The following is a 56,553-nucleotide window of genomic DNA, read 5'->3' on the forward strand; positions in this document are numbered from 1 at the left end:
GCGGCCGAAGCCAGCAGCAGTGCGTCCGAGTCCGACGCGGCGACCACCAGCGGGAAGAGCGAGAGCAGGATGCCGTTGGCCAGGCCCACCGGCACCAGCACGCGCCGCTGCCCGAAACGGTCGGCGAGATCGCCCAGGACGGGTCCCGCGACGACGACACCGAGGCCCACCGCCGCCGAGGTGAGGCCACCGAGCGCCACCGACCCGCGGACAGCGACGACGAGCGCCAGGACGCCCACCGTCATCATCGCGAACGGAAGTCGGGCCACGAACGCCACGGGGAAGTACGACAGGCCCGTGTGGTGGATCAGCGATCGGTGGGTGGTGGCGGGCAGAGTCATAGAGCGGTCTCCGGGGGCGAGGGAACGTGCCGCCTTGCCGAGCCGGTAGGTAGGTGCACTGCGTGCGGCGGGCGAACCCGCCGACCCATTCTACCGAAGCGTCAGGAGACGAGCGCGGCGATCGCCGCGATCAGCGACGCGAGGGCCAACACCAGCGCCAGGCCGATGAGCACCGTGTGCACGATCAGGAACGGCGTCGCCTTGCCCGCGGCGTTCTTCGCGCGCGGGTCCTTCGCGACCCGCAGGTAGAACCGCGGCCACACGACCGCGTTGAACACGGCGTTGGCGAACAGCAGCGCGATGAGGACCGGTTCCATCCCCCCAGCCTACGTTCCGCCCGCGCGCGTCACGTCGCACACGAGATGCATCGCCGGGCGAACGGCCGCGCCTCCAACCGCGCGTCGCCGATCGCACGGCCGCAGTTCTCGCACACCCCGTAGGTCCCGGATGCCACGCGCTCCCGCGCCGCGTCGATCTCGCGCCTCTCCGCCTCGGCGCCCCGGCGCAGAGCGTCGACCTGCGCCCACTCGCCCGACAGCGTCGACCCCTCGGGGTCGTGCTCGTCGTCGGCCGTGGCATCCGCTCGGTCGTGTCGAAGGCTCTCCTCGTCTTCGCGCAAGCGCGAGAGCCGATGGTCGACCTCGCGCCGCCGTTCATCGAGCATCCGCTCGGCCCGTGCGGCATCCATCCCTCGACGCTAGCCCCCACGTCCGACATCGGCTCTGCGGCAGGATCGGGGCCATGAGCGAGCTTCGACGTCACTGGACTCCGACCGCTGTGCTGTTCCTCGTCCTGGCCATCGGGGGGCTCGCGAGCACATGGACCTTCAACGCCCTCGCGATCGTGCAGATGAGGGACTTCCTCGGCGACCTCGTCTCGAGCGGGCCCGCGGTGTCGTCGATCACGGTCGACCTGCTCGTCGTGGCGGTGGCCGGGAGCGTCTTCATCATCGTCGAGGCGCGCCGTATCGCGATGCGATTCGCATGGATCTACGTCGTGCTCTCCGGCCTCACGGCGTTCGCCTTCACGTTCCCGCTGTTCCTCGCGATGCGGCAGCGCCACCTGACCGCACGGAGTCATGCCGCCGATCCGGCGTGAGGTGCCGATGATCACGGCACCTCACGTCGTCGGGTCAGCGTGCGGCGAGGCCCGTGCGAAGGCCGTCGACCAGCGGCGTGGTCGGGCGACCGATGAGGCGCGACAGCGTCCCGTCGGTCTGCTCCAGCGCACCGCGAGCGATCGCGTCGTCGATGCCCGCGACGAAGGCGGCGGTGCCGGCATCCAGTCCCGCGGCCTCGAGACCGGCCGCGAGCTGCTCGACCGTGACGGCCCTGTAGGCGACGGGGCGTCCGACGACCTCCGAGGCCGCCGCCGCGAGCTCGTCGTAGGTCCATGCGACGTCTCCGCCCAGTTCGAGCGTCTGCCCGCGCAGGTCGTCACCGGTGAGGGCGATCGCGGCCGCCTCGGCGTAGTCACGACGACTCGCGCTGGCCACACGGGCATCGCCGACCGCGGCGACGATCTCACCGGTCTCGGCGGCGCGTGCCACGGTGTCGAGGTAGTTCTCGGTGTACCAATTGTTCCGCAGGATCGTGGCGTCCAGTCCCGAGGCGGCGATGAGCGCCTCGGTGGCCTTGTGGTCGGCGCCGAGCGCGTAGTCGATGACGTCGTTCCGCGGCGCGCTCGTGTAGACGAGACGCTCGACGCCCGCGGCGCGCGCGGCGTCCACGACGTTGCCATGACCTGCGACGCGGTCGGCGTCGGTGCCCGAGATCAGCAGGACGCGGCTGACCCCGTCGAAAGCGGGAGCGAGGGTTTCCGGACGCGAGTAGTCGAACTCGACGACGCGGATGCCGCGCTCGGCAAGATCGCTCGCCTTGGCGGGGGTGCGGACACCGGCGACGATGTCGGATGCCGCGGCGCCGCGCTCGAGCAGAGCATCGACGACGAGACGGCCGAGGTGTCCGGAAGCGGCGGTGACGAGGAGAGTCATGGGAGTGTCCTTTCGATCGGTACGCCGACCTCAACGCGACGCGCCCGGGTGCATTCCGGAATGCCGGTACCCACTTTCTGGTTAGGTACTCACATGAGCGTGAGTCTTGCGGAAATCCGCGCGGAGCATCCCGAGGTTTTTGCCGATGGGTGCCCGACGCGCACGGTGCTCGACCATGTCATGGGCAAGTGGGGCATCCTCGTGCTCATGGCTCTGTCCGACGGCACGCAGCGCTGGGGCGTTCTGCGGCGGAACGTGTCGGGGATCAGCGAAAAGATGCTCGCGAGCACCCTCAAGACCTTCGAGGCCGACGGGCTCGTCGTGCGCACCGCTTATCCCGAGGTCCCGCCGCGGGTGGAGTACGGACTGACCGACCGCGGCCGCGACCTCATGACGTTCGTCCTCCCCCTCCTGGGGTGGGTGGCCGAGAACGCTCCGGCCATCGTGGCCCGACCGGAGTGACCGTGCTCTCGATCCCCTCCCGACTCATGCGCGAGAGCCTGTCGTTCCGGACGAAACGCCGGGCGCCGTTCCTGCAGGTGGCGAAGTCCGCGATCGCCACTGTCGCCGCGTGGCTCGTCGCGGGGTGGCTTGTCCAGGGGCCGCCGCCGATCTTCGCCGCGATCGCCGCGCTGCTCGTCGTCCAGCCCAGCATCAATCAGTCACTCACGCGCGCCGTCGAACGCAGCGTCGGCGTGGTCGTCGGTGTCGTGATCGCCTCGCTCCTGGGCATTGCGCTCGGCAGCCCCACCTGGGTGATCCTCCTCTCGGCCGGCATGGCGCTGGTGATCGCCTGGGCGCTGCGCATGTCCCCCGGGGCGACCAACCAGGTGGCGATCAGCGCCCTCCTCGTCCTGGCGCTGGGCACGGCGACGCCCAATTACGCCCTCGACCGGGTGCTCGAGACGCTGATCGGTGCGCTGGTCGGCATCGTCGTGAACGTCGCCCTGGTCCCCCCGGTGCTCGTCCCGCCGGCGCGCGAGAAGCTCGAGGTCCTCGGCCGGGAGCTCGCGGCGGCCCTGGAGCGTCTCGCGAAAGCGCTCGAAGCGCCGCAGACGCCGGCATCCCTGGAGGAACTCCTTCTCGAAGCGCGCTTGCTGCGCCCCGTTCGGGATGCCGCGGCCGCAGCGATCGAGGACGGAGCCGACTCGCTCTCTCTCAACCCCCGGAGCAGTCGCCACCGCAGGGATCTGTTGGCGATGCAGGGCCTTCTGGACCGCTTCACGCCCGTCGTGACGCAGACGATCGGCATGACCCGGGCCGTCTACGACGGCTACGACGAGACGATCGCCGAAGAACCCTCGGTCCGCGCCATCGCCGAGCAGCTGCATCGCGCGGCGCACGACGTCCGTCGCTCCTTCGCGGTCGACACGGGCGCCGACCTTCCGATCGCCGCCGAGGAGCCGGCCCTCACCCGACCGCTGCAGATCCGCGCGCCCTCGGCCGCGCACTGGGTTCTGGTGGGGTCGCTCCTCATGGACCTGCACCGCGTGCACGAGACGCTCCGCGACGACGAAACCTGATCGGCGAGTTCGCCGCCGGCGACCCCAACGCTCTCGAGCCCTGGTTGACTGGGGCGATGGGTACCGCGATGTTCCCTCTCGGGGCCGTCCTCTTTCCGCACACTCCCCTGGCGTTGCGGATCTTCGAGGAGCGCTACCTCGTCATGCTCGGCCGACTCCTCGACGAGTCCGACCCGGCGTTCGGCGTGGTGCTCATCGAGCGCGGCACCGAGACCGGCGGCGGCGACCAGCGATTCGCGATCGGCACCATGGCGCGTCTGAGCCACGTCCTCCCCGAAGCCGACCAACTCCAGATCGTCGCCCGCGGCACCGAACGCTTCGAGATCGTCGCGTGGCTCGACGACGACCCCTACCCGCGCGCCGACCTCCGCCCCCTCCCCGACCTCGAGTGGAACGACGCCCTCACCCCCCTGCTCGACGAGGCCGAGCGCATCGTGCGGCGCGTGCTCGGGCGGGCGGCCCAGTTCGGCGGGAGCCGGTGGGATCCCGAGGTCGAACTGTCCGAGGAGCCGCTCGAGCGGACATGGCAGCTCGCGGCGATCGCTCCCCTGGGTGAGCTCGACCAGATCGAGCTGCTGCGCTCCGCCACCGCGGGAGGCCTGCTCCGCGCCACGATCGACCTCACGCTCGCCGCGGAACCACTGCTGAGCGAGCCCATCCCCGACGGCGTCATCGTGATCGACGACGACACCGACGGGGGAGAGGACTGAGGACCGACCGCTACTTCGTGCCGGCCTCGGTGTCGGCGGAGGGATCCTTGACGATCGCCTCCGCGATGAGCGTGTCGCCCGCACCGAACCGGATGAAGCGACCGATGGTCGCGGACTGCACGAGGACGGCCGCGGCGACCGCGGCGACATCCGCACGCCCGACCTCGGCGGACCCTCGCGGCGCCGTGGTGATGCGTCCGGTGGGCGGGTCGAGCGTCAGCGTGCCGGGGCCGAGGATCGTCCAATCCAGATCGCTCGCGCGCAGGTAGTCGTCCGCGGCGAGCTTGGCGTCGGCGTAGGCGAAGAACGCGTCGTCGGGCGAGATGCCGTGATCGGGCACGGAGCCAATCCACGACACCATGACGAAACGCCGGACTCCGGCCGCACCTGCCGCGTCGACCGCCCGCTGCGCGGCATCCCGATCGACCGCGTAGGTCCGGTCGGCGTCGCCGCCCCCGGCACCCGCCGACCAGACGATCGCGTCGGCTCCGGCGAAGGCCTTCGCGAGGGCCTCGACATCGGCGTCCTCGACGTCGAGGACGAGAGGCGTTCCGCCCGCCTTCTCGACATCCGCCGATTGGTCGGGATTGCGGATGATGGACACCGCTTCGTCTCCGCGCTCGGACAGGAGCCCCGCCAGGTGCAGGGCGACCTTGCCGTGGCCGCCGATGATCACGATGCGTTCCATGTCACTGTCCTCCGACCTTCTCGACCGACATCTTCAGGATCACGCGATTCGCCTTGTCGGCCGGTGCCTGCTGTTCGGGATTGCCGTAGCGCTGGCCGAGCCGCACGTAGAAGAGGCCTTCCGGGTCGGCTTCCTCGTCGACCAGACGGCCGCGCACCTCGATGTAGCGGTACGGCTCCGCGGGGTCATAGACCATGAAGCTCATCGAGGGATTTCGCTGCAGGTTGCGGTACTTCTGCCGCGTCACCGTGTGCGTGAACAGGATGTGCTCGCCGTCGAACTCGAACCACATCGGGTTCACCTGCACCGTGCCGTCGGGGCGGACCGTGCCGAGCGCGCCGTAGTACGGCCCCTCGAGCAGGTCGCGCAATCTTTCCGGGATCATGCGGCTCCTCTCATCGAGCGATCGGGTCGACCCTACGCGTGGCCTCCGACACGCCGCCGCGGGGTTGACGGCCTCATGTCACGTCGCCGTCCACGTACACCCACCGCCCACCTCGGCGGACGAACCGGCTGCGCTCGGACATCACCTGCCGTTCGGTGCCGCGGCGCCACGCCGCGTGGAACACGACGACGGCGGTGTCGTCGCGCTCGTCCGCTTCGTCGATCGAGAGCCCCTCCCAGACGGTGTCGCCGTCCAGCTCGAGGTCGTCGGGACGGGTTCGCGGATGCCACGACCGCACGAGATGCGTGAGATCACCGACGACGTAGGCGGTGTAGCGGGAGCGCATCAGCCGCTCCGCCGACGGCGCCGCGGCCCCGTCGAGGATCGGGCCGCAGCACCGGCCGAACTCACCTCCCCCGCACGGGCAAGCCGAGGTCGACGACGGGCGCACGCGAGAGGAGCCGAACGACATCCCGCCACTCTAGGTCGAGTCGGCGCACGGACTTTCCACAGCGGTCGCCGCAACTCCCCCGGCCTTCATACGATGGAGCGGGGAGGCGACATGACGAATCACACCGCGAACGGCGGGCGACCGCCGTTCGCCGCGTACGGTCCGGCGTCCGCCGGTTACGGTCCGAGCGCTCCCGCTATCGCGCCTCCCGTTGCTGTCCCCTCCGCCGCCGGCGCACCCGCTGCGTGGCCCGGCCCGGCCGTTCTCGCGCGTGGCTCCGCCTCGACCACGGGTCCCGGAGGAGCACGGCCTCCACGGCGCGGACTCGGCATCGCCGCCCTCGTGATCGCGTGCGTGGGAACGATCGCCGCCTTCACGGCCTCGCCTGTCTCCTGGCTGCTGTTGGTCACTGCCCTCGTGCTCGCGATCGTCCACCTGGCACGCCGGAGCGGCGCCCAGGTCCCCGCGGTGATCGCGATCGTGATCGTCGGTTTCGGCGTCTTCATCGCCCTGATCGCCGCGGTCGTGTCCGGTTTCACCTCCGCGGGCTCGGGCGTCGACTCCGCTCCGGATCCCGAGACCGACACGTACACGCTCGCGCAGCGGCTTTCCCTCCCGCCCGGCCGCGGATCCGAGTCCGAACTGGCGTGGGGCACGGCCCAGACCGTCATCGACTCCGACACCGGCGACGACGTGTGGTCGATTCGCACCCTCGCGCCGATCGACATCACCTCCGAGACGGCCACCGCCAGTCCCGCTCCGTTCTCGGCATCCGGTTCACTCGTCGCGACCCCGGTCGAGATCACCAACCTCACCGATGAGACCATCGACTCCGACGCGTGGCAGCTGCGGTTCTCGACGAGCTACCGCCTCTCCGACGGCACCTACGCGGACGCGGCCTACGACCCGGCGGTGACCGACCTATATCCCAGCCGGTACGACATCACCGACGTCGCTCCCGGCGCCACCGTCACCTTCTACGTCGTTCACGACGGCTCCATCGCCGAGGCCGACGAGGGCAGCGTCGAGGTCGGGCTCTACTCCGGTGACATCATCACGTGGACGGCGACCGGCGGCTGAGGCCACCCCGTGTCAGGATGAACGCCGTGACCGACCGCCTCATGCTCCTCGACACCGCGTCCCTCTACTTCCGCGCGTTCTACGGGGTGCCCGACAAAGTCCGCGCCGCGGACGGCACCTCCGTCAACGCGGTGCGGGGCCTCCTCGACATGATCGCGAAGCTCGTCACGACGTACCACCCGACCCGCCTCGTCGCGTGCTGGGACGACGACTGGCGACCCGCGTGGCGCGTCGACCTCCTCCCGAGCTACAAGGCGCACCGTGTCGTCGAGGCGGTCGCCTCGGGTCCCGATCGAGAAGAGGCCCCCGACCCTCTCGTCGCCCAGATCCCCCTCATCCGCGAAGCGCTCGCCGTTCTCGGCATCCCCGTGGTGGGAGCGGCCGAGCACGAGGCCGACGACGTCATCGGCACGCTCGCGACCATCGCCGAGGTGCCGGTCGACATCGTGACCGGCGACCGCGACCTCTTCCAGCTCATCGACGACGAGCGCGACGTGCGCATCGTCTACACCGCTCGCGGCATGAGCAACCTCGAGGTCGTCGACGACGCCGCGGTGTTCGCCAAGTACGGCATCCACGCGGCCCAGTACGCCGACTTCGCGGTCCTGCGGGGCGATCCCTCGGACGGTCTGCCCGGCGTCGCCGGCATCGGCGAGAAGTCGGCCGCGGCTCTGCTCACCGCCCACACCGACCTCGCGGGCATCGTCGCGGCCGCCGAAGCCGGCACGGGCGGGACTCCGGCGCAGCGCGCCAAGATCCTCGCGGCGGTCGAGTACCTGGCCGTGGCACCCACGGTGGTACGCGTCGCGCTCGACCTCGACCTCGGGGTCATCGACGACGCCCTTCGCCCGCGCGACGACGAGCGCACCGCTGCCGCCGAGGCCCTCGCCGAGCGGTGGAACCTCGGCTCGTCGATGACGCGCGCCCTGGCGGCTCTGCCGGCGTGACGACGCCCCGCGTGCCGCGCACCCCCGCATAAACGCGATTCACTCACGAAAACACGAGGACAGCGCGTTCCTGTGCGCCGATCGCGTTTATGCGAGCGTCGGCGCGGTCATCTCTCCCGCTCGAGCCACGACCGCAGTCGCTCGAGCGACCACGTCGTGACGATGCGGTCGTGAGGCACCCCCGAGGCCTCGGCGCGCGCGGCACCGTAGTCGAGCAGTGACAACTGCCCGGGCGCGTGCGCATCCGAGTCGATCGAGAACAGGCATCCCTCGTCCAGGGCGATCGCGATCAGCTCGTCCGGCGGGTCCTGACGCTCCGGACGCGAGTTGATCTCGACCGCCACGCCCGAGTCCGCACACGCGGCGAAGACGGCGCGAGCGTCGAACTCCGACGGCGGGCGCGTCCCGCGTGCGCCCTCGACGAGACGCCCCGTCACATGACCGAGCACGTCCACCCGCGGATCGCTCGCCGCCGCGACGAGCCGACGCGTCATGGGCTCGCGCTCCATGCGGAGCTTGGAATGAGCGGATGCCACGACCACATCGAGCTCGCGCAGAAGCGCATCCTCCTGGTCGAGGTCACCGTCGTCGAGGATGTCGACCTCGATTCCCGACAGCAGCGTGAATCCCCCGCCGCTCATCCCCCGCACGACCTCGAGCTGTCGGCGCAGTCGCTCGGGAGACAGCCCGTTCGCGACGGTCAGGCGTGGTGAGTGGTCGGTCAGGGCCAGGTACTCGTGTCCGAGCGCGCGACCCGCCTCCACCATCGCCTCGATCGGCGTCACCCCGTCCGACCACTCGCTGTGGCTGTGCAGGTCGCCTCGCAGCGCGGCACGGAGTTCTTCACCGCCGACGGCACCCGCGGTCGCCCGCAGCGCCGCGAGGCGTTCGGGAACCTCCCCGGCCAGAGCCTGCTGGATGACCGCGAACGTGGAGTCGCCGATCCCGGGCCTCCGCCGGAGCCCCGGGTCGCGCAGCTCCGCGTCGCTGAGGCCGTCGATCGCCCCGGCCGCGGTCCGGAACGCCTTCGACTTGTATCGCGACGCACGCTCCCTCTCGAGCAGGTACGCGATCTCGTTCAGCGCGTCCAGCGGCCGCATGGGTTACTCCGCGAGCTCCCGCGTCGTCGAGATCCAGGCCTCGAGCTTCGCGGACGCTCGCCCGTCGTCGATCGCCGCAGCGGCATCCGTCATCGCCTCGGCCAGACGCTCGAGGATCGGACGCTGCACCTGCGCGGCATCCTGGAACAACCGGTACGACACGAGTCCGGCCGCGGCGTTCAGGAGGACGATGTCGCGCACCGCCCCGGTCTCGCCGGCGAGCGTGCGCCGCACCACCTCGGCGTTGTGATCGGGCGAGCCGCCGAGCAGGGCATCGATCTCGACGAGCGGGATGCCGAGATCCCGAGGATCCAGATCGTGCTCGTGGACATCGCCTCTGCTGATCTCCCAGAGCCGGCTGTGTCCGGTGGTCGTCAGCTCGTCGAGACCGTCGTCGCCGCGGAACACCAGCGCCGTCGCCCCGCGTGTGCGGAAGACGCCGGTGATGAGCGGGACCCGATCGAGGTGAGCGACGCCGACCGCGTTCGCCTCCGCACGCGCCGGGTTGCACAGGGGGCCGAGGAAGTTGAACACCGTCGGCACTCCGAGCTCCGACCGGGTCGGCCCCGCGTGACGGAATCCGGGATGGAACGCCGCGGCGAAGGCGAAGGTGATCCCCGTGCGATCGAGGGTCTCGGCGACGTGCGCCGGATCGAGCGTGAGAGCGATACCGAGCGACGACAGGACGTCGGAGGATCCGGATGCCGAGCTCGCGGCACGATTGCCGTGTTTGACCACGGGGACTCCGGATGCCGCCGCCACCACCGCCGCCATCGTCGAGACGTTGACGGTGCCGAAGCGGTCTCCGCCGGTCCCCACGATGTCGAGGACTTCGGCGCGCACCGGGAGCGGCACAGCCGCCTCGAGGATGGCGTCGCGGAAGCCCACGATCTCTTCGACCGTCTCGCCCTTGGCGCGCAACGCAATGAGGAACCCGGCGAGCTGCGACGGGGTCGCCTCGCCCGCCATGACACGCCGCATGGCCCACGTGGATTCCGACACGCTGAGGTCGCGCCCGTCGAGGAGAGACGTGAGGACATCGGGCCAGGAGAAGCGTTCCGCCATGCCATGATCCTTCCACACCGCCCTGCCCGCTCTCCGAGCCGCGAGAGACGCGGCAGAAGTCCCACTACACCGGGGATTCCCCGTGGATTCTTAGGTTTCCCTAAGTCTCGACCGTGGAATATCTCCAGCTCGAGATGGGAATATCGGCCCGTCGGATCGCGCATAATGGGATGGTGACGACCTCAGCGACGTATTCCCAGGCCGTGCGTGCCGTGAAGCGGCCCGACCCGGTCGCGGTGGGCACCATCGTGTGGCTGGGCAGCGAGGTCATGTTCTTCGCCGGCCTCTTCGCCATCTACTTCACTCTGCGCAGCACCTCCGCGTCCCTCTGGGCGCAGGAGACCGAGCTGCTCAACGTCCCCTTCGCGACCGTCAACACGATCATCCTCGTGCTGTCGTCGGTCACGTGCCAGATGGGCGTGTTCGCTGCCGAGCGGTACCAGCCGTACCGCACCGGCAAGCCGTTCCGCTTCGTCCAGTGGGGAATGGTGGAGTGGTTCTACCTCACGTTCATCCTCGGCGCCGTCTTCGTGTCGGGCCAGGTGTGGGAGTACGCGACGCTGGTTGCCGAAGGCATGCCCATCAGCGCCAACCCCTACGCGTCGGCCTTCTACCTGACCACCGGCTTCCACGCCCTGCACGTGACGGGCGGGCTCATCGCCTTCCTCCTCGTCATCGGCCGTGCCTACGCCGTGAAGAACTTCGGGCGCAAAGAGATGACCACCTCGATCGTCGTGTCCTACTACTGGCACTTCGTCGACGTCGTCTGGATCGCCCTGTTCTTCGTCATCTACTTCCTGAAGTAAGAGAGCAGTACCTCACATGGCACGAGAGAAGAAGCCGCGCCGCGCCTCCGGGCGCCGCAGTCCCCTGGCCGCCGCCGCGCTGATCGGCATCGGCCTCCTCCTCACCGGTGGCGTGTACGCCGGTGCGTCCGCCGCGATGGCCGCGACCGACACCCCGACGAGCAGCGCTTCCTCCGCGACCGCGGTCGAAGAGGGCAAGAAGCTCTTCCAGGCGAACTGCGCGACCTGTCACGGCCTCGACCTCGAGGGCAGCCAGCAGGGTCCCTCCCTGTTCGGCGTCGGCGAGCTGTCGGTGCACTTCCAGGTGTCCACCGGACGCATGCCGCTTCAGGCCCAGGGCCCGCAGGCCCCCCAGAAGCCCGTGCAGTTCACCGAAGAGCAGATCGACGCGATCGCCGCTTTCGTGCAGTCGTCGGCCCCCGGCCCGACCTACCCGAGCGCCGACATCACCGACGGCGAGGGCGACCTCTCCCACGGTGCCGAGCTGTTCCGCATCAACTGCGCGATGTGCCACAACGTCGCCGGCGCGGGCGGTGCGCTGACCGAGGGCAAGTGGGCCCCGGATCTGCACACCGTGACGCCCGTCAACATGTACGCGGCCATGGTCACCGGCCCGCAGAACATGCCGGTCTTCAACGACCTCAACCTCACCCCCGAAGACAAGCGCGACGTCATCTCGTACCTGATGTTCCTTCAGAAGTCCGAGTCCCCCGGCGGATTCTCGCTCGGTTCGCTCGGTCCGGTCTCCGAGGGTCTGTTCATCTGGATCTTCGGAATCGGGGCGCTCATCGCGCTCACCGTGTGGATCACGGCCAAGTCCAACTGACCGTCGTCATCGACATTACGTAAACGCACGAGGAGCACCATGGCACACGAGGAAGACGCACTCGAGCACGAGAGGGCTTCATGGAAGCCCTCCGCCGGGCTCGCCGTCGCGGTTCCCGACCCCGTGGAGAACCCGGGTCTTCCCGGACACCGCCACCGCATGACCGATCAAGACCCGCAGGCGATGAAGCGGGCGGTCCGCACGGTCTACACGCTGTTCTACTTCTCGGTCGCCGCGAGCATCTGGGCGAGCATCGCCTACATGATCTTCCCGATCGAGTCGGGCGCGCTGATCGACATCCGGTACAACAACCTCTTCATCGGACTCGGCATCGGCTTCGCCCTGCTGTCGATCGGTATCGGCACCATTCACTGGGGCAAGTCGGTCATGTCCGACAAGGAGTACATCGAGGACCGCCACGCCACGCGCGGCCGCGACGAGACCCGCGAGGGTGCCGTCAACGTCTTCGTCGAGGCGAACGAGGACTCCGGCTTCGGTCGCCGCGAGATCATCCGCAACTCGCTGTTCGCCGCTCTCGCCGCCTCGATCATCCCGGGTATCACCCTGTTCCGTGGTCTCGCACCTCAGGACGAAGATCCGGTGAAGCTCCTCAGCCACACCATGTGGAAGGAGGGCTCGCGCCTGTCGCACGACCCCTCCGGTCGGCCGATCCGCGCAGCCGACGTCACGCTCGGCTCCGCCTTCCACGTGATCCCGGAAGAGCTTGCGGGCCTCGGCCACGACGAGGGCTACCTCGAAGAGAAGGCCAAGGCCATCGTGCTGCTGATGCGTCTGCAGCCCGAGCAGCTGAACCCCGAGACCAACAAGATGGACTGGACGTACGACGGCATCGTCGCGTACTCGAAGGTCTGCACGCACGTCGGCTGCCCCGTGGCGCTCTACGAGCAGCAGACCCACCACCTCCTGTGCCCTTGCCACCAGTCGCAGTTCGACGTCGCCAACGGTGCGGCCGTCATCTTCGGCCCGGCCGCCCGTCCCCTGCCGCAGCTCCCCATCACCGTCGACGCCGAGGGTTACCTCGTCGCGAAGAGTGACTTCCACGAGCCCGTCGGCCCCAGCTTCTGGGAGCGCAAATGAGCATCGGTACTCATCCCACCGAGAACGTCACGACCGAACCCGCCGTCTCCGCCGGCCCGCAGCCGGGGGGACGCGACGGTAAGCCGCTCGGCGGCCGTTTCGTCGGCGCTGCGGCGAACTACCTCGACGAGCGCACGAGCATGTCGGGCATCGTCAAAGAGCTCGGTCGCAAGATCTTCCCCGACCACTGGTCCTTCATGCTGGGCGAGATCGCCCTGTGGAGCTTCGTGGTCGTGCTGCTGTCCGGCACCTTCCTGACGTTCTTCTTCCAGGCGTCGATGGTCGAGACGCACTACAACGGCGCCTACGAGCCCATGCGCGGTATCGCGATGTCCGCGGCGATGGAGTCCGCGCTGCACATCTCGTTCGACCTGCGCGGTGGACTCCTGGTCCGTCAGATCCACCACTGGGCCGCCCTTGTCTTCGTGGCCGGCATCGGCGTGCACATGCTGCGCGTCTTCTTCACCGGCGCGTTCCGCAAGCCGCGCGAGCTCAACTGGGTCGTCGGCTTCATCCTCTTCATCCTCGCGATGGCCGAGGGCTTCACGGGCTACTCCCTCCCCGACGACCTGCTCTCGGGTAACGGCCTCCGCATCATCGACGGCATGATCAAGGGCCTGCCGATCATCGGCACCTGGACCTCGTTCCTGCTGTTCGGCGGCGAATTCCCCGGCACCGCGATCGTCGGCCGCCTGTACACGCTGCACATCCTGCTGCTGCCGGCCATCCTGGTCGCGCTGCTGGCGGTGCACCTCATGCTGATGATCATCAACAAGCACACGCAGTTCGCCGGCCCCGCCCGCTCGAACAGCAACGTCGTGGGCTACCCGATGCTCCCGGTGTACGCGTCGAAGATGGGTGGATTCTTCTTCATCACGTTCGGTGTGATCGTCCTGATCGCCGCGCTCGTGACGATCAACCCGATCTGGAACTACGGCCCGTACGACCCCTCTCCCGTCTCGGCCGGTACACAGCCCGACTGGTACATCGGCTTCGCGGACGGCATGCTGCGCCTCATCCCGCCGCACCTCGAGTTCGTGCTCTGGGACCACACCTGGTCGTGGAACATCATCATCCCCGTCGGCGTGCTGGGACTGTTCATCGTCCTCGTGCTCGTATACCCCTTCATCGAGGCGTGGATCACCGGCGACACCCGCGAGCACCACATCGCACAGCGCCCCCGCAACGCGGCGACACGTACGGCCATCGGCGCCGCTGGGGTCACGTTCTACGCGGTCATGTGGGCGGCAGCTTCGTCCGACATCATGGCCACGCACTTCCACCTCACGATGGAAGGCGTCATCCACGCGCTCCAGGCGCTGCTCATCCTCGGCCCGATCCTGGCCTACTTCGTCACCAAGCGCATCTGCATCGCTCTGCAGAAGAAGGACCGCGAGATCGCGCTGCACGGGTACGAGTCGGGTCGCATCGTCCGTCTGCCCGGCGGCGAGTACATCGAGGTCCACCAGCCCGTCGACGAGTACGAGCGCTGGAAGCTGATCGACAACGAGACCTACGAGCCGCTCGTGGTCCGCCCCAACGACAAGGGCGAGATACCCTGGTACTCGAACTTCCGTGCAGGCGTCTCGCGCTGGTTCTTCGAGGACCGTCTCGCTCCGCTGACGCAGGCCGAGGTCGACGCGGCGGTGGCACACCAGCACCACGAGCTCGACCACATCGACCACGAAGAGGCCGACGAGATCGCAGGTGCGAACGCCCGGGCCGACGAGGATGGTCGTCCGCACATGGCGATCGGTGAGCGCGCCGAAGTCGAGCTCCCCGCTCCGAAGGGTCTCGAGGAGAAGAACCGCCCTCACGACGACAAGAGCGAGTAATCTCCCCCGCGAAACCCCGGTGCTTCGGCACCGGGGTTTCGTCGTTTCTCTGGCACACAGGCTCCCTTCGGCGCTGCGTACGAGCGTCTGACGCACCTCGGAGGACCGAGGCGCTGCCCGCGGGTGAGCGCAATGGCAGGATGCCATGGGTGAGTGGCATCCCACCCCTCTCGGCGTGCGGGCCCGCCGTCGTACCGTGTGCGTATGACCAGCATCCAGGAGTATTTCGCCGCCCGGCTCGCCGCGGAGACCGACCCCTCCGACGTATACGCGGCGCAGAAGGCCGGAGATCGTTTCGTCCTCGTCGACGTCCGCGGCGAGGATGCATGGCGGCAGGGACGCGTCACCGGGGCCGTGCACCTCCCCTACCGCGACATCGCCGACCGCGCGCCCTCGGAGATCCCGCTCGACATGCCCGTCGTCGTGTACTGCTGGAGCCCCGGATGCAACGCGGGCCAGAAGGGGGCGCTCGCGTTCGCGTCACTCGGCTACACCGTTCGCGAGATGATCGGGGGCTACGAGTACTGGGTCCGCGAGGGCCAGCCCTTCGAGAACGACGAGGGGCCCTGCGAGCGGGTGTTCGATCCCACAGTCATGGTCGTACGCGCGAGCTGAGCGGCGCGAGCCGTATGGCAGCCCGCGCCGTCCTGAGCATCGACGAGCCCGTCCGGGGGCCGCGTGCCCCACTCCCCCGGCTCGCCGCGCCGAGACTGCATGCGGCTGACGAATCTGTAGCAGCGTGCACGGGACTTGTCGGCGAGATGCCGTCTCGGGAAACGCTCGAGCCCAGCGCCGTAACCCCGACATCAGGATGCCGAGCGGCCCAGCCTCTTCCGAACCCTCGACGCTGGCACCGCGGAGGACCGTCTGGCGCGGCCATGGGCCGCGAGGGGTGGCCATCGATGACCTCGGAAGAGTCGGCGGTCGAGCACGAGACGGGGCTCTGCCGCGCGAAGTGTCAAGTTCGCCAGCACGGCCCAGCAGCTCAGATCTCAGGCCGTTTCGACGTCCTCGGCGAACCACCGCGCCGCAGAACCCGAGAACACCGGCTCGCTCGAGACCGGCTGCTCGTCGTCCACGACATCGCAGACGACGACGGTCACGTTGTCGCGCGTTCCCGCCTCGAGCGCGAGCGCCACGGCGGCTGCTGCTGCGGAGCGCGGATCAGCCGCCTCCGCGATCAGACGCGCGACATCGGCCTCGGGGACGTAGTCAGTGAGGCCGTCGCTACAGAGAACCCAGCGATCGCCGACCACCGGCGGCCGCTCGGCGACCGATACGACGTCGCCCTCGGCTCCACCCAGCGAGGCGGTGATGATGTTGCGGCGAGGATGAGCGGCTGCCGCCTCGGGCGGGATGATGCCGTGGTCGACCAACGCCTGAACGTAGGAGTCGTCGCGGGTCTCACGTGTGAACTCGCCGTCGCGCAGCAGATAGGCGCGGGAATCACCGGTGTGGGCGAGGAGGAGCTGACCATCGGCGCCGAGGAACACGCCCGTGAAGGTCGTCGCCATGCCGCGCAGCGCCGGGTCGCGTTCGACGTGAGCGCGGATGTCCCAGTTCGCCTCGCGTATCCGTACGAGGAGCCCGTCCGCGTCGATCGCGCTTCCCCGCGTCGCCACTAGGCGATGGATGAGCGCCGCCGAGGCGAGGTCGCCCGAAGGGCCACCGCCGACTCCGTCAGCAACCGCCGCACCCCAGGACGCCACGAACGCGGCGTCCTGGTTGGTGGGGCGGTGGGCGCCGGGGTCGGAGACGGCGGCGGTGTTCAGCCGAAGGGGCACAGGATCAGCGAGCGAAGTACCCGCGGTAGTACTCGTACACCCAGCCGACGATGGCGACAGCGAACACGAGGAAACCGATCGGCACGAGCCAGCTGCCGACGGCAAGACCGATGACGGCGATGGCTGCCGATGCAGCGAGAACGATGGGCCACCACGACCAGGGGCTGAACTCGCCCAGCTCGGGGTCACCGTCGTCAATGTCGGCGGTCAGGGTGTCTTCTGGCAACTCACCGTTCTGCGCCTTGAGAACGCGACCGATGTAGAACGCGACCATCGACGACATGAGGCCGAGGAAGACGAGCGCGACAGTTCCGACCCACTCGACGCCGCCGTGCTGAATGAGGCTCCAAGCGGTGTAGACCGCGGCGATGAAGAATCCGAAGCCCGCGAGGAGCCACCAGAGTCCGACATTGGTACGCATCGTTTACTTGACCTCTCCAGCGGCCGCGTCGACGACGGGCGTGTCGGGGGCGTCCTTCGCCGGGCCCACGCCGACCGGGATACCGGCCTCGGGGTGGTTCAGGTCGAAGGCGGGGCGCTCGCTACGGATGCGCGGGATCGAGGTGAAGTTGTGACGCGGCGGCGGACACGACGTCGCCCACTCGAGCGAAGCGCCGTAACCCCAGGGGTCGTCGACCGTCACGCGAGGAGCCTTGCGGGCCGTGATCCAGACGTTCAGCAGGAACGGGATCATCGACGCACCGAGGATCATCGAGCCGATGGTCGAGAGCTGGTTCTCCCAGGTCCACCCGTCGGCCGCGGCGTAGTCCGCGTAGCGACGCACCATGCCGTCGACGCCCAGCCAGTGCTGGATGAGGAAGGTCATGTGGAAGCCGATGAACAGCATCCAGAAGTGCACCATGCCGAGACGCTCGTTGAGCATCTTTCCGGTCCACTTGGGCCACCAGAAGTAGAAGCCGGCGAACATCGCGAAGACGACCGTGCCGAAGACGACGTAGTGGAAGTGCGCCACGACGAAGTACGAGTCGGACAGGTGGAAGTCGAGCGGGGGCGACGCGAGGATGACACCGGTCAGGCCGCCGAAGACGAACGACACGAGGAAGCCGAGTGCGAACACCATCGGCGTTTCGAACGTGACCGAGCCTCGCCAGAGCGTGCCGATCCAGTTGAAGATCTTCACGCCGGTCGGCACCGCGATGAGCATGGTCATCAGGGCGAAGAACGGCAGGAGCACTCCACCCGTGACGTACATGTGGTGCGCCCACACGGCCACCGAGAGAGCGGCGATCGCGATCGTCGCGTACACCAGGGTCTTGTAACCGAAGATCGGCTTGCGGCTGAAAACCGGGAAGATCTCGGAGACGATGCCGAAGAACGGCAGCGCGATGATGTACACCTCGGGGTGACCGAAGAACCAGAAGAGGTGCTGCCAGAGGAGCACGCCGCCGTTCTCAGGGCTGTAGATGTGGGCGCCCAGCACGCGATCGGCGGCGGCGGCGAAGATGGCCGCGGCGAGCACCGGGAAGGCGAGAAGGATCAGGATGCTCGTGATGAGCGTGTTCCACGAGAAGATCGGCATGCGCCACATGGTCATGCCGGGGGCGCGCATCGTGAGGATCGTGGTGATGAAGTTCACCGCACCGAGGATCGTGCCGAAACCGCTGATGCCGAGGCCCAGCATCCAGAGGTTGCCGCCGACACCCGGCGAGAAACTCGCGTTGGCGAGCGGCTGATAGGCGAACCAGCCGAACCCGGCCGCACCCTGCGGGGTGAGGAAGCCGGAGACGGCGATCGTCGACCCGAAGAGGAACAGCCAGAAGGCGAAGGCGTTCAGACGCGGGAAGGCCACGTCGGGCGCACCGATCTGCAGCGGCAGCAGCGCGTTCGCGAAGCCCGCGAACAGCGGCGTCGCGAACATGAGCAGCATGATCGTGCCGTGCATGGTGAACAGCTGGTTGTACTGCTCTTTGGTCGGGATGATCTGCATGCCGGGCTCGAAGAGCTCCGCGCGGATGATCAGCGCCATCACGCCACCGAGCATGAAGAAGATCACCGAGGCGATCAGGTACATGTAGCCGATGGTCTTGTGGTCGGTGGAGGTGATCCACTTGACGACCAGGTTGCCCTTCTGCTCGACACGCGAGGTGCTGAGCAGAGCGGCTTGACGCGGAGGGAGAGTCGTCGGGCGGGAAGCGCCCTTCTCCTGAAGCGGAAGCGTCGTGGCCATGATCACTTGTTCCCTTCGGCGCCGGCCGTCGTGAGGTTCTGCAGGCGCGACAGATCACTGATGTCGCCGACGTCACCGGCGCTGCGGAGCGAGGCGAGGTAGTCCTCGTACTCCGCGTCGCTGACGACCTTGACGTTGAAGAGCATGGCGGAGTGGTACTCACCGCACAGCTCGGCGCACTTGCCTTCGTACGTGCCCTCGCGGGTCGGGGTGAAGGACCACTCGTTGTCGCGGCCGATGTACATGTCCTTCTTGTACAGGAAGTCGATGATCCAGAACGAGTGGATCACGTCGCGCGAGCGGAGGTCGATCTTGACCTTCTTGTTCACCGGGAGGTAGAGCGTCGGCACGTCCTCGAGGTCATAGCCGTCGGCCGTGGCCTTCGCCTGGACGCCCATCGAGTACACGGCGTCAGAGTTGTCTTCCTTCGTGCCGTTGTACTGGAAGTCCCAGGCCCACTGCTTGCCGTACGCGGTGATCGAGACGTCGGGGTCGTCGTACTGCGTCTCGAGCGTGTTCTGGTCACGCGCCGTGAAGGCGAAGAAGCCGACGACGAGGATCAGCGGGACGATCGTGTAGAAGATCTCGACCGGCATGTTGTAGCGCAGCTGCACCGGGAGGCCCGACTGCCCCTTGCGGCGGCGGTAGGCGATGACCGCCCAGAGCATGAGACCCCACGTGATCACGCCGACTGCGAGCAGCACGATCCAGGAGTTGACCCACAGACCGGCGACCATGTCGGTGTGGTTGGTGGCAGGCGTGCCGTCATCGACGAAGCCGGGGAGGAAACCGTGCAGCTGGGTCGTGGTGCAACCGGACAGAAGCGCGACGGACGCGATCCCGAGGGGAAGCGCAGCCCAGCGGAGGCGACGTTTGGAGGGCACAGTGCACCTTTCCGGGTCGTGGATGAAGCTTTGACAGTCTACGGCAACCTCTCACCGTTCTCAGGCCATTCGTCCAGTGCCGAGACATCGAGAACCCCCGGATTCCACGGTGTGATCCGTGGTTCCGGGGGTCCTCGAAAGACGCTCGCGGACGGCGCGCCGAGCTCAGTGGAAGCTGTCGCCGCACGCGCAGGAGCCCTGCGCATTGGGGTTGTCGATCGTGAAGCCCTGCTCCGAGATCGTGTCCTTGAAGTCGATGCTCGCGCCGTCGAGATACGGCACGCTCATGTCGTCGACGATGACCTCGACACCGTCGAAGTCGACGACCTTGTCGCCGTCGAGGTAACGCTCATCGAAGTAGAGCTGGTAGATGAGGCCGGAGCAACCGCCCGGCTGAACGGCGACACGGAGACGCAGGTCGTCGCGGCCTTCCTGCGACAGCAGGCTCTTGACCTTGTCGGAGGCGGCCGCGGTCAGGCCCACGCCGTGCTCGCGGGTGTCGGCGGCGGACGACAGTGTGGTGTCGGTCATGGCGATGCCCTTCGGTTGATCGGTCGCGTGGACGAGACGATTCTACGCCCGTCACGCCCCCGCGGCCTCGTTCAGACGGTGCGCGCGTTCAGGCGCGTCAGCAGGAGCGCTTCCGACACCACCGCGTTGCGGAACGTGTCCAGGTGCAACGATTCGTTGGGGCTGTGCGCGCGGGCGTGCGGGTCCTCCACCCCCGTGACGAGGATCTGCGCGGCGGGGAACTCTCGGACGAGGTCGGCGATGAAGGGGATCGAGCCGCCGATCCCGACGTCGACGGATTCGACGCCGTACCCCTCGGCGAACGACGCGCGGGCGTCCTCGACGGCCCAGCCGCTCGTGTCGACGAGGAACGCGTCGCCGCAGTCGACGTCGCTGAACTCCAGGTGGGCACCGAACGGCACATGCGCGCGGAGGTGCGCTTCGATCGCGGCGTAGGCGTCTTCGGCGCTCTGGCCGGGAGCGACGCGAGCGCTGATCACGACGCTCGTCGCGGGTGCCAGGGTGTTCGACGCCGACGCCACGGGCGTGGCATCCCATCCGGTGATCGTCACCGAGGGCTTGTTCCAGATGCGGCTCAGGATCGAGTCGCGCCCGATGGGGCTGACTCCCTCGAGCAGGCCCGACTCCGCGCGCAGGGTGGACTCGTCGTACGCAGGGGTCTCCGCCTCGCGGACGTGGAGGCCCTCGACCGCGACGGCGCCGTCGTCGTCCCAGAGCGTCGCCAGGAGCTTCACGGTGGCGAGCATGGCATCCGGGACCGCTCCCCCGAGCATCCCCGAGTGGGAGGCGTGCTCCAAGGTCCGCACCGTCAGCGTGAAACGGGCGTTGCCGCGGAGCGACACGGTGAGGCCGGGCGTGCGGTCGTCCCAGTTGCCCGAGTCGGCGACGACGATGACGTCCGAGCGGAGCACGTCGGCATTGTCGGCCAGGAACTGAGCGAAGGACCGGGACCCGTACTCCTCCTCGCCCTCGATGAAGACGGCGATCCCGAGGTCGAGGTCGTCGCCGACCACCTCGGCCAGTGCGCGGATGGCGGCGACGTGGGCCATGACGCCGGCCTTGTCATCCGCCGCGCCTCGACCGTACAGGCGCCCGTCGCGCACGGTCGGTTCGAAGGGCGGCGAATCCCACAGCGCGTCGTCACCGGGGGGCTGCACGTCGTGGTGCGCGTACAGCAGCACCGTCGGGCGGCCGTTCCTCGCCGGCCGAGAGGCGAGCACCGCGGGCTGGCCGAGTTCGTCGGTGCCCGGGATCGCGGCGCGCCTCACCTCGACCCGATCGAACATGCCCGTTCCGCGGAACAGGTCGGCCACGGCGTCCGCGCTCTTCTCGAGCGCAGACTGATCGAACGCCGGCCACGCGATCGAGGGGATGCGCACGAGGGCTCCCAGATCGGCGAGGGCGGAAGGGATGCCGGCGGCCGCGGCGTCGCGCACGGCATTCTGCAAGGACAGGTCGGGGGTCATGCGGGTAATCTTAAATCTCCCGATCAGCGAGCTCTCGAGGTTTTCCGTGGCAAAGTCCCCCGCCCCCGCCCCCAACGACACCCCCGTCGACCCGACGGAGATCGGTTCGGGCAAGGGCCGCGCGACGCCCTCGCGGGCCGAGCAGGAAGCCGCGCGCAAGCGCCCGCTCGTCCCCGACACCAAAGAGGCCAAGGCTCGCGCCCGCGCCGAGCTGGCCGCTCAGCGCGAGAAGGCCCGCGTCGGCATGGCCGCCGGTGAGGAGCGCTACCTCCCCGTCCGCGACAAGGGGCCGCAGCGCCGCTTCGCGCGCGATTTCGTGGATGCCGGCTGGCACCTCGGCGAGGGCGTCATGCCGTTCATGCTCATCGTCATCCTGCTGACGGTGCTTCCGGTGCAGTTCTTCCAGTACTGGGCGTTCGTCGCCCTCTGGATCTTCATCCTCTTCGTCATCGGCGACATGATCATCACGTCGATCCGCGTGAAGCGCGCCGCGAAGGACAAGTTCGGCGAGAGCAAGCTCGAGAAGGGCCTCGGATGGTACGCGGCGATGCGCACCGTGCAGATGCGCTTCATGCGCCTGCCCAAGGCCCAGGTCAAGCGCGGGCAGTACCCCGCCTGACACGCGGGATTCTTCACGAAGCGGCGTGCCCTCGGGCGCGCCGCTTCGTCGTTCCCGCCGCGACGTCGTTCCCGCCGCGACCTCAGAAGCCGGAGCGAGATCGACGGTCAGCGGTCGCGCGAGAGACCGCGGTTGATCTGCCGGCCCCACAGAGGACCCCGGTAGAGGAAGCCCGTATAGCCCTGGACGAGGTTCGCGCCGGCCGCGAGGCGCTCGCGCACGTCCTCGGCGGTCTCCACTCCCCCGGCTGAGATCACGACGAACTCGGCGGGGACGGCCGCTCTCACCAGCCGCAGCACCTCGGCGGCGCGCGCCTTCAATGGGGCGCCCGAGAGGCCGCCCGCTCCCGCGGCCTCGACCGTGGCGGCATCCGTCGAGAGTCCGGTCCGCGCGATCGTCGTGTTCGTCGCGATGAGGCCGGCGAGCCCTGCGTCGACCGCGAGTCGGGCGATGTCCTGCACCTCGTCGTCATCGAGATCGGGGGCGATCTTCACGAGGAGGGGCGTCGAGCCCGCGGCATCCCGAACCGCCGTCAGCAACGGCCGCAGCGTTTCGACGGCCTGCAGACCGCGCAGCCCCGGGGTGTTCGGCGATGAGACGTTGACGACGAGGTAGTCGGCCAGCGGCGCGAGCAGGCGTGCGCTGCGCACGTAGTCGGTGGTCGCGTCTTCGACGGCCACGACGCGGCTCTTGCCGATGTTGACGCCGATCACGGGACGCCGGCGCGCCCGTCGGAGTCGCCGGAGCTTCGCTGCGGCCGCGGCGGCGCCGTCGTTGTTGAAGCCCATGCGGTTGATGACCGCGCGATCGGCCACGAGGCGGAACAGACGCGGCTTGGGGTTGCCCGGCTGAGCGAGCGCCGTGACCGTCCCCACCTCGACGTGCCCGAAGCCGAGCGCACCGAGTCCGCGGACCATGGTGACGTTCTTGTCGAACCCCGCCGCCACGCCGAACGGAGAGTCGAAGTGCAGTCCGAGGGCATCGACCCCCTGGTCGGGCGCCGGCGCGGTCGCACGACGGACGACGGATGCCACGGGCTCGACGCCGGCGACACGGATCACGAGCGCAGCGAGGTGATGGGCGAACTCGGGGTCGAGACGCGTGAGGACCGTGCGGAAGAGAAGCGGATACATCCCCGCCAGGCTACTGGACGTCGTCCGTGGTACTGCTCGCGGACACCTGACGGTGGGCGTGGTCGGCGCGCAGCTGCGCGATGGCGGCGTCGAAGTCCTCGAGAGACTCGAACGCCTGGTAGACGCTCGCGAACCGGAGGTAGGCGACCTCGTCGAGCTCGCGGAGTGGACCGAGGATCGACAGCCCGATCTCGTTCGCGTCGATCTGCGACGACCCGGTCTGCCGAATGGCCTCCTCGACCTGCTGCGCGAGCACGGCGAGGTCGGCGTCGGTGACGGGTCGTCCCTGGCAGGCCTTGCGCACCCCCGACATCACTTTTTCGCGGCTGAACGGCTCGACGACCCCCGAACGCTTGATGACGTTGAGGCTCGCGGTCTCGACGGTCGAGAAGCGCCCGCCGCACTTCGGGCATTGCCGACGACGGCGGATGCTGAGACCGTCATCGCTCGTGCGCGAGTCGATGACGCGGGAATCGGGGTTCCGACAGAAAGGACAGTGCATGCTCTCGCCGATCTATGCGGGGAAGCGGGCCGTGACGGCCTCGCCGTGTGCGGGCAGAGCCTCGGCCTCCGCGAGGGTGACGATCGCGTCGTGCACCGAGCGGAGCGCTTCGCGGTCGTACTCGATCACCTGCTGCGGGCGGAGGAATGTCGCGGCCGACAGCCCCGCGCCGTAGCGCGACTGCCCTCCCGTCGGAAGCACGTGGTTGCTGCCGGCGAGGTAATCGCCCAGGCTGACCGGGGTGTAGGGGCCGACGAACACCGCACCGGCGTTGACGAAGTCCTCCGGACGGGGGTCGGCGAGGTGGAGCTCCAGGTGCTCCGGAGCGTAGGCGTTGCTGAAAGCCGTCGCCTGCGCGAGGTCGTCGACGAGCACGACCGCCGATTGCGGGCCCTCAAAAGCGGCGGCAACCCGCTTGCTGTGCCGGGTCGCCGCAATGCGGGCGGGAAGGGCCGCACGGACAGCATCGGCGAGAGCAGTCGAGTCGGTGACCAGCACGGCCGAGGCCTGCTCGTCGTGCTCGGCCTGGCTCACGAGGTCGGCCGCCACGAGGGCGGGGTCCGCGCCCGCGTCGGCGACGACCAGGATCTCGGTCGCGCCGGCCTCGGAGTCGGTGCCGACCCGACCGGCGACAGCGCGCTTGGCCGAGGCGACGAAGTTGTTCCCGGGACCCGTGACGACATCGACGGGGTCGAGGCCGAGGCTGGCCACGCCGGAGGCGAAGGCGCCGATCGCTCCGGCACCGCCCATCGCGTAGACCTCGGTGACGCCGAGCAGGCGGGCCGCCGCGAGGATCACGGGGTGCACACGCCCCCCGAACTCGCGCTGCGGCGGGGAGGCCAGAGCGATCTCTCGGACCCCCGCCACCTGGGCCGGGACGGTGTTCATCACGACGCTCGAGGGGTAGACCGCCTTGCCGCCCGGGACGTAGAGCCCGACGCGGCGCACGGGCTGCCAGCGCTGGGTGACGCGCGCTCCGGGACCGAGCTCGGTCACCACGGGCGCCGGGACCTGAGCGGCCGAGGCCGCGCGCACGCGCGTGATCGCTTCTTCGAGGGCCGCGCGCACGCCCGGGTCGAGGGAGTCGAGGGCTTCGTCGAGGTGCGCCGCGGGGACGGCGATCGCGTGGTCGGTCACGTGGTCGAACTGCGCCGCCTGCTCGCGCAGGGCCTCTTCACCGCGCACGGCGACGTCGTCGACGATGCGGGCCGCGATGACGAGGGCTTCGTCACGCGCGCTGTCGGCGCGCGGAACGACCGCGAGGAGCTCGGCGGGCGAGAGCACACGGCCACGGAGATCGATGGTACGGAGCATGAGACCAGGCTACCGGCCGCCTGGGAGCCCCCTTCCGCGAGAGGGGGCGCTCCCAGACTGTCGTCAGGCTTTCAGCCGCGGGTGATGCCCGACACGTCGTGCAGGTAGCCGATCCGGCCGTCGTCGTGGCGGATCACGAACGTCTCGCCGCGATCCTCGATCACGAGTGCCCACGCGGACGGTCCGATACGGAAGATCGGCGTGCCGTAGTCGTCCACGACCTCGCGTTCGACGGGCGCGAGGGCCCAGAAAGCCTGCGTCGCCGGGTGAGCGGATTCGGCGGGTGAGTCGTGGATGCCGGTGATCACATCGGTCGCGTGGTCGTCGGACGGGTTCGCGTGATGCGGAGCGACCGCGGCATCCTCTTCCGCGTGGGAGTGGTCCACGGCCGGCAGGACCGAGGTGGGCGGATCAGTCGGCGCGGGGCGGGGCCCTTCGGTCGATCGCACATAGTCGCCGGGGGTGGCAGCGGCCTCCGCGTGCGGGGCCGACGCAGCGTCGGGCGCCCGACGAACTGTCGAACGGCGAGCCGGGCGCGCCGTGGCCGGCCGCGGGACGACGGGACGAACGGGGCGCGCGTTCCGATGGGCGGGCACCTCCTCGCGATCGGCGAAGTCACCGGCGAAGGGAGGAAGGAACGGAGCGGCGACGGTCAGCACGACACCGGCGACCATCAGCACCGCCTCGACCCACACGACCCAGGAACGAACCCATCCGCCGGTGTCGATCGCGATCGACACCGTCTCCCAGAGCCACGCCACCCACACCAACGCCGCCACGGAGAAGGCGACGGACGCGAACTGGTCGATCCCGAGGGAGCCGACACGGCGGATTCCCTGCGGCGACAACCGACGGAGGACGAGAAGTCCCACGGCGAGCGTCGGCAACGCCACGGCGGGAATCCACCAGAGTCCCGAGAGCCAGACATTGCTGCCGCCGACGAGCAGTCGAGCGGCTCCGGTGACGTTGTTGTCGGGGAAGAAGGACACGAGGAACGCGACGGCCCAGATCCCCAGGAGCGAGACCTCGCGGACCGAGAAAGGGCCCACCGCGTACGACACCGCACCCCGTGCGGCGCCGGACGTGGAGGACGTGGACGGCAGTGACACGTTGTGCGTGTTGACGTGCGAACGCGCCGACATCTGTCCGGCGGCATCGCCGTGGCCCGCTTCGCGGTGACCGGTGTCGTCGCCCAGGTCGGCGTCCTCGTCGTCGACGTCACGCGAGTCCGCGCGGTCGTTCACGTCCGGGACGTCCCCGGTGGGCCCATCGGATACGGGCGTGTCGGTCTCTCCCTCGTCGACGGCGGAGGAGGGGGATGCCATGGACGAGCGCGCGAGGCGCGGACCGGACACCTCCCGGGCACCGGCCGATTGCGGTTCGTCGCCCGAGGGGCCCATGTGCGCGACGGATTCGTCAGTGCGGTCGGTCACGATCTTCCTTTCCGAGGGCACGAGAGCGCCCCGTACGGTTTTCGAGCGTGTCGCGCCGGCACCTCACGGACACCGGTGCGCGACCTCGCGCGTGTCAACCCAGGCAGTTGGGCCCGAGCAATCCCTTCAACTCACCGAAGAGGTCGGCGGTCACGCGAACAGGCAAAGGCACCTCGAAGACCTTTGCCGTCCCACCTTTGTGAAGCTTGAGAAGCACCTCGGTATCACCCGCATGCCGCTGCAGGGTCTGCGCGAGCTCGCCGATCAGGGCTTCGTTCGCGCGCTGCTCCGGAACGACGAGCGTCAGACCGCTCGCCGCGTCCATCCCCTCGAGGTCGGGGGCGAACGCGGACTGGGCGTGCAGGTTCAGACCGTCGTCGCGGCGCGACACTCGACCGCGCACGACGAGGATCGAGTCGCCCTGCAGAATCGGGGCGAACTCGGCGTAGGTCTTGCCCATGAACATCACGGTGACCTCGCCGTTGAAATCCTCGACCGTCACCATGCCGTAGGGGTTGCCACTCTGTTTGGCCACCCGGTGCTGCACGCTGGTCAGAAGGCCTGCGACCGTCACCTGATCGCCGTCCTGCACGTCTTCCGACGAGAGCAGATCGTGGATCGAGGTCGACGCGTGCTTCGCGAGCGGGACCTCGAGGCCCGCCAGAGGATGATCCGAGACGTAGAGCCCCAACATCTCGCGCTCGAACGCGAGCTTGTCCTTCTTCGTCCATTCGGGCCGGTCCGGGACCTTCGACACCTGCTGCGGCTCGTCCCAGAGCGAATCGAAGTCGAAACCCACCTCGCCGTTGGCTTCGCGCCTCTTGTCGCTCACGGCCCCTTCGCACGCGTCCTCGTGGATCTCGAGGAGTGCCCGACGAGTGGAGCCGAGCGAGTCGAAAGCGCCGGCCTTGATCAGCGACTCGACCGTGCGCTTGTTGGCGACGTGCATGGGCACCTTCGCGAGGAAGTCGTGGAACGAGGCGTACTTGGCATCCTGCCGGGCTGCAACGATCCCGTCGACGACGTTGGCGCCGACGTTGCGCACCGCTCCGAGGCCGAAGCGGATGTCCTCGCCGACGGCGGCGAAGAAACGGATCGACTCGTTGACGTCGGGGGGCAGCACCTTGATGCCCATGCGGCGGCACTCGTTGAGGTAGACGGCCATCTTGTCTTTGGAGTCGCCGACGCTCGTCAGCAGCGCGGCCATGTACTCGGCGGGATAGTGCGCCTTGAGGTACGCCGTCCAGTACGACACGAGCCCGTAGGCGGCCGTGTGCGCCTTGTTGAACGCGTAGTCGGCGAACGACTCGAGCACTTTCCACAGCGTCTGCTGCGCGACCTCGCCGTAGCCGCGCTCGGTCATCCCGCCGAAGAAGATCTCTTTCTGCTTGTCGAGCTCGCTCTTCTTCTTCTTGCCCATCGCACGGCGCAGCAGATCGGCCTGACCGAGCGTGTACCCGGCGACGCGCTGGGCGACGGCCATCACCTGCTCCTGATAGACGATCAGGCCGTAGGTGGTGTCGAGGATGTCGGCCAGCGGCTCTTCGAGCTCGGGATGGATCGGCTCGATCTCTTGCTGCTTGTTCTTGCGCAGCGCGTAGTTGATGTGCGAGTTCACGCCCATCGGACCCGGGCGATACAGCGCCAGCACGGCCGAGATGTCCTCGAAGTTGTCGGGGCGCATGAGGCGCAGCAGAGAGCGCATGGGCCCACCGTCGAGCTGGAACACGCCGAGCGTGTCGCCCCGGGCGAGCAGCTCGTAGGATGCCGCATCGTCGAGCTCGAGGTCTTCCAGCACGAGTGGATGACCCCGGTTGGCCTCGATGTTGTCGAGCGCGTCGTTGATGATCGTGAGGTTGCGCAGCCCCAGGAAGTCCATCTTGATCAGGCCGAGCGACTCGCACGCGGGGTAGTCGAACTGCGTGACGATCTGGCCGTCCTGCTCGCGACGCATGATCGGGATGATGTCGATGAGCGGCTCGCTCGACATGATCACACCGGCCGCGTGCACGCCCCACTGGCGCTTGAGGTTCTCGAGCCCGAGGGCCGTGTCGAACACGGTTTTCGCCTCGGCGTCGGTCTCGATGAGGGTGCGGAACTCGCTCGCCTCTTTGTAGCGCGGGTGCTCGGGGTTGAACATGCCGTCCAGCGGCATGTCTTTGCCCATCACGGCGGGGGGCATGGCCTTCGTGAGCTTGTCGCCCATGCTGAAGGGGAAACCGAGCACACGCCCGGCGTCTTTCAGCGCCTGCTTGGCCTTGATCGTGCCGTACGTGACGATCTGTGCGACGCGCTCGTCGCCGTACTTCTCGGTCACGTACTGGATGACCTCGCCACGGCGACGGTCGTCGAAGTCGACGTCGAAGTCGGGCATCGAGACGCGGTCGGGGTTGAGGAACCGCTCGAAGATAAGGCCGTGCTGCAGCGGATCGAGGTCGGTGATCTTCATCGCGTAGGCGACCATCGAGCCGGCGCCCGAACCGCGACCGGGACCGACGCGGATGCCGTTGTTCTTCGCCCAGTTGATGAAGTCGGCGACGACGAGGAAGTAGCCGGGGAACCCCATCTGCAGGATGACGTCGGTCTCGTACTCGGCCTGCTTGCGCACCGCGTCGGGGATGCCGCCCGGGTAGCGGTCCTGCAGGCCGTTCTCGACCTCTTTGATCATCCAACTGCCCTCGGTCTCGCCGGGCGGCACCGGGAAGCGCGGCATGTAGTTGGCCGAAGTGTCGAACTCGACGTTGCACCGCTCCGCGATGAGCAGCGTACTGTCGCACGCCTCGGGGTGGTCGCGGAAGACCTGGCGCATCTCAGCGGGCGACTTGACGTAGTAGCCGTCGCCGTCGAACTTGAAGCGCTTGGGGTCGTCGAGCGTCGAGCCCGACTGCACGCAGAGGAGGGCGGCATGGCTCGTCGCGTCGTGCTGGTGCGTGTAGTGCAGGTCGTTGGTACCGACGAGGGGGATGCCGAGGTCTTTCGAGATCTTCAACAGGTCGCCCATGACCCGGCGCTCGATCGACAACCCGTGGTCCATGATCTCGGCGAAGTAGTTGTCTTTGCCGAAGATGTCTTGGAACTCTGCCGCCGCGGCACGGGCTGCCTCGTACTGGCCCAGGCGCAGACGCGTCTGCACCTCTCCGGACGGACACCCGGTCGTCGCGATCAGTCCCTTGCTGTAGGTCTGCAGCAGCTCGCGGTCCATGCGCGGCTTGAAGTAGTAGCCCTCCATGCTCGCCTTGGACGAAAGCCGGAAGAGATTGTGCATTCCCTCGGTCGTCTCGGACAGCAGGGTCATGTGCGTGTATGCACCCGAGCCCGAGACGTCGTCGCTCTGCTGCTCGGGCGTGCCCCAGCGCACGCGCGTCTTGTCGGAGCGGTGAGTTCCCGGCGTGACGTAGGCCTCGATACCGATGATCGGCTTGATGCCCGCGTCTTTCGCGGTCTTGTAGAACTCGAACGCGGCGAAGGTGTTGCCGTGGTCGGTGACGGCGATCGCGGGCATGCCCTGTTTGACGGCCTCTTGCACCATCGGACCGATGCGCGCGGCTCCGTCGAGCATCGAATACTCGCTGTGCACGTGAAGGTGAACGAAGGAGTCTGCTGCCACGTGACGAGTCTACGTTCGGCCTCCGACATCGCGTCCGGAAGTTCAGAGCGGACCCCCAGGTGCCACCCGCGCGTCGCGCACGTGACGCTCACGCTCACTGCCGAGGTCGAATCGACTCGGCTACGGTGGGCGCGTGCCCACGCCAGACTTCGTCCTCGAACTCCGCCGCCTCGTCGGCACCCGCCCCCTGCCTCTGGTCGGCGTGACCGCCGTGGTCGTGCGCGACGACGTCGTCCTGCTCGGACGGCGCAGTGACAACGGCCGCCTGACCCCGGTCACCGGGATCGTCGACCCCGGAGAAGAGCCCGCGGATGCCGCTGTCCGCGAGGCCGCGGAGGAAGCCGGTGTTCGCATTCGCGCCGACCGACTCGCCTGGGTGCACCAGATTCCCCGCGTGACGTACGCCAACGGCGACCAGAGCGACTACCTCGATCTCGTCTTCGCCTGCACGTGGCTGTCGGGTGAGCCCGAGCCCGTCGACGGCGAGATGACCGAGGTCGGATGGCATCCGATCGCCGGCCTCGACGAGCTTCTGGATGACGAGATGCACGCTCGCGTCCGCGCGGGACTCACCGACGGGCCGACGCGATTCGAGCAGAACGCCTCGCCCGCGTGACCGGAGTCAGAATCCGTCGCGGAGGATCTCGAGCGCGTGCGCGAGGTCGGCGGGGTACGCCGACTCGAAGCTGACCCACTCCCCCGTCGCGGGGTGGGTGAAGGCGAGCCGGTGGGCGTGGAGCCACTGACGCTCGAGTCCCAGACGGGCGGAGAGCGTGGGATCGGCGCCGTACAGGGGGTCGCCGACACAGGGATGCCGATGAGCCGCCATGTGCACGCGGATCTGATGCGTGCGCCCGGTCTCGAGGTGGATCTCGAGGAGCGACGCGCGAGGGAACGCCTCGAGCGTCTCGTAGTGGGTCACCGAGTCTTTCCCGTCGGGAACGACCGCGAACTTCCACGAGTGGTGCGGATGACGCCCAATCGGCGCGTCGATGGTTCCCGACAGCGGGTCGGGGTGCCCCTGAACGACCGCGTGATAGATCTTGTCGACCTCGCGCTCCTTGAACGCGCTCTTCAGGAGCGTGTAGGCGCGTTCGGTCTTGGCCACGACCATCAGACCGCTCGTCCCGGCGTCGAGCCGGTGGACCACGCCGCGGCGCTCGGCCGGCCCGCTCGTGGCGATACGGAACCCCGCCGCGGCGAGGGCGCCGAGCACGGTCGGCCCCTCCCACCCCACGGAGGGATGAGCCGCCACGCCCGCGGGCTTGTCGACGACGACGATGTCATCGTCGTCCCAGACGATGCCGAGGTCGGCGACTTCGACGGGCACGATTTCGGGCTCACGCTTCGGTTCCCACTCCACGCTCAACCACCCGCCGCCGCGGAGACGGTCGGAGCGAGCGACGGAGCGCCCGTCGACGCTCACCCCGCCCGCGTCGGCGATCTCGGCAGCGAAGGTCCGCGAGAAGCCGAGCATCTTGGCCAGCGCCTGGTCGACGCGCGTTCCATCGAGCCCGTCGGGAACGGGAAGGTGTCGCGACTCCATGTCAGCGAGAACCGGGGTCGGTCGCGGCGTCGACGCTGTCGTCGGGCGCGGCGGCATCGGCGGCGCGGGATGCCCGCGTCTCGCGCGTGCCGTCGAGACGGAGGCCGAAGAGCACCAGCAGTGCGACGGAGATCATCATCGAGACGATGAACACATCGGCGACGTTGTAGATCGCCGGCATCATCCACGGGGTCGAGATGAAGTCGACGACGTGGCCGACGGGGAAGCCCGGTTCGCGGAAGAGCCTGTCGCTCAGGTTGCCCAGCACTCCGCCGAGCAGGAGACCCAGCACGACCGCCCATAGCCGCGAGCGGACCCGCGTGACCGCGAGGAAGAGGATGACGCACGCCACGCCCGCCAGGGCGATCGTGAAGATCCAGGTGACACCCTCGCCGAGCGAGAAAGCCGCCCCGGGGTTTCGCACGAGGTACAGCTGGAGCGCCTCGCCGATGACGGGGACGACGCGCTCGGGAGGGAGGTTCTCGATGGCGATCATCTTCGCCAACTGGTCGGCGGCCAGCACCACCACCGCGAGGATCGCGATGAGGATGCCGGCCGCCGCCGAACGCAGGGGAGGTCGACTGCGCAAAGAGTCGGCCTACAGACCGATCGCCGACACGGGCGTCGAGCCAGAGGACGACGCGGTGGTGTCGAGGTCGCGGAGCTGACCCTCGATGTAGGAGCGGAGCTGCGAGCGGTAGTCGCGCTCGAAGTTGCGCAGCTCGGTGATACGACCCTCGAGGGTGACGCGCTCCTTCTCGAGACGGGCGCGCTCTTCGCGACCCTTCTGCTCGGCCTCGGCGACGATGGACGCCGCCTGCGCCTGAGCCTCGCTGATGAGCTGGTCGCGCTGGGCCTTACCCTCGGCGACGTGCTCGTCGTGCAGGCGCTGGGCCAGCTCGATGATGCCGGCGCTCTGCGCGGCGGGAGCAGCGTCGGCCTCGACCGCGGGGGCCTCCGGAGCCGCTGCAGGCGCCTCGGCGACGACCGGCTCTTCGACCTTGGGCGCCTCGGCCGCGGGGGCCGCGGCCACCGGGGCCGCCTCGCCGGACTCGAACGCGGCGAGCTTCGCCTTCAGCTCTTCGTTCTCGGCGATCGTCTTGCGCCACTCGACGACGATCTCGTCGAGGAAGTCGTCGACCTCATCGGGGTCGAAACCCTCCTTGAAGCGCACGTGCTGGAACTGCTTGGTGACGACGTCATCGGGGGTCAGTGCCATGGTGTTTCCTCTTTCGAGAGCTCTGAGTTGGAACTGTTGGGGGTGTCGCACCGGGGCGTACCGCTTCGGAACAGCATAGCCGCCGCCCTCGACCGGTGTCGAAGGCGGCGGCGATCGAGGTCACAAGGCCGAGAGGGACCGCGTGACGCTCAGCAGCAGGAAGCACAGGAACATGGTGATCGCGAATCCGAAATCGAACGCGATCCCCCCGATGCGCAGGGGCGGGATGAAGCGACGGATCAGTCTGATCGGAGGATCGGTCACCGTATACACGATCTCGGCGATCACGAGAACAGCGCCGCGAGGGCGCCACTCCCGGTTGAACATCGGGATGTACTCGAGCACGAGGCGCGCGAGCAGCAGCACGATGTAGATGAAGAGGAGCGCACTGAGGATCGAGCCGACCAGGCTCAGGACGGCCACGATCGCTTACTGAGGCGCGAAGGGCGCGACCTCGGGGTCGGCCTGCGCGATCGCACCGTCTCCGGAGACGGCGATGTTCTCGGGCGAGAGCAGGAAGACCTTGCTCGTGACCCGTTCGATGCGTCCGTAGAGACCGAGCGACAGTCCGCTCGCGAAGTCGATCAGACGACGCGCGTCGGCGTCGCTCATCTGCGACAGGTTGATGATGACCGGAATCCCCTCGCGGAAGTTCTCGGCGATCGTCTGCGCATCGCGGTACTGCTTGGGGTGCACCGTCAGGATCTCACTGACCGGACCGGCAGCGGGCTGACGCACTACGGCGGGCCGATGCAGGGGGGTCACGGGAGCAGCCTTCTCGATCGGCGCGGTCTGCTGCGGCTGCTGCTTGCGCGCGGCCGGCTGCGGCGCAGGCTCGTCATAGGTCTCCTCCTCATCGGCGAGTCCCAGGTAAACCATCGTCTTCTTGAGCGGGTTCGACATCGCATCCTCCGTTCGCTCGTCTGTGTCGAGGCTATCCGCGCACGGGCCTCGGACCCGTGATTGCCGATCCGATCCGTAGGTGTGTCGCACCCATTGCGATCGCTTCGGGGAAGTCGCCGGTCATCCCCGCCGAGATCCACGTCGCTTCCGGGACGACCGTGCGCACGACGTCCGCGCTCCGACGAAGACGCTCGAAGGCGTGAGCGGGGTCTTCGTCGAGCGGTGCCACCGCCATCACGCCCCGGACACGCAGCGACGCCAGTCCCGCGACGTGGGCAGCAAGGGCTTCCACGTCACCCGGAGCGATTCCCCCGCGCCCGGCGTCGTCCGTCAGGTTCACCTGCAGCAGCACGTCGAGCGGATCGCCCGAGCCCGCGGCATCCAGAGCATCGGCGATGCGCGGACGATCGACGGAGTGGACCACGTCGGCCGCGGCGCGGACGGCCCGCGCCTTGTTCGTCTGGGCCTGCCCGATGAAGTGCCAGCGGAGGTCGGAGAGACTCGCCAGCTCATCGCGTTTGACCGTCAGCTCCTGCTGCCGGTTCTCGCCGACATCGCGGACTCCCAGATCGTGCAGCTCACGGACGAGGGATGCCGGGTGGAACTTCGTCACGACGATGCGCGTGATCCCGCCGAGATCGCGGCCCGCCGCGCGGGCGGCATCCGCGATGCGTGCATCGACGTCGGCGAGGCGATCGGCGAGGGCGGTGGACATGGGTCTCCTTCACGACGAGAGCGGGCCCGGCCGAGACCGGACCCGCTGCACTGCTCACCCGTGCTTACTTGAGGAAGTCCGGCACGTCGAGGTCGTCCTCGGCGAATCCGCCTTCGTACGACGACTCGGGGACGTGGGCCGCGACGGGGGCGGGCTCGGGCTTGCGCTCGGGGGCACGCTCCGTCGATGCCTTCTGCTCCTCGGCCGCGTGCAGGTCGCGCGCCACGTCGTCGGCGGGGATGACGGGGACGACGGGAGCCGAGACGGAGCGCTGGGCGCCGACCGCGTCGATGCGCAGCGACGGCTCTCCCCCGTCGAAGCCGGCGGCGATGACCGTGACGCGGACCTCGTCGCCGAGCGTGTCGTCGATGACCGTACCGAAGATGATGTTCGCCTCGGGGTGCGCCGCTTCCTTGACGAGCTGTGCGGCGTCGTTGATCTCGAAGATGCCGAGGTTCGAGCCGCCCTGGATCGACAGCAGCACGCCGTGCGCTCCTTCGATCGACGCCTCGAGCAGGGGCGATTCGACGGCGAGCTCGGCGGCCTTGATGGCGCGATCCGCCCCCCGCGCCGAGCCGATGCCCATCAGGGCCGACCCCGCTCCCTGCATGACGCTCTTGACGTCGGCGAAGTCGAGGTTGATCAGACCCGGGGTCGTGATGAGGTCGGTGATGCCCTGGACACCGGCGAGCAGCACCTGGTCGGCCGTGGCGAAGGCCTCGATCATCGAGATGCCGCGGTCGCTGATCTCGAGGAGACGGTCGTTGGGGACGACGATGAGGGTGTCGACCTCTTCCTTCAGGCGCTGGACACCGCCCTCGGCCTGGCTCTGGCGGCGACGACCCTCGAACGAGAAGGGCTTGGTCACGACACCGATGGTGAGGGCGCCGATCGACTTGGCGATCTTGGCGACGACGGGAGCGCCACCGGTTCCGGTGCCGCCGCCCTCGCCCGCCGTGACGAAGACCATGTCGGCACCGCGGAGCGCCTCCTCGATCTCCTCGGCGTGGTCCTCGGCGGCGCGACGGCCCACCTCGGGATCCGCGCCCGCGCCCAGGCCGCGCGTCAGCTCGCGGCCGACGTCGAGCTTGACGTCGGCGTCGCTCATGAGCAGCGCCTGCGCGTCGGTGTTGATCGCGATGAACTCCACGCCGCGCAGGCCGAGCTCGATCATGCGGTTGACGGCGTTGACGCCGCCCCCGCCCACACCGACGACCTTGATCACGGCGAGGTAGTTCTGGTTGTGGCTCATGCCGGCCTCCGTTTGTCCCCGAACCCGAAACTCTAAACCTCATGTTGAGGGTTAAAGAATTGCCCGGTATGCAATTCCTTGACTTGAAAGTAGGCGGCGTTGTGGTCGCCGCCCGGTCGACACGCGGCGTGTCCGAGGATCGCTCCCGAGATCAGCGGATGACGCCGGCCTCGGGCGACGTCACGTCGTACTCGCGGGTGCTGTCGGGCGGGCTCTTCTGCATCAGCAGGTCGAGAACCCGGGCCTTCTCGGGCGAGCGGTCGGCGCTCCCCCACATCACGCGGGTGCCGGTCGCACCGAGGGTGAGGGTCACGTCGTCCGGTGTCGTCGCGGACACCGCGGTGACCTGCGAACGGATGCCGTCGGGCAGCGCGCGCATCACGCGTCCGGCCGCGCGGAACGGCTCGGACGATGTGCCGGCCGGAATGTCGAGCACCGGCTGCCCGGCCGGCGCCTGGGGAGTCGTGGAGAGGACGACGCCCGCCGCATCGACGACGGTGAAGCCGGCCGCGGTCTGCACGACGCCGATGGGCGTGCGCTCCACGATGCGGACGACGAGGTCGTGCGGGGGCTGCGCCTCGAGCGTGTACGACTCCACGAGGGGAAAGCGCACCAGGGCGGCCTTGATCTTGCTGTCGTCGATGAGGGCGAGCGGAGTGCCGACCTGATCGCTGAGCGCTTCGGTGACCGCGGCCGCGTCGAGCTGCGACGTTCCCACCACGTCGACGCGCTCGAGGGCGAACAACGGGCTGTAGGCGGCCCCCACGGTCGCCACGACCATCACCGCGACGGAGACGCCGACCCCGATCCAGATCCGTCGACGACGACGCTGACGCACCGTGAACCGGCGGACCTCGGCGCGCAGCGCGCGGCGCCGTGCGCGCGAGGCACGCCAGACATCGCGGAGGCCGGTCCCGGTCTCCTTCGCCGGGGGCGCGGCATCCGGGATCGTCTCGTCGTCTCGCCCGACCGGGGCGATCAAGGGGACGACAGGCGCGGTCGCCCCGTCCGCGTCGGGCAGGGCCGGATCGACGCGCGCCGTGGGCACCTCGGCCGGGCGGGCGCGCCGCTCCGGCGGCGAGGGCAGGGGCGAGGGCCGCTCCACGCTCAGACCGCCGCGGCCTCGGTGCGCGAGAGCGCCTCGAGCACCTGCGGGATGATCTGATACACGTTCCCGCAGCCCAGGGTGATGACGTAATCTCCGGGCCGGGCGATGCGGGCCGTGTAGTCGGCGGCCGCCTGCCAGTCGGGGACGTAGTGCACGTGCTCGGGATCGGTGAAAGCCCCGCTGACGAGCTCGCCGGTGACTCCGGGCACCGGATCCTCTCGCGCACCGTAGACGTCGAGCATGACCGTGTGGTCGGCGTGGGTCTCGAGGACCTCCGCGAACTCGCGGTACATCTCCTGCGTACGCGAGTACGTGTGCGGCTGCTGGATCGCGATGATGCGTCCCTCCCCCACGACCGTGCGCGCGGCCGAGAGGGCTGCGGCGACCTCCGTGGGGTGGTGTGCGTAGTCGTCGTAGACGCTGACGCCCTGCGCGACGCCGTGCAGCTCGAAGCGCCGGACCGTCCCGCCGAAGCCCTCGACCGCGCGGGCGGCATCGGTGAGCGAGTGTCCGAGCACGCGCAGGACCGCGACAGCACCGGCCGCGTTCACGGCGTTGTGCGCCCCCGGGACCCGCAGCTGCACGTCGACGCTCTCGCCGTCGGCGGTCAGCGTGAAGGCGACGGGACCGTCGGTCCGGATGCCGCTCAGCCGGACGTCGGCGGCCGAGTCCTCGCCGAAGGTCACGACGTTCGCGTGCGTGATGCGCTCCCGCACGGCGCGGGCGCCCGCGTCGTCGGAGGAGATCACGACGGCTTCGCTCGCGGCATCCGCGAATCGGGCGAACGCGGCGTCGAACGCGTCGCGCGAGCCGTAGTGGTCGAGGTGATCGGGGTCGACGTTCGTGATGAGTGCGACGGCGGTGTCGTAGAGCTCGAAGGTACCGTCCGACTCGTCCGCCTCGATGACGACCAGGTCGTCGGAGCCCGTGCCGCTCGAGGCACCGAGGTCGGCGAGCACGCCGCCGTTGACGAAGGTGGGGTCGACCTCGAGCGCGCGCAGCGCCGTGACGATCATGCCGGTCGAGGTCGTCTTGCCGTGCGCGCCGGCGACCGAGACGAGGCGGCGGCCGCCGATGAGCCAGTGCAGCGCCTGCGAGCGGTGGATGACGTGCAGCCCGCGCTCCTTGGCGGTGACGAACTCGGGGTTCTCGGGCCAGATCGCGCCCGTGTGAACGACCGTGTCGGCGTCTCCCAGGTGCGCGGCGTCGTGACCGACGTACACGGTCGCACCGCGAGCGGCGAGGTCCCGCAGAGCGGCGCTGTCGGCGCGGTCGGAACCGGAGACCCGGATGCCGCGGTCGAGGAACATGCGGGCGAGCCCGGACATGCCCGAACCGCCCACGCCGATGAAGTGCGCGGAGGTGATGGTCTCGGGGATGGGGAGGCTCAGGTCGGGTCTGATCATGGCGTCTGCGAGTTTACGTCGCGGATCCTGCGGGCGAGCCCCGGCGCGCCCGTCAGCGCGTCAGGGCCTCGTCGATCATCGCGATGACGTTCTCGGTGCCGACGCGAGTGCCGGCGCGGGCGGCTGCGGCGCGCATGGCGTCGCGTCCCGCGTCGTCGCGCAGCAGCGGCACGATCTCGGAACGGACGCGATCGGGGGTGAACTCGGCGTCGGGGATCAGGCGAGCCGCTCCCGCACGCACGGCTGCGGCGGCGTTCAGGCTCTGCTCGCCGTTTCCCACGGCGTACGGCACGTACACCGCCGGAATGCCCAGCGCACTGATCTCGCTGACGGTCGCGGCACCCGATCGCGAGACGATGAAGTCCGCGAGGGCGAAGGCCAGGTCCATCCGATCGACGTAGCGGACGACCGCGTACCCGGCGGCACCGGGGTCGGGCAGGTCGGAGTTCTGCCCCGTCACGTGCAGGAGCTGCCAGCCCGCGTCGAGCACGTCGCGCCAGGCTCCGCCGAACGCCGTGTTCAGGCGCAGCGCCCCGAGCGAGCCGCCGAAGACGAGGAGCGTGGGGCGGGTGGCATCCAGACCGAAGTGACGAGCCGCCTCGTCGCGGAGAGCGTGAGCGTCGAGGTCGACGATCTCGCGCCGCAACGGCATGCCGACGACCCGCGAACCGCGCAGGGGCGTGCCCTCGAACGCCACACCCACCCCGGAGGCGCCGCGGGCGCCCAGGACGTTCGCGAGCCCCGGCTTGGCGTTGGCCTCGTGGACGACGAAGGGAATTCGCTCACGGCGCGCGGCCACGTACGCGGGGGCGGCGGCGTATCCCCCGAAGCCGACGACGACGTCGACCCGGCGCTCGCGGATCATCCGCCGGACGTCGGCGACCGCACGGAGGAACCGAGCGGGGAACCGCGCCGCGGCGCCGTTCGGGCGACGCGGGAAGGGAACCTTGTCGACGAACAGGAGCTCGTAGCCGCGCAACGGCACGAGACGGGCCTCGAGGCCCTCGCGCGTCCCGAGGACGAGGACCTCGTCGGAGGCGTCGCGAGCGCGCAGACCGTCCGCGACGGCGAGCAGGGGGTTCACGTGCCCGGCGGTGCCGCCGCCGGCCAGAAGAGTGGTCGTCACTCGTTCGAGCCTAAACGTCAGCGGCGTCGGGCTGCGCGCGCGGGGGCCGCGGGCGTCTTGGAGCGGCGGTCGGGCAGCGTCCGCGCGCACGACAGCAGGACACCGCACGCGATGAGCACCGACAGCAGCGACGTGCCGCCCTGCGACATGAACGGCAGCGGGACGCCGAGCACCGGGAAGATGCGCAGGACGACGCCGATGTTCACGAGCGCCTGCCCGACGATCCAGAGGGTGATCGCGCCGGCGACGATCCGCACGAAGGTGTCATCGGTGCGACGGATGATGTGGAACGCGCCGACCGCGAACAGCGCGAACAGCAGCAGGACCACGAGGCATCCGATCAGACCGAGCTCTTCGCCGATGATCGCGAAGATGTAGTCGTTCGCGGCCGCCGGGAGCCAGTCGTACTTCTCTTTCGAGTTGCCGAGACCGAGCCCCAGGAGCCCCCCGCTCGCGAGACCCCAGACCCCGTGCAGGGACTGGTAGCAGGAGGTGTAGTAGCAGGAGGCGTCGTCGGGATTGAACAGGCTCGTGATACGCGCCATGCGGTTCTCGCTGCCGACCGCCGAGGCGAGGACCACCCCCACCGACAGCACCGCAGGGACGATGAACATGCGGAGCTTGATCCCGGCGAAGAACAGGGCGCCGAGCACCACGAGGACGAGGATCATCACCGTGCCGAGGTCTTTTCCCCCGAGCACGGTCCCGATGACGAGGACGGCCACCGGCACGACCGGGATGAACACGTGCTTCCACGCGGTCAGCAGACGGCGTTTGCGGTAGAGCACCGCACCCATCCACAGGGCGAGTGCGAGCTTCAAGAACTCGGCGGGCTGGAACTGGAACCCGGCGATCTGCACCCAGTTGCGGTTTCCGTACGACTCGATGCCGAGGCCGGGCACGTAGACGAGGAGCTGGAACAGCGTCGCGAAAATCAGGACCGGCCAGGCGATCTTCTTCCAGAACGCCATCGGTGCGCGACTCAGGGCGAACATCAGAGGGATGCCGACCACGGCGAAGACGCCCTGTTTCAAGACGTGATCGAAGGGGTTCTGCCCTCCGTCGAGAGCCGAGGTCGCCGACAGCACCATCACGAGCCCGAAACCCGTGAGCAGGAGGGCAGCCGACGTGATCAGCAGGAACTCGGTCGAGACCGGGCGGAAAGCACGGCCCAGGGACACGCGCGCGGCGAGACCGGGGGTGGAGGGCTCGTCGGGAGTCTGCCGGGGCGGCGGGGCCGTCGTGGTCACTCGCATCCCCCTCAAAGCTGTCGGGTCGTTCCGTCTTCGTTCGCGAGCCATGCCCGCACCGCGTCGGCGAATCGCTCACCGCGGTCGGAGTACGACGCGAACTGGTCGAAGGACGCCGCCGCCGGGGCGAGGAGCACGGTGTCCCCGTCCTGCGCGACGCCCGCCGCCAGTTCGACGACGCGTGTCATGACGTCCTCAGTCTCGGTGTGGTCGACCTCGAAAACCGGCACCTCGGGGGCGTGTCGCTCGAACGCCGTCACGACGGCCGCCCGCTCCGTGCCGATGATGATCGCCGCTCGGGCACGGACCCCGCGCGAACGGACGAGATCGCTGAGATCGACGCCCTTCAGCAGGCCGCCCACGATCCACACCGCGCCGGGGTACGCGGCGAGCGACGACGACGCCGCGTGCGGGTTGGTCGCCTTGGAGTCGTCGACCCACGTGACACCCGCGTGCGCGGCGACGACCTGGATGCGATGCGGGTCGAGGCGGAAGCGCTCGAGAGCGTCGTGGATGTCGGCCGGTGACACGCCGAGTGAGCGAGCGAGCGCGCTCGCGGCGAGGATGTTCGCCACCACGTGCGGCGCGGCGAGCCCGACGTCGGCCAGGTCGGCCACCGTCGTCAGCTCGAGGGCGGACGTGGCACGCTCCTCGAGGAACGCCCGATCGACCAGGATGCCGTCGACCACACCGAAGTCGCTCGGTCCGGGCACACCCAGGTCGAAGCCGATCGCCCGAGCCCCCTCCTCGACCTCGGCATCCTCGACCATCTCGCGCGTGGCGACGTCGGCCTTGTTGTAGACGCACGCCACGCGCGTCCGGGCGTAGACCCCCGCCTTCGCGTCACGATAGGCCTCGGCGCTGCCGTGCCATTCGAGGTGGTCGTCGGCGAGGTTGAGGCAGACCGCGGCATGCGGGGACAGAGCCTCGGGCCCGGTCTGGCGGTTGAGGTACCAGAGCTGGTGGCTCGACAGTTCGACGACGAGGGCGTCGAAGCCGTTCGGGTCGCGGACGGCGTCGAGCACGGGGGCCCCGATGTTGCCCACCGGGGCGGCGCGCAGTCCGCCCGCGACGAGCATCTCCGCGGTGAGGCGCGTCGTGGTGGTCTTGCCGTTCGTGCCGGTGATGAGGATCCAGTCGGCCGGCGAGCCGTCGGGACGCACGACCTTGTCACGCACCCGCCACGCGAGCTCGACGTCTCCCCAGAGCGGGACGGCGTTCTCGATCGCCCACCGGATGACGGGGTGCGATGGGGGGAACCCCGGGGACGCGAGCACGACCTCGGGCGCGAAGTCGACCAGTTCGGCCGGCGGTTCCGCGAGCGGTCCGACGTGGAGCCGCGCCCCGATGACGGGCAGCAGGCGCGCGTACTCCTCGTCGGCCTTCTCGGTGACCACGAGAACCTCGGCGCCGAGCTCGGCGAGCGTGTCGGCGGCGGAGAACCCGGTGACCGACAGACCGAGCACCGCGACGCGCAGGCCCTTCCAATCGGCGTACCAGCTCGTGAGGGTGGAGAGATCGCTCATACGCGGGAGAGCCATTCGACGTAGAAGAAGCCGACGCCGGACACCGCGAGCAGACCCGCGATGATCCACATGCGCACGACGATGGTCACCTCGGGCCATCCCCTCATCTCGAGGTGGTGGTGCAGAGGGCTCATGAGGAACAGACGTTTACCCCGCGTGATCTTGAAGTACGCGCGCTGCAGGATGACGGACCCGGAGGCGATCACGTACACGCCGGCGATGAGGATCAGCAGGAGTTCGGTACGGGTGAGGATCGCCATGGCCGCGATCACGCCACCGATCGCCATCGATCCGCAGTCGCCCATGAAGACCTTGGCCTTCGGGGCGTTCCACCAGAGGAACCCGACGAGAGCGCCGACGAACGACGCCGACACGATCGCCAGATCGAACGGATCGCGCACCGCATAGCATCCGGCCTGCACCGTGGGATCGAGGACGTCCGCGCACATCTGCTTGTTCTGCCAGAACGCCATCAGACTGTAGGCGCCGATCACGAAGATGCCGGAGCCCGCGGCGAGTCCGTCGAGACCGTCGGCGACGTTGACCGAATTGGATGCCGCGGTGCCGATCAGCGAGATCCACGCGAGGTACAGCAGCCATCCGACGATCGGACCGAGCGCGAACAGCGACAGGACCTGGATGTCGCGGAAGATCGAGATGTATCCCGACGCCGGCGTCTGACCAAAGGCGTTGGGGAAGTTCAGCGCGACGACGGCGAACGGTACCGTCACGATGACCTGGCCCGCGATCTTGCGCCACCCCGACAGTCCGAGGCTGTTCTGCAGGCGCACCTTCATGTAGTCGTCGATGAAGCCCACGACGCCGAAGCCGAGCATGAGCCACAGGACCAGGAGTCCGGAGATCGTCGGAGGGTTGTTTCCGGCGTAGGAGCCGATGAAGTACCCGATGATCGTGCCCAGGATGAAGATCGTGCCGCCCATCGTGGGCGTTCCGCGCTTGGCCCCGTGGGAGGGGTTGTGCACGTTCTCGGGGGTACGGATGACCTGACCCCAGCCCCACCGCCGGAACCATCGCAGGAAGACCGGCGTGAGGAACAGGGTGAAGGCCAGCGAGATCCCCGCCGATGTCAGTAGTGATCTCACGCGAACAACTCTCCCAGACGGTCGCCGAGGAAGCGCAGGCCGGCGGAGTTCGACGACTTCACGAGCACCCGATCACCGTCACGGAGTTCGGTGGACAGATAGTCGTACGCGGCGTCGGCATCGGCGAAGAAGACCGCCTCGCCGTCCCACGATCCCTGGGCGATCGCCTCGAGGTACATGCGCCGCGCCTCGGGCCCGATCACGACGATGCGTTGGATGCGAAGGCGCACCGCCAGCAGGCCGACGCGGTCGTGCTCCTCGTCGGCGTACTCCCCCAGCTCGCTCATCGCGCCCAGGACGGCGACCGTCCGCTCCCCGGGGCCGGTGATCTGCGCGAGGGTGCGAAGCGCCGCAGCCATCGAGTCGGGGCTGGCGTTGTAGGCGTCGTTGATGACACGGACGCGGTCGGAGCCCAGCGGCTGCATGCGCCAGCGCTCCGCGATCTCGACGGTCTCGAGTCGCGCGATCGCGTCGGCTGCGGGCACGCCGAGCGCGGTGGCGGTCGCCAGCGCGGCGAGGGCGTTCATGACGTGGTGCTCTCCGAGCACGCGCAGGGTGAGGGTGTGCGGCTCTCCGTCGACGATCAGATCGGCGCGGGTCCCGGATGCCGAGACCTCGACGTCGACGGCGCGGACGGCCGCGCGCTCCCCCCGGCCGAACCAGCGGACGTCCTGCCCGCGGTCGCGCGCGAACGGCTCCATGGCGGCGACGCGCGGATCGTCGGCGTTGAGCACGGCGAGCCCGCCCTCTCGCGTGGCGTGCACGAGCTCGCTCTTGGCGTGGAAGGTGGACTCGATCCCGCCGAATCCGCCCGCGTGCGCCATGCCCACCATGAGGACGACGGCGACGTCGGGGGTGACGAGACCGGCCAGGTGCGCGATGGCTCCCGGCGCGCTGGCACCGAACTCGCTCACGAGGTAGCGGGTCTTCTCGGTCACGCGGAGCATCGTGAGCGGCGCGCCGACCTCGTTGTTGAACGACGCGCGCGGCGACACGGTCTCGCCCTCGTCGCTGAGGATGCGGGCGAGGAGGTTCTTCGTCGTGGTCTTGCCGTTCGAGCCGGTGATCCCGATGATGCGCAGATCGCCGTTCCGCCGAACCCGGGCCACCACGTCGCGGGCGAGGTCGGACAGCGCGGCCACGGCATCCGGGACGACGATCTGGGTCACCTCGTCGTCGACCTCCCGCTCGACGATCGCGAGGACCGCCCCGCGCTCGACCGCGGTGCCGACGAAGAGGTGCCCGTCGGTGGTCTCGCCGGGTTTGGCGACGAAGATGTCGCCCGGCTCGATGAAACGCGAGTCGGTGTCGACGAGACCCGCGACGAGGGTGTCGGGAGTGTCGCCCGCGCGGAGGACGAGACGCCCACCGACGGCGTCGGCGAGATGGGAGAGGCTCGTGGAGATCATTGCTGTGCGAACGCCCTTTCCGTGTCGCATTCGTTACCGAGACGAGACCGGCGTCGGCGGCGTCTCAGCCGAACTTGGGCAGTTCGGGGGTCGTGGTTCCGGACGGGATCACGCGATAGGTCTTGAGAACCTGCGTGAGGGCCTTCTGGAACGCGGGGGCGGTTGCCGCGGACGATTTTACCGTCCGCGGCTCGTCCAGGTTGACCTCGACGACGTACTGGGGGGCGTCCGCGGGGGCGAAACCGATCATCGTGGTGAAGTACGCGTCGCCCTTGTAGGCGCCGGTCTGCGGGTCGGTCTTCTCACCGGTACCCGTCTTGATCGCGACACGGTAGCCGGGGATCTCGACCTGCTTGGCGAGCGTGCCCTGCGTGGCGACGTTCTCGAGCATCAGCGACACCTGCCGCGCGGCGGCCTCCGAGACCACGCGCGTGCCCTGCGCGTCGGGGACGTCGGTGACCGTGCCGTCGGCGGCGGTGCAGCCCTCGACGAGAGAGAGCGGCATCCGCACTCCCCCGTTCGCGATCGTCTGGTACGCGCCCGCGAGCTGCGGCACCGTCACGGAGATGCCCTGGCCGAACGTCGTGTTGTAGAAGGTCTGCTTGTCCCACTGCGCGGGGTCGCGCATGATGCCGGACGACTCGCCCGGGAAGTCGACCCCCGTCTGCTGGGTGAGTCCGAACTTCTCGAGGTACGAGACGCGGGTGTCGAGCGGGATCATCTCACCGAACTTCGAGATGCCGACGTTCGACGAGTCGATGAGCACGCCCGTCAGCGTGTAGTTGTTCGCCCCGTGCGAGAACGAGTCGGACACGCGCGCATCACCGGGGAGCGTCTCGCTTCCGGATGCGGTGACCGTCGTGTCCGCGGTGAAAGCGCCCGAGTCCAGGCCGATGGCCGCGGTGATCGCCTTCATCGTCGACCCGGGCTCGTTCGGGTTGCCGAAGGCCGCACTCCCCCGGTCGTCCGCCGGCGTCGACGTCGGGTCGTTGGGGTCGACCGTCGGGTACTCGGCGAGGGCGCGGATCTTGCCGGTCTTGGCCTCGACGACCGTGATCGTGCCGCGCAGCGAGCCGGTGTTCTGCACCTGCTCGGCGATCAGCTGGCTGAGGTACCACTGCAGATCGCGGTCGATCGTGAGCTTGAGGGTTCCGCCGTCGACGGCCGGCTCGGTCTCGACCTCGGTCCCGGGCAGCACGTTTCCGTCACGGCCCTGCTGGAAGACGACCTTGCCGTTCTGGGAGGCGAGGCACGCGTTGTCGGCGGATTCGAGCCCCGCGAGCGGTTCGCCGTCGCTGCCGACGAAGCCGACGAGGTTTCCCGCGACGGCGCCGTCGGGGTAGATGCGGCCCGCCTGCGGCGGGAAGCTGAGGAACGGCAGACCCAGCGCCGCGAGAGCGCGGTACTGCTCGGTCGAGACGCGCTTCGCCACATTCGCCCAGCGGGAGTCGGGGTTCGCCGCGACAGCGTCGGTCACGATCTTCTCGACGTCGGCCGGGTCCTGACCCGTGATCCCCGCGATCTGCGCCGCGATCTGGCTCCACGTCTGGGTGACCTCGACGTTCCCGGAGTCGTCGCGGTCGGTCAGGCCCTGGGCCGCGAGCTTGGGGTCGATGTCGACGTCGTAGCGATTCACGCTCGCCGCCAGAGTCACGCCGTTCTCATCGACGATCGATCCGCGGGAGCCGTAGATCGTGCGCGAGTCCTGCATGCCCATGGCCAGCGAGTCGTCCACGTGTTCACGGGCGTTCACGACCTGGATGTCGACGAGACGGACGACGAAGGCGATCAGCACCACCAGGACGACGCCCAGGGCGATCACCGTGCGTCGCCGCGGAGAACGGGTGAGGGAAGTCGTCATGTGCTTATCGTGTCGCGGGCGTCGGCAGACCGTCGCTGATCGGCGGGGGTGTCGCAGAACCAGCGGGCGGAGCCGTCTGATCGGGGGTCGCCGTGCCGGACGTCGCCTCGGCGGGCGCGTTCGGGGCCGGCTCCGCCGGCGTCTGCGGCTTGGTGGCGAGCGGAACGCCCGAGATGAGGGCGTTGCGCACCGACCCGCGGCCGAGCGCGTCGACGGACGACACGTTCTCGGCGGGCTTCCCCGACCCGATCACGGCGCCGTCGCTGAGACGGAGGTAGGTCGGCGACTCGTCGATGACCATTCCGAGGGCGGCCGCGTTCGCCGCGAGGTACTGCGGCGAGCTGAGACCGGCCACGTCGTCGTTGAGGATCTGCTTCTGGTAGGTCAGGTCGCGCTGCTGCTGCGTGAGCGAGGCGATCTCGAAGGAGCTCTGCGTGGTGAGGATCGACAGCCCCATCTGCACGAGCGCGATGAGTACCGCCCCGGCGACGGCGATGACGCCGAAGGCACGACGCGGCGCGCGGCGACGCGCCGGCGCGGGAACGGCCTGCAGGCGACGGGGCTCGCGGATCGGTGTCGGGAACTCCGGCTCGAGTCCGGTGTGGACAGCCCGCAGATCGATGGCCTGGGGTGCGCTCATGCGTCCTCCTGGATTCGCTCGGCCGCACGCAGACGCACGGGGGTGGCGCGGGGGTTGACCGCGCGTTCTTCGTCACTGGCGAGTTCGGCTCCGCGCACGAGGAGGCGGAACTTGGGCGCGTGCTCGGGAAGCTCGACCGGAAGACCACGGGGAGCCGTGGATGCCGTGGCCTCGGCGAACACGCGCTTGACCAGCCGGTCCTCGAGCGACTGGTACGACAGCACGACGATGCGCCCGCCCACGCCCAGCACCTTCAGGGCGGCGGGGATGGTGCGCTCGAGCACCGACAGCTCGGCGTTGACCTCGATGCGCAGGGCCTGGAAGACGCGCTTGGCCGGGTGCCGCTCGCGCAGGACGGCGGCGGGCGTGGCCGCCTGCAGCACGTCGACCAGCTGACCCGACCGCTCGAGCGGGGCGTTCGCGCGCGCGGCGATGATGGCGCGCGCGTAGCGTCCGGCGAGCTTCTCCTCGCCGTAGCGCTCGAAGATCCGGCGCAGATCGCCCTCGCCGTAGGTCGCGAGCACCTCGGCCGCCGTGACGCCCGTCGTCTGGTCCATGCGCATGTCGAGCGGGGCGTCCTGCGCGTAGGCGAAGCCGCGCGAGGCCTCGTCGAGCTGGAGCGAGGACACGCCGAGGTCGAACAGGATGCCGTCGACCTTGTCGACACCCGCGGATGCCACGGCCTCCGCGATCCCGTCGTACACGGTGTGGACGAGGGTGACGCGGTCGCCGAAGCGCGCCAGACGCTCCCCCGCGATGCGCAGCGCGTCCGTGTCGCGGTCCAGGCCGATGAGGCGCGCGGTCGGGAAGCGCTCGAGGAACGCCTCGGAGTGCCCGCCCATGCCCAGCGTGCCGTCGACGAAGACGGCATCCGGTCGCTGGAGGGCCGGAGCCAACAGCTCGGCGCACCGCTCGAGGAGGACGGGGGTGTGGATGTCGCGGATGTCCATGAGATGTCGGGGGTTCTCCTCGGCTCTGATCCCCATCCGCATCGACCTGGCGCCGGGGAAGTGCGTCAGGGCATGCGGCTGGGAGTCACAGCCGAGGATCAGAAGAGTCCCGGGATCACCTCCTGCTCCATCTCGGCGTACGTCTCTTCGTTGCTCTCGGCGTAGGAGTTCCACGCCTCGGCGTCCCAGATCTCGGCGTGGGCGCCGACACCCGTGACGACCAGTTCGCGACCGAGACCGGCATAGGCGCGGAGAGCCGGGGGCACGGTGATGCGGTTCTGGCTGTCGGGCTTCTCGGCGCTGGCCCCCGAGAGGAACATGCGCAGGAAGTCGCGGGCCTGCTTGTTGCTCAGCGGAGCCTCGCGGATCCGCTCGTGCACGCGCTCGAACTCCTCGGTGCTGAACACGTAGAGGCAGCGGTCCTGCCCCCGGGTGATCACCACTCCGGCGCCGAGATCGTCACGGAACTTCGCCGGCAGGATGACCCGACCCTTGTCGTCGAGCTTGGGGGTGTGCGTACCGAGCAGCATTCGGGTGTCCACCCCCTTCGTCCGGCCTGCGAAGTTTCCCCCACTTTACTCCACTGCCCTCCACTTAGCTATCAATACGTGGCCTCTTCTGGGCGAACTCCCCCTCGTGTACAGTCCGCTCGCGACGCGCGCAGGGCGCGCGGAACCGCGGAACGGCGCGCAAGCCGGCCGAGCGACCGCGATTCGACGACGCGGGTGGAGGAAAAGGGAGGGAGCCGCGACGGCGGCGCGGCGCGTGGAGGGCGGGAACCCGTGGCGCCGGGCCGGGGCGATCGCGGCGCAACGTCGCCGATCACTCGCGGCAGTGACGCGGCGGGGCCGCGGGAGACGGCGGGCCGCACTCCTCGCGACACATAAACGCTGTTCGCGCGCAGAAACACGAGGAGATCGTGTTTATGCGAGCGAACGGCGTTTATGAGGGGATGCCGAGGCCCGCAGCCGACAGAATCTGCGGGGCGCACGAAACCTGCCGGGCGCACGAAAAAGCACCGGCTCCGAAGAGCCGGTGCTTATCGAGGACGAGAGGGCTTAGCGCTCCTCGTTGCGGCGGTCCCACCGATCGTTCATGCGATCCATGAAGGACGCGCCGGACGCGCGGGGTGCGCGAGCAGCGGAGGGAGACGCCGAGGCCGCGCGACTCGAGCCCTTCATCGGCGTGACCGCGAGGACGACCCCGCTGACCATGAGGACGAACCCGAGGACACCGATCGCGATACCGAGGAACCCGGTGTTGAAACCGATCGAGACGCCCGCGACCAGAGCACCGAGGCCAGCCAGCACGAGGATGGATCCGTACACGATGTTGCGGTAACTGAGGGCGCGTCCGGGGGCAGTGACGACATCGGCGTCGTGACTCATGAGATGGCGCTCCATCTCGTCTAGCAGACGCTGCTCCTGTTCGGAGAGTGGCATGCATCCCCCTCTGTTGCTAAGTACGGACGATTCTACGCGGGGCGTGGATCACTAGGCTAGGCCTGTGGTGACCTCCCCGGAACCGATCGAAGCTGTTTCCCAGCGACTCGACAAGTTCCTTTCTGACCAGCTATCGTACGCCTCCTCACTGGGGCCGGAGGCGGAGACGATGAGCCGCGCCGGCGCGGCATCGCTGCGCGGCGGCAAGCGCCTGAGGGCCCGATTCTGTCTCACCGGCTGGCGCGCGGTCATCGAGTCGTCGGGGTCGCGCGACACGAGCCCCACCCCCGCGGCGGTCTCGGTCGCCGCGGCCCTCGAGATCTTCCAGGCGGCGGCGCTCGTCCACGACGACATCATCGACAACTCCGACACCCGGCGCGGACAGCCCGCCGCGCACCGCGCGCTCGAAGCGGCGCACGCGGCGGCGGGATGGACCGGCGACGCCGCGATGTTCGGACGCTCCGGCGCGGTGCTGCTCGGCGACCTGTTGGTGGCGTGGAGCGACGACCTGCTCGAGGAGGCCCTCGCGGATCAGTCCACGGCTGCGGCGACGCGACGGTTCTACGCGCACATGCGCCGCGACGTCACGATCGGTCAGTTCCTCGACGTCGCGGAGGAGTCGGCATACGCCGTGTATCCCGATGAGGAGCACGCCGAACGCGCGCTGCGCGTGGCGTCCTACAAGTCGGCGCGGTACAGCATTCAGAAGCCGCTCGAGATCGGCGCCGCCTTCGCCGGCGCGGACGACGAGCAGCTCGACGCGCTCGGGCGCTTCGGACACGACGTCGGGATGGCGTTCCAGCTGCGCGACGACGTGCTCGGAGTCTTCGGTGACACGGCCGTGACCGGCAAGCCCGTCGGAGACGACCTCCGAGAGGGGAAACGGACCGTGCTCGTCGCTTTCGCCCGCGAGGCACTGCCCGCCCCGGCCCGACGGACCGTGGACGAGCTCCTCGGCGACGCCGAGCTGGATGCGGCGCAGATCAGCGCTCTGCAGAACACGATCGTCGACACGGGCGCGCTCGCCCGCACCGAGGAACTGATCGCCGACTACTCACGACGCGCAGACCGGGCCCTGTCCGGCGCCCGGCTCGGCAACGCCGCGGTCGGCGAGCTTCGCGATCTCGCCCAGGCTGCCACGCAGCGCTCGTCCTGAGCCGCGGGGCTGCGCCGGGCGGAATCAGGCGAGCGTCGCTGCGACCCGTCGCACCTCGCTCTTACGCCCCGCCAGGAGCGCTTCGATCGGGGCGACGCCGATGGTGTCTTCGGGGGTGAGCAGCCAGTCGATGGTCTCGTCCTCGTCGAAACCGGCATCGTGCAGGACGATGATCGTCCCCCGCAGCGCCGGCAGGGGACGGCCGTCGACGACGAAGACCGAGGGGATGCGCAGCACGCCATCGCGACGCGAACCGACGAGGTAGTGCTCGTCGAGCAGACGACGGACACGTCCATGCGACTCGCCCAGCACCTCGACGAGATCGGGGATGGTCAGCCACGCGGTTTCGTAACGGGGTGTATCGCTCACGGTCCCATCCTCTCATCGGCGCCGGCAGGGCGACTATCCGTCATTCCCTTCGTCATCCGGCGCCGTCTTCGTCACATCCGTCACACAGACCTCACGCGTTGACATCCTCCCCATGCCGTGCGAGCGTTTTGGGCAGTCGGAAGAACGGAATCCCCCACCATGCGACGACTCCCCTCCCCCACGCTGCCCGCGCGCGCCACCGTGATCTGGCCCGCAGCGGTCGTCGGCACGATCGCCCTCGCCCTCACCGGCGAGAGCACCGCCCACGCGACGCCTCCGGCGCCGCTCGCAGCGCTCCCTCCCGCTCCGGCGACCCTCGGTCAGATCCCCGTGCTCGCCTCCGCGGCGGACGCACCCGCGACCCACACCGTCGAACCCGGAGATACCGTCTGGGACATCGCGCAACGGTACGGCCTCGACGTCGCCGCTCTCCAAGCGGCCAACGGTCTCGCCGCCGACAGCGTCATCCGCCCCGGTCAGGTGCTCATCCTCGGCGGCGCGGCACCCCAACCGGCCACTCCCGCCCCCGAACCCGCCCAGGTCACGTACGAAGTGACCGCGGGCGACACCGTCTCGGCGATCGCCTCGGCCCACGGCATCTCGACCGACGCCGTCCTGTCCGCCAACGGGCTGACCCGCGACTCGATCATCTACCCCGGCGAAGTGCTGCAGATTCCGTCCGCGGCTGCACCCGGCCCGGCATCCGCGGGCCCGGCGCTCGCGCCCGGTCTCGATGCGGAACAGTCCGAGAACGCCCGACTCATCATCCGCATCGGGCGCGAGCTCGGCGTGTCCGACCGCGGCATCCTGATCGCCCTCGGCACAGCGATGCAGGAGTCGTGGCTGCGAAACCTCGACTGGGGCGATCGAGATTCCCTCGGCCTGTTCCAGCAGCGCCCGAGCACGGGCTGGGGCACGCCCGAACAGATCCTCGATCGGGAGCGATCCATCCGCGTTTTCTATGGCGGACCGGCAGACCCGAACGGCTCCGACACGCGCGGGCTCCTCGACATCACCGGGTGGGAGGATCTGCCGTACGCCGACGCCGCGCAGGCGGTGCAGATCTCGGCCTACCCCGACCGATACGCCCAGTGGGAGCAGCCCGCGACCACGTGGCTCGCCGTTCTGGGCTGAGGTAGGGGTGAGCCGCTCCCCGGGCTCCCAGGGGGCGCTCCGTAGACTCGACACGTGAGCACGAGTCAGCAGGCCGACCCGCTGATCGGCCGTCTCGTCGACGGCCGGTACCGGGTTCGCGCGCGCATTGCGCGCGGCGGCATGGCGACCGTGTACGTGGCGACCGACCTGCGGCTCGAACGCCGCGTGGCGCTGAAGGTCATGCACGGCCACCTCAGCGACGACACCGTGTTCCAGAGCCGGTTCATCCAGGAGGCCCGCTCGGCCGCGAGACTGAGCGACCCGCACGTGGTGAACGTGTTCGACCAGGGGCAAGACGGCGAGATGGCCTACCTGGTCATGGAGTACCTGCCCGGCATCACCCTGCGAGAACTCCTGCGCGAGCACAAGCGCCTGACGGTCGATCAGACCCTGACGATCATGGATGCCATCCTGTCGGGCCTCGCGGCCGCGCACCGCGCCGGGATCGTCCACCGCGACGTCAAACCCGAGAACGTGCTCCTCGCCGAGGACGGGCGCATCAAGATCGGCGACTTCGGCCTCGCCCGTGCGACCACCGCCAACACCGCGAGCGGTGCGCAGCTGATGGGGACGATCGCGTACCTCGCGCCCGAGCTGGTGACGCGCGGCACCGCCGACGCCCGCAGCGACATCTACTCGCTCGGCATCATGCTGTACGAGATGCTCGCCGGCGAGCAGCCCTACAAGGGCGAGCAGCCGATGCAGATCGCCTACCAGCACGCGACCGACTCGGTCCCGCGCCCGAGCGCGAAGAACCCCGCCGTCCCCGAGCAGCTCGACGAGCTCGTGCTCTGGTCGACCGAACGCGAGCCCGACGATCGTCCCGTCGATGCGGGCGTGATGCTCCAACGCCTGCGCGAGGTCGAGAAAGAACTGGGCCTCGCCCCCCAGGTGGCGCGAGCCGTCTCGGTGGGAACGGTCGGCCCGGCCACCGCGGCCGAGTCGCGCGAGCTGACGAAGGTGCTCCCCCAGACCGCCACGATCCCCGACGCACCGACCGAGGACGCCGACAACGCGACCCGGTTGCGTGCGAAGACGCGCCGGCGGACCGCTCGGGGAATCTGGTTGCTGCTGCTCGTCCTCGTGCTCGCGGGCGGGTCCGCGACCGCCGGGTGGTACTTCGGCTCGGGGCCCGGCTCACTCGTCGAGGTGCCCGACGTCTCTCAACGGAGCTACGCGGATGCCGAGGCCCTCCTCGCGCAGAACCAGTTGCTCGCGCAGTCCCAGGACGTCAACGACCGGGAGATCCCGGCGGGGACGACGGTCGGCTCCGACCCGACGGCGGGGTCGCGCCTCGACAAGGACACGGTCGTCACGGTCTTCGTCTCGGCCGGACCCGCCACCCACCAGATCCCCGAGCTGCAGGGCAAGAGCCTCAACGAGGTCCAGGGGATCCTGGAGAGCGTCTACGTGGGTGTGACGAGCGTCGCGCAAGAGTTCACCGACGCGGGACCAGACACCGTGCTCTCGGCCTCCATCACTCCCCGCTCCGGCGGCGACGCGATCGACTGCACGGGGGGCTGCACGATCTACGAGGGCGACGCCGCGTCGCTGACGACATCGCTCGGGCCGGTGCCGGACGTGGCGGGCCTGAAGACCGCGGATGCCGAGAGCAAGCTCCAGTCGGTCGGCCTGAAGACGACGACGAGCGAGGAGTACAGCAACTCCGTCGGCTCGGGCACCGTGATCGCGATCGGCGACCGAGACGGAGGCGGCAACTGGCGCCCCGGCGACACCGTCACGCTCCGCGTCTCGATCGGGCCGAAGCCCGTGATGATCCCCGAGAACATCGTCGGCATGACGATCCGCGAGGCGGTGTCGACGCTCGAGAACCTCGGATTCGAGGTGAATGCCGGCATCGACGACGGCACCCTGCCGCTGGGGTTCAAGTACTGGGACATCTACAAGGTGCGCTCGAGCAATCCCAAGGCGGGCACGACCGCGCCGCAGGGCAGCACGGTGACGTTGACGCCGACGCTGTAGGACAGCGCCACGGGTCGGGGCGTGGCTTCGACGAGCTCAGCCACCTCGCGGCCGCTTGCCCCGCGGCGCGCGGGCGCGCCGAAGGTCCCTGAGCCTGTCGAAGGTCCCTGAGCCTGTCGAAGGGACCACCCCGAAGACAACGACGCCCCCGACCGCAACGGATCGGGGGCGTCGGACGGGCGAACGGCCTCAGCGCTTCTCGAGCTCCTCGGCCACGAGGAACGCGAGCTCGAGGCTCTGACGGTGGTTCAGACGGGGGTCGCACAGGCTCTCGTAGCGCGTCGCGAGGGTGGCCTCGTCGATCTGCTCCGACCCGCCCAGGCACTCGGTGACGTCGTCGCCGGTGAGCTCGACGTGGATGCCGCCGGGGTGGGTTCCCACGGCGCGGTGGGCCTCGAAGAAGCCGCGCACCTCGTCGACGACGTCGTCGAAGCGACGCGTCTTGTACCCGGTGGGCGTCGTGATGCCGTTGCCGTGCATCGGGTCGGTGACCCAGAGCGGCGTGGCGCCCGAGTCGCGGACGGCCTCGAGCAGCGGGGGCAGCGCGTCGCGGATCTTGCCGGCGCCCATGCGCGTGATGAACGTCAGGCGACCGGGCTCGCGCTCGGGGTCGAGCTTGTCGATCAGCGCGAGCGCCGTCTCGGCCGTCGTGGTGGGGCCGAGCTTCACGCCGATGGGGTTGCGGATTTTCGAGAAGTAGTCGACGTGCGCCCCGTCGAGCTCGCGGGTGCGCTCACCGATCCACTGGAAGTGCGACGAGGTGTTGTAGGGCAGGCCGGTGCGCGAGTCGATGCGGGTCATGGGGCGCTCGTAGTCCATGAGCAGACCCTCGTGGCCGGTGTAGAACTCGACGCGCGTCAGCTCGTCGAAGTCGGCGCCGGCCGCCTCCATGAACTTGATCGCCCGGTCGATCTCGGTCGCCATGCTCTCGTACGCCTGATTGGCGGGGGTCGAGGCGAAGCCCTTGTTCCAGCTGTGCACCTCGCGCAGGTCGGCGAAGCCACCCTGCGTGAAGGCGCGGATGAGGTTCAGCGTCGACGCGGCCGTGTGGTAGCCCTTGAGGAGGCGGGCGGGATCGGCCTTGCGCGACTCCTCGGTGAAGTCGTACCCGTTGACGATGTCGCCGCGGTAGGCGGGGAGCGTGACTCCCCCGCGGGTCTCGACGTCGCTCGAACGGGGCTTCGCGAACTGGCCCGCCATGCGACCCATCTTCACCACGGGCATCGACGCGCCATAGGTCAACACGACGGCCATCTGGAGAACCGTCTTGATGCGGTTGCGGATCTGCTCGGCGGTCGCGCCGGCGAACGTCTCGGCGCAGTCACCGCCCTGCAGAAGGAAGGCCTGACCGGCGGCGGCACGAGCGAGACGATCGCGCAGGATGTCGACTTCGCCGGCGAAGACCAGCGGCGGGAGGGTCGCCAATTCTGCGGATGCCGCGGCCACCGCGCCCTCGTCATACCACTGCGGCTGCTGCTTGATGGGCAAGGTCCGCCAGTGGTCGAGGTCGTGGAGCTGCTGATTCACCCCTGAAGTCTAGTGGCGCGACGCGGGCGCCTTCGCCGCCCGGGCAGTGGCCAGACGGTCCTTCACCGTCGAGGCGTAGACGTCCTCGTACCGCTGCTCGCCGAGGCGCTGAAGGGCCACCATGATCTCGTCGGTGACGGACCGCAGGATGTAGCGGTCCCCCTCCATGCCGTCGAATCGAGAGAAGTCGAGGGGCTCTCCGATGATGATGCCCACGCGTCCCACGCGCGGCAATCGCTGGCCGATGGGCATGACCGCACCGGTGTCGACCATGACCACCGGGATGACCGGGACTCGCGCTTCGAGCGCCATGCGTGCGATGCCCGTACGGCCACGGTAGAGCGTGCCGTCGGGGCTGCGCGTCCCCTCGGGATAGATGCCCAGGAGCTCCCCGCGACCGAGGACCCCGAGGCCCGTGTTCAGCGACGCCTCAGATGCCTTGCCCCCGGAACGATCGATCGGCAGTTGGCCGGTGGCCGTGAAGAACAGGCGCGTGGCCCAGCCCTTCAGCCCCTTGCCCGTGAAGTAGTCGCTCTTGGCCAGGAACGCCATCCGCCGGTCGATCATCAGGGGCAGGAAGATCGAGTCGGAGAATGAC

58 protein-coding genes (2 of these 58 only partly in view) are annotated in these 56,553 nt (G+C 69.1%); 16 read left to right on the forward strand and 42 right to left on the reverse strand.

Annotation, left to right across the window (positions count from 1 at the left end):
• From QE388_RS17145 to QE388_RS17155, 3 genes are all read right to left on the reverse strand, one after another.
• On the reverse strand, nt 1-341 hold the 5' portion of the coding sequence (locus tag QE388_RS17145) for an MFS transporter (RefSeq protein ID WP_275796996.1). Its footprint begins 889 nt before the window's first position; 341 of the gene's 1,230 nt are visible here — the first part of the coding sequence; it begins with the start codon at nt 339-341; its stop codon lies off the left edge, out of view.
• Nucleotides 342-442: 101 nt separating this feature from the next.
• Nucleotides 443-658, reverse strand: a complete 216-nt coding sequence (locus tag QE388_RS17150; RefSeq protein ID WP_275796994.1) for an SCO4848 family membrane protein — start codon at nt 656-658, stop codon at nt 443-445.
• Nucleotides 659-687: 29 nt separating this feature from the next.
• Nucleotides 688-1,029: a TraR/DksA C4-type zinc finger protein gene (locus QE388_RS17155; protein ID WP_275796992.1), complete on the reverse strand. Its 342-nt coding sequence runs from the start codon at nt 1,027-1,029 to the stop codon at nt 688-690.
• Between the two features lie 53 nt (nt 1,030-1,082).
• On the opposite strand from QE388_RS17155, the gene QE388_RS17160 reads away from it, so the two are divergent.
• Nucleotides 1,083-1,439, forward strand: coding sequence for a DUF2834 domain-containing protein (locus tag QE388_RS17160; protein ID WP_307386693.1), 357 nt, complete (start codon nt 1,083-1,085; stop codon nt 1,437-1,439).
• A 34-nt stretch (nt 1,440-1,473) separates the two neighbouring features.
• Here QE388_RS17160 and QE388_RS17165 read toward each other — a convergent pair whose 3' ends face one another.
• A complete protein-coding gene (locus QE388_RS17165; RefSeq protein WP_307386695.1) occupies nt 1,474-2,334 on the reverse strand; it encodes an SDR family oxidoreductase in 861 nt (286 codons plus the stop codon).
• Nucleotides 2,335-2,427: 93 nt separating this feature from the next.
• Between QE388_RS17165 and QE388_RS17170 the strand changes: the two genes are divergently transcribed.
• The 3 genes from QE388_RS17170 to QE388_RS17180 are packed head-to-tail and all read left to right on the forward strand — an operon-like array spanning nt 2,428 to nt 4,567.
• Complete coding sequence (locus QE388_RS17170) at nt 2,428-2,796, forward strand: helix-turn-helix domain-containing protein (protein WP_275796986.1); 369 nt, start codon at nt 2,428-2,430, stop codon at nt 2,794-2,796.
• Nucleotides 2,793-3,857: an aromatic acid exporter family protein gene (locus QE388_RS17175; RefSeq protein WP_307386697.1), complete on the forward strand. Its 1,065-nt coding sequence runs from the start codon at nt 2,793-2,795 to the stop codon at nt 3,855-3,857. Before QE388_RS17170 ends, QE388_RS17175 begins: the two co-directional genes overlap by 4 nt.
• Nucleotides 3,858-3,913: 56 nt before the next feature.
• Entirely contained in the window at nt 3,914-4,567 is a 654-nt protein-coding gene (locus QE388_RS17180) for an LON peptidase substrate-binding domain-containing protein (protein WP_307386699.1), read from the forward strand.
• 10 nt (nt 4,568-4,577) lie between these two features.
• On the opposite strand, the gene QE388_RS17185 is transcribed toward QE388_RS17180, so the two are convergent.
• The 3 genes from QE388_RS17185 to QE388_RS17195 form a co-directional block, all read right to left on the reverse strand.
• The gene (locus QE388_RS17185; protein ID WP_307386701.1) at nt 4,578-5,255 is read right to left on the reverse strand and encodes an NAD(P)H-binding protein; all 678 of its coding nucleotides are present in this window, start codon (nt 5,253-5,255) and stop codon (nt 4,578-4,580) included.
• 1 nt (nt 5,256) lies between these two features.
• Complete coding sequence (locus QE388_RS17190; RefSeq protein ID WP_275796980.1) at nt 5,257-5,640, reverse strand: PPOX class F420-dependent oxidoreductase; 384 nt, start codon at nt 5,638-5,640, stop codon at nt 5,257-5,259.
• Nucleotides 5,641-5,713: 73 nt separating this feature from the next.
• A complete protein-coding gene (locus QE388_RS17195; RefSeq protein ID WP_307386704.1) occupies nt 5,714-6,112 on the reverse strand; it encodes a YchJ family protein in 399 nt (132 codons plus the stop codon).
• 90 nt (nt 6,113-6,202) lie between these two features.
• On the opposite strand from QE388_RS17195, the gene QE388_RS17200 reads away from it, so the two are divergent.
• A complete protein-coding gene (locus QE388_RS17200; protein ID WP_307386705.1) occupies nt 6,203-7,171 on the forward strand; it encodes a hypothetical protein in 969 nt (322 codons plus the stop codon).
• A gap of 26 nt (nt 7,172-7,197) precedes the next feature.
• On the forward strand, nt 7,198-8,118 hold the full coding sequence (locus QE388_RS17205; RefSeq protein WP_307386707.1) for a 5'-3' exonuclease: 921 nt from the start codon (nt 7,198-7,200) through the stop codon (nt 8,116-8,118).
• 107 nt (nt 8,119-8,225) lie between these two features.
• Here the strand turns inward: QE388_RS17205 and QE388_RS17210 are convergent, their stop codons facing one another.
• A complete protein-coding gene (locus QE388_RS17210) occupies nt 8,226-9,218 on the reverse strand; it encodes a PHP domain-containing protein (RefSeq protein WP_307386709.1) in 993 nt (330 codons plus the stop codon).
• A 3-nt stretch (nt 9,219-9,221) separates the two neighbouring features.
• The gene (trpD, locus tag QE388_RS17215; RefSeq protein ID WP_307386711.1) at nt 9,222-10,283 is read right to left on the reverse strand and encodes an anthranilate phosphoribosyltransferase; all 1,062 of its coding nucleotides are present in this window, start codon (nt 10,281-10,283) and stop codon (nt 9,222-9,224) included.
• 170 nt (nt 10,284-10,453) lie between these two features.
• Between trpD and QE388_RS17220 the strand changes: the two genes are divergently transcribed.
• The 5 genes from QE388_RS17220 (at nt 10,454) to QE388_RS17240 (ending at nt 15,463) form a co-directional block, all read left to right on the forward strand.
• Nucleotides 10,454-11,089 (forward strand): heme-copper oxidase subunit III, encoded by a 636-nt coding sequence (locus QE388_RS17220; protein WP_275796969.1) that lies wholly within the window; start codon nt 10,454-10,456, stop codon nt 11,087-11,089.
• Between the two features lie 16 nt (nt 11,090-11,105).
• Nucleotides 11,106-11,915, forward strand: coding sequence for a c-type cytochrome (locus QE388_RS17225; protein WP_058595114.1), 810 nt, complete (start codon nt 11,106-11,108; stop codon nt 11,913-11,915).
• 39 nt (nt 11,916-11,954) lie between these two features.
• A complete protein-coding gene (locus QE388_RS17230) occupies nt 11,955-13,013 on the forward strand; it encodes a ubiquinol-cytochrome c reductase iron-sulfur subunit (RefSeq protein ID WP_275796966.1) in 1,059 nt (352 codons plus the stop codon).
• On the forward strand, nt 13,010-14,848 hold the full coding sequence (locus QE388_RS17235) for a cytochrome bc complex cytochrome b subunit (protein ID WP_307386714.1): 1,839 nt from the start codon (nt 13,010-13,012) through the stop codon (nt 14,846-14,848). Before QE388_RS17230 ends, QE388_RS17235 begins: the two co-directional genes overlap by 4 nt.
• 204 nt (nt 14,849-15,052) lie before the next feature.
• Nucleotides 15,053-15,463: a rhodanese-like domain-containing protein gene (locus QE388_RS17240; protein WP_307386716.1), complete on the forward strand. Its 411-nt coding sequence runs from the start codon at nt 15,053-15,055 to the stop codon at nt 15,461-15,463.
• A 377-nt stretch (nt 15,464-15,840) separates the two neighbouring features.
• On the opposite strand, the gene QE388_RS17245 is transcribed toward QE388_RS17240, so the two are convergent.
• The 6 genes from QE388_RS17245 to QE388_RS17270 form a co-directional block, all read right to left on the reverse strand.
• Nucleotides 15,841-16,632, reverse strand: a complete 792-nt coding sequence (locus QE388_RS17245) for a PP2C family serine/threonine-protein phosphatase (protein ID WP_307386718.1) — start codon at nt 16,630-16,632, stop codon at nt 15,841-15,843.
• A 4-nt stretch (nt 16,633-16,636) separates the two neighbouring features.
• On the reverse strand, nt 16,637-17,053 hold the full coding sequence (locus tag QE388_RS17250) for a cytochrome c oxidase subunit 4 (RefSeq protein WP_275796958.1): 417 nt from the start codon (nt 17,051-17,053) through the stop codon (nt 16,637-16,639).
• A gap of 3 nt (nt 17,054-17,056) precedes the next feature.
• The gene (gene ctaD, locus QE388_RS17255; RefSeq protein WP_275796956.1) at nt 17,057-18,820 is read right to left on the reverse strand and encodes a cytochrome c oxidase subunit I; all 1,764 of its coding nucleotides are present in this window, start codon (nt 18,818-18,820) and stop codon (nt 17,057-17,059) included.
• 2 nt (nt 18,821-18,822) lie between these two features.
• Complete coding sequence (gene coxB / locus QE388_RS17260) at nt 18,823-19,704, reverse strand: cytochrome c oxidase subunit II (RefSeq protein ID WP_275796954.1); 882 nt, start codon at nt 19,702-19,704, stop codon at nt 18,823-18,825.
• A gap of 165 nt (nt 19,705-19,869) precedes the next feature.
• Entirely contained in the window at nt 19,870-20,235 is a 366-nt protein-coding gene (gene erpA / locus QE388_RS17265; protein WP_013583176.1) for an iron-sulfur cluster insertion protein ErpA, read from the reverse strand.
• A 71-nt stretch (nt 20,236-20,306) separates the two neighbouring features.
• Nucleotides 20,307-21,701 carry a dipeptidase gene (locus QE388_RS17270; protein ID WP_307386722.1) on the reverse strand — a complete coding sequence of 465 codons (1,395 nt, stop codon included), beginning with the start codon at nt 21,699-21,701 and terminating at the stop codon, nt 20,307-20,309.
• Nucleotides 21,702-21,747: 46 nt separating this feature from the next.
• Between QE388_RS17270 and QE388_RS17275 the strand changes: the two genes are divergently transcribed.
• Nucleotides 21,748-22,320: a DUF3043 domain-containing protein gene (locus QE388_RS17275; protein WP_275796948.1), complete on the forward strand. Its 573-nt coding sequence runs from the start codon at nt 21,748-21,750 to the stop codon at nt 22,318-22,320.
• Between the two features lie 107 nt (nt 22,321-22,427).
• Here QE388_RS17275 and QE388_RS17280 read toward each other — a convergent pair whose 3' ends face one another.
• The 5 genes from QE388_RS17280 to dnaE all read right to left on the reverse strand — a co-directional run bounded on the left by QE388_RS17280 (nt 22,428) and on the right by dnaE (nt 30,261).
• Nucleotides 22,428-23,453 carry a quinone-dependent dihydroorotate dehydrogenase gene (locus tag QE388_RS17280; RefSeq protein ID WP_307386724.1) on the reverse strand — a complete coding sequence of 342 codons (1,026 nt, stop codon included), beginning with the start codon at nt 23,451-23,453 and terminating at the stop codon, nt 22,428-22,430.
• Nucleotides 23,454-23,463: 10 nt separating this feature from the next.
• Entirely contained in the window at nt 23,464-23,955 is a 492-nt protein-coding gene (gene nrdR / locus QE388_RS17285) for a transcriptional regulator NrdR (protein WP_058595995.1), read from the reverse strand.
• A gap of 12 nt (nt 23,956-23,967) precedes the next feature.
• Complete coding sequence (gene hisD, locus QE388_RS17290; protein WP_307386726.1) at nt 23,968-25,269, reverse strand: histidinol dehydrogenase; 1,302 nt, start codon at nt 25,267-25,269, stop codon at nt 23,968-23,970.
• Nucleotides 25,270-25,340: 71 nt separating this feature from the next.
• Entirely contained in the window at nt 25,341-26,702 is a 1,362-nt protein-coding gene (locus tag QE388_RS17295) for a hypothetical protein (protein WP_307386728.1), read from the reverse strand.
• A 94-nt stretch (nt 26,703-26,796) separates the two neighbouring features.
• Nucleotides 26,797-30,261, reverse strand: a complete 3,465-nt coding sequence (gene dnaE / locus QE388_RS17300) for a DNA polymerase III subunit alpha (RefSeq protein ID WP_373426651.1) — start codon at nt 30,259-30,261, stop codon at nt 26,797-26,799.
• 181 nt (nt 30,262-30,442) lie between these two features.
• Here dnaE and QE388_RS17305 point away from each other — a divergent pair, with 181 nt between their 5' ends.
• A complete protein-coding gene (locus QE388_RS17305) occupies nt 30,443-30,925 on the forward strand; it encodes an NUDIX domain-containing protein (RefSeq protein WP_307386732.1) in 483 nt (160 codons plus the stop codon).
• Between the two features lie 6 nt (nt 30,926-30,931).
• Here QE388_RS17305 and QE388_RS17310 read toward each other — a convergent pair whose 3' ends face one another.
• From QE388_RS17310 to QE388_RS17400, 19 genes are all read right to left on the reverse strand, one after another.
• On the reverse strand, nt 30,932-31,855 hold the full coding sequence (locus QE388_RS17310) for an RluA family pseudouridine synthase (RefSeq protein WP_307386733.1): 924 nt from the start codon (nt 31,853-31,855) through the stop codon (nt 30,932-30,934).
• A gap of 1 nt (nt 31,856) precedes the next feature.
• Nucleotides 31,857-32,444 carry a signal peptidase II gene (gene lspA, locus QE388_RS17315; protein ID WP_307386735.1) on the reverse strand — a complete coding sequence of 196 codons (588 nt, stop codon included), beginning with the start codon at nt 32,442-32,444 and terminating at the stop codon, nt 31,857-31,859.
• A gap of 9 nt (nt 32,445-32,453) precedes the next feature.
• Nucleotides 32,454-33,074, reverse strand: coding sequence for a DivIVA domain-containing protein (locus QE388_RS17320; protein ID WP_058596000.1), 621 nt, complete (start codon nt 33,072-33,074; stop codon nt 32,454-32,456).
• Nucleotides 33,075-33,194: 120 nt separating this feature from the next.
• Nucleotides 33,195-33,497 (reverse strand): YggT family protein, encoded by a 303-nt coding sequence (locus QE388_RS17325; RefSeq protein WP_058596001.1) that lies wholly within the window; start codon nt 33,495-33,497, stop codon nt 33,195-33,197.
• Between the two features lie 6 nt (nt 33,498-33,503).
• Nucleotides 33,504-33,977 carry a cell division protein SepF gene (locus QE388_RS17330; RefSeq protein WP_058596002.1) on the reverse strand — a complete coding sequence of 158 codons (474 nt, stop codon included), beginning with the start codon at nt 33,975-33,977 and terminating at the stop codon, nt 33,504-33,506.
• A gap of 31 nt (nt 33,978-34,008) precedes the next feature.
• Nucleotides 34,009-34,692 (reverse strand): YggS family pyridoxal phosphate-dependent enzyme, encoded by a 684-nt coding sequence (locus QE388_RS17335; RefSeq protein ID WP_307386738.1) that lies wholly within the window; start codon nt 34,690-34,692, stop codon nt 34,009-34,011.
• A 64-nt stretch (nt 34,693-34,756) separates the two neighbouring features.
• Nucleotides 34,757-35,944 carry a cell division protein FtsZ gene (ftsZ, locus tag QE388_RS17340; RefSeq protein WP_307386740.1) on the reverse strand — a complete coding sequence of 396 codons (1,188 nt, stop codon included), beginning with the start codon at nt 35,942-35,944 and terminating at the stop codon, nt 34,757-34,759.
• Nucleotides 35,945-36,095: 151 nt separating this feature from the next.
• Complete coding sequence (locus tag QE388_RS17345) at nt 36,096-37,049, reverse strand: FtsQ-type POTRA domain-containing protein (RefSeq protein ID WP_307386742.1); 954 nt, start codon at nt 37,047-37,049, stop codon at nt 36,096-36,098.
• Between the two features lie 2 nt (nt 37,050-37,051).
• Nucleotides 37,052-38,458, reverse strand: coding sequence for a UDP-N-acetylmuramate--L-alanine ligase (murC, locus tag QE388_RS17350; protein ID WP_307386743.1), 1,407 nt, complete (start codon nt 38,456-38,458; stop codon nt 37,052-37,054).
• A gap of 52 nt (nt 38,459-38,510) precedes the next feature.
• The gene (locus QE388_RS17355; RefSeq protein ID WP_307386744.1) at nt 38,511-39,584 is read right to left on the reverse strand and encodes a glycosyltransferase; all 1,074 of its coding nucleotides are present in this window, start codon (nt 39,582-39,584) and stop codon (nt 38,511-38,513) included.
• A gap of 17 nt (nt 39,585-39,601) precedes the next feature.
• Entirely contained in the window at nt 39,602-40,840 is a 1,239-nt protein-coding gene (gene ftsW / locus QE388_RS17360) for a putative lipid II flippase FtsW (protein ID WP_307386746.1), read from the reverse strand.
• A gap of 5 nt (nt 40,841-40,845) precedes the next feature.
• Entirely contained in the window at nt 40,846-42,360 is a 1,515-nt protein-coding gene (gene murD, locus QE388_RS17365) for a UDP-N-acetylmuramoyl-L-alanine--D-glutamate ligase (RefSeq protein WP_307386748.1), read from the reverse strand.
• Nucleotides 42,357-43,463: a phospho-N-acetylmuramoyl-pentapeptide-transferase gene (gene mraY, locus QE388_RS17370; protein WP_058614029.1), complete on the reverse strand. Its 1,107-nt coding sequence runs from the start codon at nt 43,461-43,463 to the stop codon at nt 42,357-42,359. Before mraY ends, murD begins: the two co-directional genes overlap by 4 nt.
• Nucleotides 43,460-44,872 carry a UDP-N-acetylmuramoyl-tripeptide--D-alanyl-D-alanine ligase gene (murF, locus tag QE388_RS17375; protein WP_307386750.1) on the reverse strand — a complete coding sequence of 471 codons (1,413 nt, stop codon included), beginning with the start codon at nt 44,870-44,872 and terminating at the stop codon, nt 43,460-43,462. Before murF ends, mraY begins: the two co-directional genes overlap by 4 nt.
• Before the next feature lie 64 nt (nt 44,873-44,936).
• Nucleotides 44,937-46,733 (reverse strand): penicillin-binding protein 2, encoded by a 1,797-nt coding sequence (locus tag QE388_RS17380; protein ID WP_307386752.1) that lies wholly within the window; start codon nt 46,731-46,733, stop codon nt 44,937-44,939.
• 4 nt (nt 46,734-46,737) lie between these two features.
• Entirely contained in the window at nt 46,738-47,373 is a 636-nt protein-coding gene (locus QE388_RS17385) for a hypothetical protein (protein WP_307386754.1), read from the reverse strand.
• On the reverse strand, nt 47,370-48,323 hold the full coding sequence (rsmH, locus tag QE388_RS17390) for a 16S rRNA (cytosine(1402)-N(4))-methyltransferase RsmH (RefSeq protein WP_275800857.1): 954 nt from the start codon (nt 48,321-48,323) through the stop codon (nt 47,370-47,372). Before rsmH ends, QE388_RS17385 begins: the two co-directional genes overlap by 4 nt.
• 98 nt (nt 48,324-48,421) lie before the next feature.
• Nucleotides 48,422-48,853 carry a division/cell wall cluster transcriptional repressor MraZ gene (gene mraZ, locus QE388_RS17395; RefSeq protein WP_058596015.1) on the reverse strand — a complete coding sequence of 144 codons (432 nt, stop codon included), beginning with the start codon at nt 48,851-48,853 and terminating at the stop codon, nt 48,422-48,424.
• Nucleotides 48,854-49,381: 528 nt separating this feature from the next.
• Entirely contained in the window at nt 49,382-49,765 is a 384-nt protein-coding gene (locus tag QE388_RS17400) for a DUF3040 domain-containing protein (protein ID WP_275800853.1), read from the reverse strand.
• A 64-nt stretch (nt 49,766-49,829) separates the two neighbouring features.
• Here QE388_RS17400 and QE388_RS17405 point away from each other — a divergent pair, with 64 nt between their 5' ends.
• Nucleotides 49,830-50,921 (forward strand): polyprenyl synthetase family protein, encoded by a 1,092-nt coding sequence (locus QE388_RS17405; protein WP_275800854.1) that lies wholly within the window; start codon nt 49,830-49,832, stop codon nt 50,919-50,921.
• 24 nt (nt 50,922-50,945) lie between these two features.
• On the opposite strand, the gene QE388_RS17410 is transcribed toward QE388_RS17405, so the two are convergent.
• The gene (locus QE388_RS17410; RefSeq protein ID WP_058596018.1) at nt 50,946-51,290 is read right to left on the reverse strand and encodes an Rv2175c family DNA-binding protein; all 345 of its coding nucleotides are present in this window, start codon (nt 51,288-51,290) and stop codon (nt 50,946-50,948) included.
• Between the two features lie 159 nt (nt 51,291-51,449).
• Here QE388_RS17410 and QE388_RS17415 point away from each other — a divergent pair, with 159 nt between their 5' ends.
• The gene (locus tag QE388_RS17415) at nt 51,450-52,424 is read left to right on the forward strand and encodes a LysM peptidoglycan-binding domain-containing protein (protein ID WP_307386757.1); all 975 of its coding nucleotides are present in this window, start codon (nt 51,450-51,452) and stop codon (nt 52,422-52,424) included.
• 54 nt (nt 52,425-52,478) lie between these two features.
• Nucleotides 52,479-54,428: a Stk1 family PASTA domain-containing Ser/Thr kinase gene (gene pknB / locus QE388_RS17420; RefSeq protein WP_307386759.1), complete on the forward strand. Its 1,950-nt coding sequence runs from the start codon at nt 52,479-52,481 to the stop codon at nt 54,426-54,428.
• Between the two features lie 189 nt (nt 54,429-54,617).
• On the opposite strand, the gene QE388_RS17425 is transcribed toward pknB, so the two are convergent.
• Nucleotides 54,618-55,955 carry a class II 3-deoxy-7-phosphoheptulonate synthase gene (locus tag QE388_RS17425; protein WP_058596021.1) on the reverse strand — a complete coding sequence of 446 codons (1,338 nt, stop codon included), beginning with the start codon at nt 55,953-55,955 and terminating at the stop codon, nt 54,618-54,620.
• Between the two features lie 9 nt (nt 55,956-55,964).
• Nucleotides 55,965-56,553, reverse strand: the 3' portion of a protein-coding gene (locus QE388_RS17430) for a 1-acyl-sn-glycerol-3-phosphate acyltransferase (protein WP_058596022.1). Its footprint extends 125 nt past the window's final position; 589 of the gene's 714 nt are visible here — the last part of the coding sequence; its start codon lies beyond the right edge, outside the window; its stop codon occupies nt 55,965-55,967.

Origin of the sequence: Microbacterium sp. SORGH_AS_0969, assembly GCF_030818255.1 — a bacterium.
Taxonomy (GTDB): Bacteria; Actinomycetota; Actinomycetes; order Actinomycetales; family Microbacteriaceae; genus Microbacterium.

Bases quoted from the DNA above. Each gene is read 5' to 3' on its own strand.
- QE388_RS17150 (WP_275796994.1), bottom strand. From the start codon at position 658: ATGGAACCGGTCCTCATCGCGCTGCTGTTCGCCAACGCCGTGTTCAAC.
- QE388_RS17155 (WP_275796992.1), bottom strand. From the start codon at position 1,029: ATGGATGCCGCACGGGCCGAGCGGATGCTCGATGAACGGCGGCGCGAG.
- QE388_RS17160 (WP_307386693.1), top strand. From the start codon at position 1,083: ATGAGCGAGCTTCGACGTCACTGGACTCCGACCGCTGTGCTGTTCCTC.
- QE388_RS17165 (WP_307386695.1), bottom strand. From the start codon at position 2,334: ATGACTCTCCTCGTCACCGCCGCTTCCGGACACCTCGGCCGTCTCGTC.
- QE388_RS17170 (WP_275796986.1), top strand. From the start codon at position 2,428: ATGAGCGTGAGTCTTGCGGAAATCCGCGCGGAGCATCCCGAGGTTTTT.
- QE388_RS17180 (WP_307386699.1), top strand. From the start codon at position 3,914: ATGGGTACCGCGATGTTCCCTCTCGGGGCCGTCCTCTTTCCGCACACT.
- QE388_RS17185 (WP_307386701.1), bottom strand. From the start codon at position 5,255: ATGGAACGCATCGTGATCATCGGCGGCCACGGCAAGGTCGCCCTGCAC.
- QE388_RS17190 (WP_275796980.1), bottom strand. From the start codon at position 5,640: ATGATCCCGGAAAGATTGCGCGACCTGCTCGAGGGGCCGTACTACGGC.
- QE388_RS17195 (WP_307386704.1), bottom strand. From the start codon at position 6,112: ATGTCGTTCGGCTCCTCTCGCGTGCGCCCGTCGTCGACCTCGGCTTGC.
- QE388_RS17200 (WP_307386705.1), top strand. From the start codon at position 6,203: ATGACGAATCACACCGCGAACGGCGGGCGACCGCCGTTCGCCGCGTAC.
- QE388_RS17210 (WP_307386709.1), bottom strand. From the start codon at position 9,218: ATGCGGCCGCTGGACGCGCTGAACGAGATCGCGTACCTGCTCGAGAGG.
- trpD (WP_307386711.1), bottom strand. From the start codon at position 10,283: ATGGCGGAACGCTTCTCCTGGCCCGATGTCCTCACGTCTCTCCTCGAC.
- QE388_RS17220 (WP_275796969.1), top strand. From the start codon at position 10,454: ATGGTGACGACCTCAGCGACGTATTCCCAGGCCGTGCGTGCCGTGAAG.
- QE388_RS17225 (WP_058595114.1), top strand. From the start codon at position 11,106: ATGGCACGAGAGAAGAAGCCGCGCCGCGCCTCCGGGCGCCGCAGTCCC.
- QE388_RS17230 (WP_275796966.1), top strand. From the start codon at position 11,955: ATGGCACACGAGGAAGACGCACTCGAGCACGAGAGGGCTTCATGGAAG.
- QE388_RS17235 (WP_307386714.1), top strand. From the start codon at position 13,010: ATGAGCATCGGTACTCATCCCACCGAGAACGTCACGACCGAACCCGCC.
- QE388_RS17240 (WP_307386716.1), top strand. From the start codon at position 15,053: ATGACCAGCATCCAGGAGTATTTCGCCGCCCGGCTCGCCGCGGAGACC.
- QE388_RS17250 (WP_275796958.1), bottom strand. From the start codon at position 17,053: ATGCGTACCAATGTCGGACTCTGGTGGCTCCTCGCGGGCTTCGGATTC.
- ctaD (WP_275796956.1), bottom strand. From the start codon at position 18,820: ATGGCCACGACGCTTCCGCTTCAGGAGAAGGGCGCTTCCCGCCCGACG.
- erpA (WP_013583176.1), bottom strand. From the start codon at position 20,235: ATGACCGACACCACACTGTCGTCCGCCGCCGACACCCGCGAGCACGGC.
- QE388_RS17270 (WP_307386722.1), bottom strand. From the start codon at position 21,701: ATGACCCCCGACCTGTCCTTGCAGAATGCCGTGCGCGACGCCGCGGCC.
- QE388_RS17280 (WP_307386724.1), bottom strand. From the start codon at position 23,453: ATGTATCCGCTTCTCTTCCGCACGGTCCTCACGCGTCTCGACCCCGAG.
- nrdR (WP_058595995.1), bottom strand. From the start codon at position 23,955: ATGCACTGTCCTTTCTGTCGGAACCCCGATTCCCGCGTCATCGACTCG.
- hisD (WP_307386726.1), bottom strand. From the start codon at position 25,269: ATGCTCCGTACCATCGATCTCCGTGGCCGTGTGCTCTCGCCCGCCGAG.
- dnaE (WP_373426651.1), bottom strand. From the start codon at position 30,261: ATGCTCGACGGAGCCGCGCGCATCGGTCCGATGGTGCAAGAGGCCGTC.
- QE388_RS17310 (WP_307386733.1), bottom strand. From the start codon at position 31,855: ATGGAGTCGCGACACCTTCCCGTTCCCGACGGGCTCGATGGAACGCGC.
- QE388_RS17320 (WP_058596000.1), bottom strand. From the start codon at position 33,074: ATGGCACTGACCCCCGATGACGTCGTCACCAAGCAGTTCCAGCACGTG.
- QE388_RS17330 (WP_058596002.1), bottom strand. From the start codon at position 33,977: ATGTCGAACCCGCTCAAGAAGACGATGGTTTACCTGGGACTCGCCGAT.
- QE388_RS17335 (WP_307386738.1), bottom strand. From the start codon at position 34,692: ATGTCCACCGCCCTCGCCGATCGCCTCGCCGACGTCGATGCACGCATC.
- ftsZ (WP_307386740.1), bottom strand. From the start codon at position 35,944: ATGAGCCACAACCAGAACTACCTCGCCGTGATCAAGGTCGTCGGTGTG.
- murC (WP_307386743.1), bottom strand. From the start codon at position 38,458: ATGATCAGACCCGACCTGAGCCTCCCCATCCCCGAGACCATCACCTCC.
- ftsW (WP_307386746.1), bottom strand. From the start codon at position 40,840: ATGCGAGTGACCACGACGGCCCCGCCGCCCCGGCAGACTCCCGACGAG.
- murD (WP_307386748.1), bottom strand. From the start codon at position 42,360: ATGAGCGATCTCTCCACCCTCACGAGCTGGTACGCCGATTGGAAGGGC.
- murF (WP_307386750.1), bottom strand. From the start codon at position 44,872: ATGATCTCCACGAGCCTCTCCCATCTCGCCGACGCCGTCGGTGGGCGT.
- QE388_RS17380 (WP_307386752.1), bottom strand. From the start codon at position 46,733: ATGACGACTTCCCTCACCCGTTCTCCGCGGCGACGCACGGTGATCGCC.
- QE388_RS17385 (WP_307386754.1), bottom strand. From the start codon at position 47,373: ATGAGCGCACCCCAGGCCATCGATCTGCGGGCTGTCCACACCGGACTC.
- rsmH (WP_275800857.1), bottom strand. From the start codon at position 48,323: ATGGACATCCGCGACATCCACACCCCCGTCCTCCTCGAGCGGTGCGCC.
- mraZ (WP_058596015.1), bottom strand. From the start codon at position 48,853: ATGCTGCTCGGTACGCACACCCCCAAGCTCGACGACAAGGGTCGGGTC.
- QE388_RS17400 (WP_275800853.1), bottom strand. From the start codon at position 49,765: ATGCCACTCTCCGAACAGGAGCAGCGTCTGCTAGACGAGATGGAGCGC.
- QE388_RS17415 (WP_307386757.1), top strand. From the start codon at position 51,450: ATGCGACGACTCCCCTCCCCCACGCTGCCCGCGCGCGCCACCGTGATC.